Annotated in this window: 42 protein-coding genes and 2 pseudogenes; 14 read left to right on the forward strand and 30 right to left on the reverse strand. The window is 51.5% G+C overall.

Features of this window, described 5'->3' with window-relative positions; genetic code table 11:
- The 3 genes from BUB13_RS16130 to nhaA all read left to right on the forward strand — a co-directional run.
- The coding region (locus BUB13_RS16130) for a transposase (RefSeq protein ID WP_139249292.1) at positions 1-190 on the forward strand (190 nt) is incomplete at its 5' end.
- 272 nt (positions 191-462) lie between these two features.
- Entirely contained in the window at positions 463-1,638 is a 1,176-nt protein-coding gene (locus BUB13_RS16135; protein ID WP_072909802.1) for a diadenylate cyclase, read from the forward strand.
- Positions 1,639-1,663: 25 nt separating this feature from the next.
- On the forward strand, positions 1,664-2,998 hold the full coding sequence (gene nhaA, locus BUB13_RS16140) for a Na+/H+ antiporter NhaA (protein ID WP_072909803.1): 1,335 nt from the start codon (positions 1,664-1,666) through the stop codon (positions 2,996-2,998).
- Between the two features lie 158 nt (positions 2,999-3,156).
- Here the strand turns inward: nhaA and BUB13_RS16145 are convergent, their stop codons facing one another.
- The 7 genes from BUB13_RS16145 to BUB13_RS16175 all read right to left on the reverse strand — a co-directional run bounded on the left by BUB13_RS16145 (position 3,157) and on the right by BUB13_RS16175 (position 9,221).
- Positions 3,157-4,584 carry a dihydrolipoyl dehydrogenase family protein gene (locus tag BUB13_RS16145; protein WP_072909804.1) on the reverse strand — a complete coding sequence of 476 codons (1,428 nt, stop codon included), beginning with the start codon at positions 4,582-4,584 and terminating at the stop codon, positions 3,157-3,159.
- A 200-nt stretch (positions 4,585-4,784) separates the two neighbouring features.
- Entirely contained in the window at positions 4,785-5,171 is a 387-nt protein-coding gene (locus tag BUB13_RS16150; protein ID WP_072909805.1) for a chaperone modulator CbpM, read from the reverse strand.
- Positions 5,172-5,225: 54 nt separating this feature from the next.
- Positions 5,226-6,188, reverse strand: coding sequence for a DnaJ C-terminal domain-containing protein (locus tag BUB13_RS16155; RefSeq protein WP_072909806.1), 963 nt, complete (start codon positions 6,186-6,188; stop codon positions 5,226-5,228).
- 31 nt (positions 6,189-6,219) lie between these two features.
- On the reverse strand, positions 6,220-6,720 hold the full coding sequence (locus BUB13_RS16160; RefSeq protein ID WP_072909807.1) for a nucleotide exchange factor GrpE: 501 nt from the start codon (positions 6,718-6,720) through the stop codon (positions 6,220-6,222).
- A gap of 40 nt (positions 6,721-6,760) precedes the next feature.
- Positions 6,761-7,141, reverse strand: coding sequence for a hypothetical protein (locus BUB13_RS16165; protein ID WP_072909808.1), 381 nt, complete (start codon positions 7,139-7,141; stop codon positions 6,761-6,763).
- Positions 7,142-7,278: 137 nt separating this feature from the next.
- A complete protein-coding gene (gene htpX / locus BUB13_RS16170; RefSeq protein ID WP_072909809.1) occupies positions 7,279-8,157 on the reverse strand; it encodes a protease HtpX in 879 nt (292 codons plus the stop codon).
- A 95-nt stretch (positions 8,158-8,252) separates the two neighbouring features.
- Positions 8,253-9,221: a zinc transporter ZntB gene (locus BUB13_RS16175; RefSeq protein ID WP_072909810.1), complete on the reverse strand. Its 969-nt coding sequence runs from the start codon at positions 9,219-9,221 to the stop codon at positions 8,253-8,255.
- Positions 9,222-9,422: 201 nt separating this feature from the next.
- Between BUB13_RS16175 and BUB13_RS16180 the strand changes: the two genes are divergently transcribed.
- The 8 genes from BUB13_RS16180 to BUB13_RS16215 are packed head-to-tail and all read left to right on the forward strand — an operon-like array spanning position 9,423 to position 19,265.
- Complete coding sequence (locus BUB13_RS16180; protein ID WP_072909811.1) at positions 9,423-10,331, forward strand: LOG family protein; 909 nt, start codon at positions 9,423-9,425, stop codon at positions 10,329-10,331.
- 28 nt (positions 10,332-10,359) lie between these two features.
- Positions 10,360-11,592 carry a TerC/Alx family metal homeostasis membrane protein gene (locus tag BUB13_RS16185; RefSeq protein ID WP_072909812.1) on the forward strand — a complete coding sequence of 411 codons (1,233 nt, stop codon included), beginning with the start codon at positions 10,360-10,362 and terminating at the stop codon, positions 11,590-11,592.
- Positions 11,585-12,853 (forward strand): phospholipase A, encoded by a 1,269-nt coding sequence (locus BUB13_RS16190; protein ID WP_161947662.1) that lies wholly within the window; start codon positions 11,585-11,587, stop codon positions 12,851-12,853. Before BUB13_RS16185 ends, BUB13_RS16190 begins: the two co-directional genes overlap by 8 nt.
- Positions 12,854-12,907: 54 nt before the next feature.
- Positions 12,908-15,466 (forward strand): amino acid permease, encoded by a 2,559-nt coding sequence (locus tag BUB13_RS16195; protein ID WP_072909814.1) that lies wholly within the window; start codon positions 12,908-12,910, stop codon positions 15,464-15,466.
- Between the two features lie 22 nt (positions 15,467-15,488).
- Positions 15,489-16,301: a hypothetical protein gene (locus BUB13_RS16200; protein ID WP_072909815.1), complete on the forward strand. Its 813-nt coding sequence runs from the start codon at positions 15,489-15,491 to the stop codon at positions 16,299-16,301.
- Between the two features lie 15 nt (positions 16,302-16,316).
- Positions 16,317-17,213, forward strand: a complete 897-nt coding sequence (locus tag BUB13_RS16205) for a mechanosensitive ion channel family protein (protein WP_072909816.1) — start codon at positions 16,317-16,319, stop codon at positions 17,211-17,213.
- A gap of 5 nt (positions 17,214-17,218) precedes the next feature.
- Positions 17,219-18,193 carry a calcium/sodium antiporter gene (locus tag BUB13_RS16210; protein ID WP_072909817.1) on the forward strand — a complete coding sequence of 325 codons (975 nt, stop codon included), beginning with the start codon at positions 17,219-17,221 and terminating at the stop codon, positions 18,191-18,193.
- Between the two features lie 52 nt (positions 18,194-18,245).
- Positions 18,246-19,265 (forward strand): DUF21 domain-containing protein, encoded by a 1,020-nt coding sequence (locus BUB13_RS16215; protein ID WP_072909818.1) that lies wholly within the window; start codon positions 18,246-18,248, stop codon positions 19,263-19,265.
- A 188-nt stretch (positions 19,266-19,453) separates the two neighbouring features.
- On the opposite strand, the gene BUB13_RS16220 is transcribed toward BUB13_RS16215, so the two are convergent.
- The 7 genes from BUB13_RS16220 to BUB13_RS16255 all read right to left on the reverse strand — a co-directional run bounded on the left by BUB13_RS16220 (position 19,454) and on the right by BUB13_RS16255 (position 25,302).
- Positions 19,454-19,981, reverse strand: a complete 528-nt coding sequence (locus BUB13_RS16220; protein ID WP_072909819.1) for a DUF6691 family protein — start codon at positions 19,979-19,981, stop codon at positions 19,454-19,456.
- Entirely contained in the window at positions 19,978-20,502 is a 525-nt protein-coding gene (locus BUB13_RS16225) for a YeeE/YedE thiosulfate transporter family protein (RefSeq protein ID WP_153305046.1), read from the reverse strand. Before BUB13_RS16225 ends, BUB13_RS16220 begins: the two co-directional genes overlap by 4 nt.
- Positions 20,503-21,127: 625 nt before the next feature.
- Positions 21,128-21,703, reverse strand: a complete 576-nt coding sequence (locus BUB13_RS16235; protein ID WP_072909821.1) for a recombinase family protein — start codon at positions 21,701-21,703, stop codon at positions 21,128-21,130.
- 89 nt (positions 21,704-21,792) lie between these two features.
- Positions 21,793-22,107, reverse strand: coding sequence for a transcriptional regulator (locus tag BUB13_RS16240; RefSeq protein WP_072909822.1), 315 nt, complete (start codon positions 22,105-22,107; stop codon positions 21,793-21,795).
- 1 nt (position 22,108) lies between these two features.
- Complete coding sequence (locus BUB13_RS16245; RefSeq protein ID WP_072909823.1) at positions 22,109-22,441, reverse strand: type II toxin-antitoxin system RelE/ParE family toxin; 333 nt, start codon at positions 22,439-22,441, stop codon at positions 22,109-22,111.
- A 580-nt stretch (positions 22,442-23,021) separates the two neighbouring features.
- Entirely contained in the window at positions 23,022-24,533 is a 1,512-nt protein-coding gene (glpK, locus tag BUB13_RS16250; protein WP_072909824.1) for a glycerol kinase GlpK, read from the reverse strand.
- Between the two features lie 49 nt (positions 24,534-24,582).
- Positions 24,583-25,302 (reverse strand): MIP/aquaporin family protein, encoded by a 720-nt coding sequence (locus tag BUB13_RS16255; protein WP_072909825.1) that lies wholly within the window; start codon positions 25,300-25,302, stop codon positions 24,583-24,585.
- A 523-nt stretch (positions 25,303-25,825) separates the two neighbouring features.
- Between BUB13_RS16255 and BUB13_RS16260 the strand changes: the two genes are divergently transcribed.
- Positions 25,826-26,629: a DeoR family transcriptional regulator gene (locus tag BUB13_RS16260; protein ID WP_072909838.1), complete on the forward strand. Its 804-nt coding sequence runs from the start codon at positions 25,826-25,828 to the stop codon at positions 26,627-26,629.
- 159 nt (positions 26,630-26,788) lie between these two features.
- Here the strand turns inward: BUB13_RS16260 and BUB13_RS16265 are convergent, their stop codons facing one another.
- From BUB13_RS16265 to BUB13_RS16280, 4 genes are read right to left on the reverse strand one after another with little or no spacing between them, the layout of a single operon-like run.
- Complete coding sequence (locus BUB13_RS16265) at positions 26,789-27,037, reverse strand: hypothetical protein (RefSeq protein WP_072909826.1); 249 nt, start codon at positions 27,035-27,037, stop codon at positions 26,789-26,791.
- A 28-nt stretch (positions 27,038-27,065) separates the two neighbouring features.
- Entirely contained in the window at positions 27,066-28,070 is a 1,005-nt protein-coding gene (gap, locus tag BUB13_RS16270; RefSeq protein WP_072909827.1) for a type I glyceraldehyde-3-phosphate dehydrogenase, read from the reverse strand.
- Positions 28,071-28,109: 39 nt separating this feature from the next.
- Positions 28,110-29,549: a pyruvate kinase gene (gene pyk, locus BUB13_RS16275; protein WP_072909828.1), complete on the reverse strand. Its 1,440-nt coding sequence runs from the start codon at positions 29,547-29,549 to the stop codon at positions 28,110-28,112.
- A gap of 56 nt (positions 29,550-29,605) precedes the next feature.
- A complete protein-coding gene (locus tag BUB13_RS16280; protein ID WP_072909829.1) occupies positions 29,606-31,219 on the reverse strand; it encodes a glycerol-3-phosphate dehydrogenase/oxidase in 1,614 nt (537 codons plus the stop codon).
- 404 nt (positions 31,220-31,623) lie between these two features.
- Between BUB13_RS16280 and BUB13_RS19550 the strand changes: the two genes are divergently transcribed.
- Positions 31,624-31,824, forward strand: a complete 201-nt coding sequence (locus BUB13_RS19550; RefSeq protein ID WP_072909830.1) for a DUF2180 family protein — start codon at positions 31,624-31,626, stop codon at positions 31,822-31,824.
- 372 nt (positions 31,825-32,196) lie between these two features.
- Here the strand turns inward: BUB13_RS19550 and BUB13_RS16290 are convergent, their stop codons facing one another.
- From BUB13_RS16290 to BUB13_RS16330, 10 genes and pseudogenes are all read right to left on the reverse strand, one after another.
- Positions 32,197-33,318 carry an MBL fold metallo-hydrolase gene (locus BUB13_RS16290; protein WP_072909831.1) on the reverse strand — a complete coding sequence of 374 codons (1,122 nt, stop codon included), beginning with the start codon at positions 33,316-33,318 and terminating at the stop codon, positions 32,197-32,199.
- Complete coding sequence (locus BUB13_RS16295; protein ID WP_084092226.1) at positions 33,315-34,547, reverse strand: multidrug effflux MFS transporter; 1,233 nt, start codon at positions 34,545-34,547, stop codon at positions 33,315-33,317. The genes BUB13_RS16290 and BUB13_RS16295 overlap by 4 nt, the downstream gene beginning before the upstream one ends.
- A gap of 39 nt (positions 34,548-34,586) precedes the next feature.
- A complete protein-coding gene (locus BUB13_RS16300; RefSeq protein WP_072909840.1) occupies positions 34,587-35,783 on the reverse strand; it encodes an aldo/keto reductase in 1,197 nt (398 codons plus the stop codon).
- Positions 35,784-35,830: 47 nt separating this feature from the next.
- Positions 35,831-36,239, reverse strand: a pseudogene (locus BUB13_RS19555) ((R)-mandelonitrile lyase).
- A gap of 84 nt (positions 36,240-36,323) precedes the next feature.
- Positions 36,324-36,968, reverse strand: a pseudogene (locus BUB13_RS16305) (carboxymuconolactone decarboxylase family protein); the annotation flags it as partial.
- A 22-nt stretch (positions 36,969-36,990) separates the two neighbouring features.
- Complete coding sequence (locus BUB13_RS16310; protein WP_208610193.1) at positions 36,991-38,028, reverse strand: alpha/beta hydrolase; 1,038 nt, start codon at positions 38,026-38,028, stop codon at positions 36,991-36,993.
- 26 nt (positions 38,029-38,054) lie between these two features.
- On the reverse strand, positions 38,055-39,143 hold the full coding sequence (locus BUB13_RS16315) for an alpha/beta hydrolase (protein WP_072909832.1): 1,089 nt from the start codon (positions 39,141-39,143) through the stop codon (positions 38,055-38,057).
- Positions 39,144-39,153: 10 nt separating this feature from the next.
- On the reverse strand, positions 39,154-40,236 hold the full coding sequence (locus BUB13_RS16320; RefSeq protein WP_072909833.1) for an alpha/beta hydrolase: 1,083 nt from the start codon (positions 40,234-40,236) through the stop codon (positions 39,154-39,156).
- Between the two features lie 35 nt (positions 40,237-40,271).
- Positions 40,272-41,261, reverse strand: a complete 990-nt coding sequence (locus BUB13_RS16325) for an aldo/keto reductase (protein ID WP_072909834.1) — start codon at positions 41,259-41,261, stop codon at positions 40,272-40,274.
- 23 nt (positions 41,262-41,284) lie between these two features.
- Entirely contained in the window at positions 41,285-42,274 is a 990-nt protein-coding gene (locus BUB13_RS16330; RefSeq protein ID WP_072909835.1) for an aldo/keto reductase, read from the reverse strand.
- A 194-nt stretch (positions 42,275-42,468) separates the two neighbouring features.
- Between BUB13_RS16330 and BUB13_RS16335 the strand changes: the two genes are divergently transcribed.
- Positions 42,469-43,389: an AraC family transcriptional regulator gene (locus BUB13_RS16335; protein ID WP_072909836.1), complete on the forward strand. Its 921-nt coding sequence runs from the start codon at positions 42,469-42,471 to the stop codon at positions 43,387-43,389.
- Positions 43,390-43,672: 283 nt separating this feature from the next.
- Here the strand turns inward: BUB13_RS16335 and BUB13_RS16340 are convergent, their stop codons facing one another.
- Positions 43,673-44,209, reverse strand: a complete 537-nt coding sequence (locus BUB13_RS16340) for a permease (protein ID WP_084092228.1) — start codon at positions 44,207-44,209, stop codon at positions 43,673-43,675.
- The coding region (locus BUB13_RS19185; RefSeq protein ID WP_208610194.1) for a hypothetical protein at positions 44,122-44,326 on the reverse strand (205 nt) is incomplete at its 5' end. The genes BUB13_RS19185 and BUB13_RS16340, both read right to left, overlap by 88 nt.

The following is a 44,326-nucleotide window of genomic DNA, read 5'->3' on the forward strand; positions in this document are numbered from 1 at the left end:
CCGGCATACTGGTTATCAAACAAGCCTGAAAGTGCGCAAGCGAGTCGAGGAGATCTTCGGCTGGATCAAGACGGCAGGCTTGCTCCGTAAAACCCGCCACCGGGGCCTTGATCGCGTTGAGTCTACCTTTACCCTGGCAGCGGCAGCCTACAATCTGGTCAGGATGCGCACCCTGATTTGGGGATTGTGACGAAAAGGGAGTCGATCACGCCGATTGCATCGCGATAAATCGCGAAAACGGTTCCAATGGCGCTTGAAAATGGTCAGAACTAACGAAACATAGATTGTCAAAGAGCAAAAAATTCTTCTCGGGAGGATAGAGGCCAACTCCCGGCTAGTTTTTCAACGGCCTGCTAAAAATCCCAATCGGGGCTTTGATAGTCTATATTCTTAAAAGATAGAACAATACAACCAAATTTAAAGCCTTGAGATTGTCACAAATAGATTTTCGGAGCAGAAAAAATGTTTTGGGACTACTTATCTCTTGTCAGGGAAATACGCTGGGATGATTCCCTCGACATCGGTCTTGCAACCCTGTTTCTTGCCCTTGGGTTCCATGTGCTTAGGTCTGCTCGGACTCGTGCCGCATCGGCAGGTGCCATCTTTTTTGCTGCCGTTTATTTTCTGGCAAGGCAGCTCGACTTACAACTTACCACCTGGCTACTGCAAGGGATTGCAGCCGTTCTTGTGCTTTTGCTCATTGTTATTTTTCAGCCGGAAATTCGACGTTTTTTAGAGCAATTCCCGTCAGTATTATTTTTTCACCGATTGCGACAAGAAAAGGTTTCTCCGGGCTTCGCTCAAGAGCTGGCCGAGACTTTAAAGCAATTGTCTGCTGAAAGCAGAGGGGCCCTGATTGTTCTTACCGGCCGCGACATACTGGACTCTCACTTAAGCGGGGGAATAAAAATCGATGGTTTGCTCAGCAAAGCCTTGCTTTTGAGCATCTTTGATCCGAATTCACCTGGCCATGACGGTGGATTAGTCGTCAAAGACAATCGTGCTCTAAGCTTTGGAGTCAGGTTGCCGCTATCAGACCAACTTGAGAAACTCCATGATCGAGGCACTCGTCACGCCGCCGCACTGGGTCTTGCTGAACGCACTGATGCCATGGTTTTAGTTGTCTCTGAAGAAACATCACGCCTTTCTATCGCTTACCAGGGTGATTTGCAGGTTTTTACAAACTTTGAGCTTTTGGTCAAAAAAATTGATCAGTTTTTAAGGCAGAACAGTGGCGAGAAAAGCCACGGTGAAGAGCGTCAAAGCTGGCTACGCTGGTACGGGAAAGATCTGAGTTTGGCGCTATTTTGCTCTTTGGTTCTCTGGTTGGTGCTGGTTCCTGCTGCCGTCGTTGAAAACATCACCTATCAGGTTCCGATTGTTGTGCAGAACATTCCAGACGGTTTTGTTTTTCGTAAGGTTGAACCACACGAGGTGGCGGTAACCTTGACAGGGCAACGTCGAGACCTGTTCCAACTCGACAGCAAGAAGTTTGAAATCCGTCTCGATGCAACACTCTCCCGGTTCGGGCGCAAGACTTTTCCGATTACCCAGGCGCACCTTTTGCTCCCGCCCGAAATCGAAATTAACCAGATTCGGCCTGCCGATGTGAAAGTGAGCGTAGACAAGGTAAAATAGACCGTCCTTGTTGGAGGTGGGAATTATGGATTTTGAAGATTTCGCCAAAAGTTTAGCCGAGCTGAAACGCCCTTTTGAAAGTTTTTTACGGCGTCAGGCTTCCGGTGGTATCGTCTTGCTGCTAGCGACCTTTCTGGCTCTGATATGTGCCAACACGCCGCTGCGTGAAAGCTATCATCATCTCTGGGAAACCAAGATCAGCCTTGGTGCTGACAGTTGGGGGATCAAGCAGTCTCTCCATCATTGGATCAACGATGGTCTGATGGCAATCTTCTTTTTCGTCGTCGGCTTGGAGCTCAAGCGTGAATTCCTCGCTGGCGAGCTGACATCGGTGCGTAAGGCAACCTTGCCAGTGCTCGCTGCGGTCGGCGGGATGCTGGTCCCAGCGGCGATTTATCTTTTTTTGGTCCCAGGGCTGCCGGAGGCGAAGGGGTGGGGTGTGCCGATGGCGACCGATATAGCCTTCGCCCTTGGTGTGATTGCTCTGCTCGGAAAACGGATTCCGAGAAGCTTGGCGATCTTTCTCACCGCGCTGGCAATTGTTGATGATCTTGGCGCAGTGATTATCATCGCCCTGTTCTACAGTGAGAACATTTCCGTCGTCTGCCTGTTGATTGCAGGCGGACTCTGGGCGGTTTTGTTTGCCGGCAACCGGGTGAAAATTCAACACCCGGTATTTTATGCTCTGCTTGGTCTTGGATTGTGGCTGGCAATGCTCAAATCGGGCATTCATCCTTCGATTGCGGGTGTCATGATCGGAGCCACGATTCCGGTTCATCCGCGTTACTCACGTGAACTGTTTCTGGAGAAGGCTGAACATCTGCTTGTTCTCTATCGTAAATTACGAAAAACAGAAGGCCCTTTCGTTCACGAGCGTAAGATTGGGACTCTGCTGGCATTGGAATCTCTCTGTCATGATTCCCTGAGTCCGCTGCAGCGCATGGAGCACGAGATGCATCGCTGGGTGATCTTCGGTATCATGCCGCTGTTCGCCTTTGCTAACGCCGGTGTTTCTCTGAGCTGGAACGAGTTGCAACTTTCTTTCACGCAGCCGGTCACCTTCGGCATCATTGCCGGACTTTTCATCGGTAAACCGCTCGGCATCATTTTGTTCTCACGCCTCGCTGTCGCCTTGAAGCTTGCTGAACTTCCGCAGGGTGCCAGTTGGCTAACTCTGCTCGGTGTTGGTACGCTCGGTGGGATCGGTTTCACCATGTCAATCTTTATCACCAATCTGGCCTTTTATCGTCCGGAACTGATCTCTCAAGCTAAGGTCGGTATTTTCATCGCTTCCTTGCTGGCCGGAATATCGGGCTACTTGTTGCTGGCGCGTTTTGCGCAGGAAAAAACAGGTGTGTAAAAGTAGCAGCTTGCGACGTCATTGCAGCAAGAATTGCAGCAACGTCGATCAGTCCGAGGGTGGTGAAAAAAGTTGTAAAAGCAACAATCGTGGTTTCCAGCATCATTATGCTTCACTTAGTTCTTTCTGGTTTATTGATGGCAACACTAAATGAGTCCTCAACTCCCCTTAAAGCCTCTGAACAAAATAGTGACTATCCTCTGTAGCCAGGGGTTGCTCATTTTCTTCATCATCCAGATTTCTGCTACCCGCTTGTTGAGTAGCGCAACCGTTGGGAACGAGTGCTGCATCAGCATGATATCGTGCAGCCTGATTTTTTTGTGCATGGCCAAAATATATTCGTGGATAATTTCGCCGGCTGCTTCGCCAATAACGGTCGCACCATAGATCTTACCGAACGGACTGACTAGAACCTTGACGAAACCGACGGTTTTTCCGTCGGTTATCGTTCGGCCGTAGTCAGCATAATTGGCCTTGATTGCTTCATATTTGATACCGTCTTTCTGCAATTCTTTTTCGGTTTTGCCAACCTGGGCAACTTCTGGTTCGGTAAAAACCGACCAGGGTACGAGGTACTGGTCATATTTGAACTTGAAGGGACGTAAAAATGGCATGATCGAACTCATAAGGGACAGCATGCCCTGATGCATGGCGGCGTGGCTGAGCAAGGCTTTGCCGTTACAATCTCCGACGGCCCAGATGCCGGGGACATTGGTCCGACCATAGTCATCGACATCAATCCCTTTCTTGCTGTACTTGATTCCCGCGTTGTCCAATTCAAGTCCACTGATGCTCGGTTTACGGCCGGCTGCAACCAGCAGTTTCTCACAACTGAATTTTCCTGCCGAGGTCTCCAGATTGATTGAGCCATTTTTCTCTGCGACCTTACTGATGCTGGTAGCGTTATGAATTTCGACACCACAGTTGGCCAGCTCTTCCTCCAGCAGATGAGCCGCTTCGGTATCGGCCATCGGTAAAAGGTGCTCATCCATGTGTGCCAACACCACTTTTGTACCAAGGCGAGCGAAGGCCTGAGCCATCTCACAGCCGATTGCACCACCACCGATAATAAAAAGGGAGCTGGGCACCTCCTCCAACTCGAACAGGTTTTCGTTAGTCAAAGTGGGAACCTGATCGAGCCCGGGAATCGGCGGGATAAAGGGTTTGGTGCCGGTGGCTATGTAGATCTGATTTGCTCTGTAATGTTCGCCGGCAACCTGGATGGTTTTGGAATCGACAAAGGTTGCCGGTCCTTTGTTCAGGAGCAGTTCGACTTTATCGAACATACCAGCGGTTTTTTTCTCGTTGATGTATTTCAGCTGGTCTTGGACTTTTTCAAAGGGTTTTTGCGGTAACGGCAGATCGATCTCTTCCAGCGCATATTTTTTCAACTCGGCAATAGTGCGCCGCACCGAGGCGATCTTCAACAAAGATTTACTCGGAATGCAGCCCGAATTGAGGCATTCACCACCGAGCTTGTCCTTTTCGATGCCGAGCACATTCAGGCCCATATTTGAGCCCATCACCGCCAATGCCATGCCAGCCGGCCCGAGGCCGATAACAATCATATCGTAGTTTTTTTTCATGGATGTTCTCCTAGTAGATTCAATAATTTGTTCATCTGTGCAGAGCGTGATTTCGACTGAAGTTCAATCTTTTCTAAAGTTGATCCGTTCAGCGAAACGATTCATTGTTGACAAATTGGGTGGGGGCAAAAACTGAATGCTTGGCAGAAACAGTCCTCCGGTTCCACTCAACAGGAGGTTTTTTCTTTCGTTGATAAAGTTTATTCATTATCGTTCAACTTGGCCAGACGTCGACAAAGGGTCAAAACATCCGCTTCGTGCTCCAACTTTTCCTGGCGGAGTTGTTGTCTCAGTTCGTTGAGCTGACTTTCGAGTTGCTGGATTCTTTCCCGATAGCGGAGCACGAAATCTATAGCTTCTAGATTGAGGCCCATATCTTGGTGCAGGTGGCGAATGAGCTTAATTTTGCTGATATCCTCAGAGGTTAACCCTTTTGCACCATGTAACATGGTGTGTGCTGTGACTAGATCCTCGTGTTCACATCGATGGATGAATTCCTCTGACACCCGCGCCATACGGGCAACAAGCCGATATTCGAAATGAACTTTCTGGTTGTCGCTATCAACGGAAATTGGGTATTTTTTCATGCTTTTCTCCTTAACCCTGCGCAGGCAAGAACGAGCATTACACAAGCAGCATGCCTAACGGATCGATTTCCACTTTTCGATCAAAGACTTTTCTTCGGTGGTCAGTTTTTCAGGAAGCTTTACGTCCACAGCTACGTAAAGATCGCCGCGTTGGTCTGGTTGCTTGATTTTAGGCATGCCCAGACCATTTAGACGAAAGACCCGGCCATTTTTTGTTTCCGGCGGAATCGTCAGGTTCACCTTGCGGTCAATGCCAGGCACAGAGATTTTGCCGCCAAGCAACATTGTAAACAGGTCAGCAGACACCGAGGTTTTAAGATCGTCATTGTCTCGGAGAAAACGTTTATCCGGCGTCACTTCGATAGTCAGATAGAGATCCCCTGCCTGCCCACCGCTCGACCCGGCACCTCCTTGGCTTTTAAGACGTACCCGTGAGCCGGTTTTGACCCCGGGTGGTATCTTGACGTCAATTTTGCGGCCCCCCTCCCATTCCAGGACACGTTTAGTGCCATGAAAAGCCTCCTCCAACGTCACCTGAAGAGGGTGCTCAAAGTCTCCGCCTCGCCTCGGCTGTGGCTGATGATAAAATTTCTGTCCACCTTTTCCCGCATGAGGCTGTTGCCGATCAGCCCCACCGAAGAGGTTGGTGAAAAAATCCGAAAACCCACCACCAGAGCCGAATAACTCCTCAAATTCCTCGGGATCAAGCGTTCGATAACTGTAGTTCTGCGGTCCATCGGAAGTACTGGCACCCCAGTTGAAGTCCTCAGCTGTCCCACCGCTTTGTCGATACTGGCGCCATTGCGAACCGAGGAGATCATATTGTTTGCGTTTTTCAGGATCCGAGAGCACTTCGTTCGCTTCGTTAACGTCCTGAAATTTCGCAGCAGCAGTGCTGTCTGCTGGGTTGACGTCGGGATGGTATTTTCGAGCCAACTTTCGGTAGGCTTTCTTGATCTCCTTTTCGTCAGCCTGACGATCAACTCCCAGAATTTTGTAATAGTCTTTGAAATCCATAGTGTCACCTATAGCATTATCAATTTATCTATCAACGAGAGGAAATAATCACTTTCGCAGGGCGCAACAATTTACCGTTGATGAGATAGCCTTTCTGCTCCACTCGAACCACGGTATTAGGTGGAATGCCGGGGTACTGGACCATACCGAGGCTCTCGTGCAGGTTGGGATCAAAGGGCTGAGCCAGAGCTTCCAATTCTTCGACATCATGCTTCCTGAAAATTTGCTGTAAAAGATCTCGATTCATCTTGAGGCCCTGCAGGATATTCCGGCTATCTTCTTCGACAGAGACATGCATCAAAGCGAGATCGAGGCCATCCGCGACAGGCAAGAAGTCTTTCAACAGGGCTTCTTTGTTTGCTTGAACCTCCTGGGTAGAGGTTCGAGACAGCCGTGCTTTAGTGTTTTCCAGGTCGGCAAGGAGGCGCAGATACCTTTCCTTCCAATTTACGCCATCCAGCGCTTGCTCGGTATCTGTTGGGCTCTTACTATCACGCGAAGGAGTGAGATTAATTTTTTCTCCTGTATCCATTTAATGTAGCCTTCTATAAAGCAATAAAAAAACTGACCGCCTAGTCTTGAGCTTTCTTTATCTGTTCAGAAATGGGAATGATCCGAGCTGGGGAGCACAAACAGTGATAGTTTATCTGAGGGTTACTGTTGATACCTTGCTGGACGAAACAACGAGGTTTTTCTTTGCCTCCCACATTATAACCAGAGCGGTACCCTTCACTTTTTATGTTTGCTGCACAGACAAAAAAACCATGACCGTCCGTTATGTGTGAGTCGCTTTTTACCGGCATCAAGCCTATATCTGAACAGGCTTCCGCACAGTGTTTGTTTTTTGTTGCGACCCACTTAGGGGAACTTGTGGTCAACTCAGAGGCAAACAGAGGACCTGTGGAAAAAATTAACGAAAGCATGAAGGCCGTGAGAAAAGACAAACGCAACATTGTGGTTCTCCTTTTATAATTTAGACACTGAATTAGCGGAAAAACTCTGTCAGTTACGGGGTAAATGAATTTTTCCAACAGCAAACTCAATTGATCCTTGTAGGCTTTCTCCCTTTTACCGGCCAGGGCCGCTAAGGTTATTTCTGTAATGCCTTGATTCGTTCATCAAGCGGTGGATGGGTCATGAATAAACGTTTCAGCCCTTGTCCCCGGCTGCCAGAAATCCCAAAGGCCGCCATCTGGTCCGGCAAATGGGCTTCAGGGGCATTGCGCTTTAGTTTCTCCAGCGCGGCAATCATTTTGCTTCGACTAGCCAAAGCCGCTCCACCGGCATCGGCCCTGAATTCTCGCTGGCGGCTGAACCAGAAAACGATAATGCTGGCCAGGATGCCGAAAATGATCTGGGCAACGATCGAGGTGAGAATAAACGCCGGGCCATGGCCACGCTCGGTTTTGAAAACCAGCCGGTCGACCAGATGTCCAACGACTCTCGAAGCGACGATAACAAAGGTGTTGACGACTCCTTGAACAAGGGCCAGGGTCACCATGTCGCCATTCGCCACATGACTCACCTCGTGGGCCAGCACCGCTTCCGCTTCATCGCGATTCATACTGCGCAACAGACCGGTGCTGACCGCGACCAGGGCATTATTACGCCGCATGCCGGTGGCAAATGCATTGATATCAGAAGCATCGTAAATGGCGACTTCCGGCATGCCGATCCCAGCCATTTCAGCCTGCCGAGTGACCACCTGAACCAGCCAGGCTTCCGCATCGGTGCGAGGCGATTCGATAACCTGAGCGCCGGTCATGCGCTTGGCTGTCCATTTCGAGATGGCCAGGGAAATAAAGGCGCCGCCAAACCCGAACAGTGACGCGAAAACCAGCAGACCGGCAATATCGATGTTGACCTGCTGTTCATCGAGCATCTGGCCGACACCGAGCAGGTTCATGACGATGCCAAGGACAAGGACAATGGCTAGGTTGGTGGCAATAAACAGGACGATTCGTTTCATTTTGTAGCCCTTTAAATTACGATCAAACAAGCAACTCACGAAATATTGTTGATATGGATAGTGTCCCTTCGCGTGATACCTTGTTTTCTCAATATCTAAACCCAGTGAACCCGTCTAAAAATCATCACTTGACCGATTACGATGATCAACAGCAGGAGGCAGACAAAAATAAAGGCGAACGGATTTTCGCTGCCGGGAATGCCGCCGACGTTGATGCCCAGCAAGCCCGTAATCAACCCCAGTGGGAGGAAGATCGCGGTGATAATCGACAGAATGTAGAGGGTTTTGTTCATCTGTGCACCAATCCGGTTCTCCAACTCTTCCTGGCAGACGGCGGCGCGGTCTTTGGCTGAATCCAGATCTTCGACATAGCGCGTGATATGATCCGCGACTTCACGCAATTTGATACGGTCCATATCCGAAAGCAGTGATGTCTTCTCTGTCTGCAGCCGGGTCATCACCTCGCGTTGCGGTGCCAGGTAACGACGGATCCTGATGATCTTACGGCGTAAACTGCTGAGCTTGCTGCGCTGTTCGAATGTACCCTGTTCCAGAACCTCGTCCTCCAACGCATCGACCTCATCGTCGATCTGCTCCAGAACATCGCCGATTCGGTAAGCGAGCCCTCGGGTCAGGAGAAAAAGAAAATCTCCGGCATCAGTCGGCCCATCTCCCTCCAAAACACTTTTGCGGATATCGTCAACTGCCATCACTTTGCGATGCCGGATCGAGATGATCCGTTGCGGCTCCAGCCAGACCCGCAGCGAAATCATGTCATCGGGGTCTGCTCCCGGATTCAGGTTGACACCGCGTAGTATCACCAGCATGCCGCAAGGGTAGGAAATACAGCGTGGCCGGGTATCTTCCGCCAGCAGAGCCTCCAGAACAATCGGTTCAAGGCCGCTCTCTTCTTCCAACCACTGGTGGGTTTCATCGACTTTGTAGTCAAGGTGCATCCAGAGGGTTCCCTGGCCTGCTGAGCAGTTTCTGACCTCTGGCCAGTCGAATATCTTCCCGCCTCCTTTGCCGTCAAATAAAAATGCTGCAATCAATGATGATTCCATAACCTATGCCCCCTAATAAATATTGCCGCTTTACTCCTTAGAAGGAGTTGCAAAAACAGCCACCAAGATGCTTTTCAAAAAAGGACGAAAAAGTAGCCGAAACTTTAATTTCAATCTCAATCGGCTAAACTCTAATTTTACCCGGAATACTTCAGAAAGCCGGAATTTTTAAATATTTTTTGTGCTTTATCAGGAGGTCATATGAATTCAGGGAAGAAGGCTGGCCCCTTTCCGTCGGCTAAGCAAGACGCGACGGCCGCTGAACACTACGTCATAAGTCCGCAAACCGAAGCGGCGGCCTACAAGCTCGCTTATCTCGATGCAGATTTTATGTTGAGTGATGAACTGCGCCCGGTGCGATTGCAGTTGGAACTGCTCAAGCCCGAGTTGCTGCAGCAGCAGGCCGGAATCGAGAACACTGTCGTTGTCTTCGGCAGTGCCCGGATTCCCGAACCGGAGCAGGCTCAGGCTGCGCTGGCCAAAGCCCTGAAGGCAGCACAACAGCAACCGGGCGATCCAGAACTGGAACGGGCGCTGAACAAGGCGCAGAGGGCGGAGCAGAACTCCCGCTATTATGCGGAAGCGCGCAAATTCGCCCAAACTCTGGCCAATCGTGCTGGGCATAATGGCCAATCAGCCTGCGTTGTCATTACCGGTGGCGGTCCCGGCATCATGGAAGCGGCCAACCGTGGTGCCACTGAAGCCGGATCCAAGACGATCGGCCTAAATATCGTCCTGCCGATGGAGCAGGCCCCCAATCCTTACATTACCCCGGAACTTTGTTTCCAATTCCATTACTTCGCTATCCGAAAGATGCACTTTCTAATGCGCGCTAAGGCGCTGATCGCTTTCCCCGGTGGCTTCGGCACCCTCGATGAATTGTTCGAGGCACTGACCCTGATCCAGACCAAAAAAATCGAACAAATTCCAGTGCTACTATTCGGGCGCGACTACTGGGAGCGGGTGATCAATTTTCAGGCTTTGGTTGAAGAGGGAATGATCTCGGCAAGTGATCTGCTGTTATTCCATTATGTGGAAACTGCCGAAGAGGCCTGTCAGAAGATCCTTGATTATTGCCAACGGCAGGCAGCTGCGAACAACCGTCAATAAGCTGTTTCCGTAGAGGGGGCGTACAACGATGACAATGCTGGTCTGGGGAGGATTCCTCCTGTTTATTGGGTTGCTGGTCGCTCTTGATCTGGGCGTTTTCCATCGCAAGTCGGAAGAAATAAAAGTTGCCGAGGCGTTGATCTGGACCCTGATCTGGATCTGTGTTGCGCTGGTTTTCAACCTGTTTATCTACTTGCTCTACGGTCAGAACTGGGGCGGCTGGGCCGACATAACCACCGAACATCTGTCGGGCGGGAAGGCAGCGCTGCAGTTTTTTACCGGCTACCTGGTCGAAAAATCATTGTCGATCGACAATATCTTCGTCATCGCGATGATTTTCAGTTACCTCAAGGTGCCGCTGTCCGAGCAGCACCGAGTTCTATTCTGGGGGATTCTCGGCGCAGTGGTCATGCGCGGGGTGATGATTCTCGGCGGGGTTGCGCTGATCGACCGATACAGCTGGCTGATCTACGTCTTCGGCGTACTGCTGATACTCTCCGCGATCAAGATGATGGTGGTCCGTCACGACACCATCGATCCGGATAAAAACCTCTTTGTCCGGCTGGTCAAAAGGTTCTTGCCAGTCAGCGATAATTTTTCCGGCAACCGCTTTTTTATCGTCGAACAGGGGCGTCGGGTGGCAACTCCGCTTTTTCTGGCGTTGATCCTGGTCGAGTCGAGCGATGTCATGTTTGCGATCGACTCGATCCCGGCGATCATGGCGATCACTCGCGACCCGTTTTTGATCTTTACCTCCAACGTCTTTGCCATCCTTGGCTTGCGCTCGCTCTATTTCGCCCTGGCCGGGATGATGGAACGTTTCCGCTACCTGAAGATGAGCCTGGTTTTTCTGCTCGCCTTTATCGGGGTCAAGATGCTGCTCAGTCATCATCACCCGATCCCCAACCTGGTGTCATTGGCAATCATCGCCGGAATCCTCGCGGTCGGCATCGGCGCATCTCTGCTGGCCTCCCACCGAGACCCGGCAGCGCTGGCATCGCCCTTGGCTGAGGAGCTGGAGCACCTGGCGGAAATCAGCTATCAGCAGGCGAAACGGTTGACGATCCTGATTGTCGGTTCGACTTTGTTACTGGTCGGTATTGTCATGCTGGTTCTGCCCGGGCCGGGAACACTGGTTATCATTATCGGGCTGACGGTGCTGGCCGCCGAGTTCGCCTGGGCAAGGCTCTGGCTGCGGCGGGTCAAGCGGTCAATCAGCAGGCTGAAAGACAAACTGACGGAAAGATTTCATGATGAGTAAAGGCACACGTGCAATGATCAGGAGAACACAGTTCGCAATCGTTCTGCGTTGGTTGATGTTGTTGACGGCAGGTTTCTGTTGCCTGCCTTTCATTGCAAATGCCCAGGACCAGCTCTCAGTCATTTTGAGATTTCCCGCCGTACAGATCCTCCCTGGGGAGCCGCTGGAACTCAGAGCTTATTTCTACAACGAAAGCCCGGCTGTTTTTACCGGTTCGTTACCGGAAACTCTGGCAATGCGACTGCAGTCAGCGGACGCCGCTGCCACCCTGGTCACCGCGGTCGAGACAGAGGCAGGACCGCCGGTCAACATGGCTCCCGGTCAATTCAGCAGCAAAACCTACCGGCTGGTTGTTCCCACGGTGTTTGCGGGCACGGTCGAGGTTGTTCCGCTCGGGCATCCGGAATCCGCCGTTCTGCTCAACGCAGCTGAGCCAGAAAGGGTTGCAGCAAAAGCTAAGAAGGCTGCTGAAACTCCTTCGGCGGCACCGGGAAAGGAGCATTACCCGAGCCTGGAGAGCCTGTTCAGCCTCTACCAGCCGTATGTCGTCAACTTTTCCGCTTATGAACCGATGTATTTCCTTGTCGGCATGAACCCGGAAGACAGCAAATTCCAGATCAGTTTCAAGTATCGTCTGTTCAATCCCGCGGGTTCCCTTTCACAGGCATTTCCCTGGCTCCGTGGGTTGCACTTTGCCTACACCCAGACCTCATTCTGGGATTTGTCCTCAGATTCAGCCCCGTTCGAGGATACCAGCTATAAACCGGAACTGTTTCTTCTTTCATCTAACTGGAAAAACAGGCCAAAGTGGCTTAGAGGTCTGTTTTTCCAGACAGGTATCCAGCACGAATCGAACGGCCGGGGGGAACAATTTTCACGGAGCACCAACACCGTCTACATCAAACCAATCCTGGTCTTTTACGATGAAAAATCGGCGCTCGGTCTGCAGGTCAGCCCCAAACTGCTGACATATATCAATAACAACGATACGACCAACTCGGATTTAGCCGATTATCGCGGTTTCAGCGAACTGGAGATCAAATTTGGCAAAGCGAACGGTCTGGTGTCGACGACCCAGCTGCGCTTTGCAGAAAGAGGAACGTCACTGCAGACCGATCTGACTTACCCGATCTCTAAGATACTGAAAAATAACTTTGATATGTTCTTCCAGGTCCAGTACAGCAATTCCCTGGCTGAAAGTCTGATCAATTATCGACAGCGAAGTGAAACGCTGCGGCTCGGACTCTCTTTTGTCCGTTAGCGAATACTGCATTAAGCAGGCTGAGGTAGCACGTCATCATCCGGGAGTAATAATGTGAACGAAGCGGACCACACGCCCGAGGAGCCGGCGGTCAAAAAATTGGGGACCTTTGCGGGAGTTTTCACTCCGAGCATCCTGACGATTCTCGGCATCATCCTGTTTATGCGGCTGGGATACGTTGTTGGTACCGCCGGCCTGTGGCAGGCGCTGCTGATCCTGTTCATTGCCAACTCGATCTCTGTTTTGACCAGCATCTCTCTATCCGCCATCGCCACCAACCTGACGGTCAGGGGTGGCGGCGATTATTACCTGATTTCGCGGACCCTCGGTCTTGAATTCGGTGGAGCCCTCGGGCTGGTGCTGTTTCTCGCCCAATCGGTATCGATCGGTTTTTATTGCATCGGCTTCGGCGAAGTGGTCGCCGGGCTGTTCGGGGCGTCACACATCGTGGCGCAGCTGATCGCCCTGCTTGCGATACTCGCGCTTTTTGTGCTGGCCTGGAAGGGTGCGGACTGGGCAACCCGTTTCCAGTACTTGGTCATGACCATCCTGGTTCTGGCGCTGATCTCGTTTTTTCTCGGTGGGCTGCTGAACTGGAATGGCCAGTTGCTTACCGAGAACTGGTCGACGGCCGCAGGCAGCCCTGGTTTCTGGGTGGTTTTTGCGGTCTTTTTCCCGGCCGTCACCGGTTTTACCCAGGGGGTCAGCATGTCCGGCGATCTGGAGAATCCCGTCAAAAGCTTGCCGCTGGGCACCTTCCTGGCGGTCGGCGTTTCGATTCTGGTCTACCTTGCCGCCGCGGTGATTTTTGCCGGCAACCTGCAGCAGGATATTCTGATCAACGATTATCAGGCCATGAACCGGGTCGCGTTCGTTTCTCTGCTGATCACCGCCGGGGTGTTTGCCGCGACTCTCTCTTCCGCGATGGCCTCGTTTCTTGGCGCGCCACGCATCCTGCAGTCGCTGGCCAGTGACAAAATCTTCCCGATTCTGAATCTCTTCGCCAAAGGCGCAGGTGAGAGCAACAACCCGCAACGTGCGGTTCTGCTGGCGGGTCTGATCGCCATCGGCACTGTCGCCATGGGCGATCTAAACTTGATTGCTGGGATCGTGGCGATGTTTTTCCTGATTTCATACGGGTTGCTCAATTACGCGACCTATTACGAGGCGCGGGCCGCCAGTCCCTCGTTCCGTCCCCGGTTCAGATGGTTTCATCAGTATGCCAGCCTGGCCGGTGCCTTGATCTGTCTGGCGGTGATGCTGGCGATCGACTGGAAGTCGGGAGCGTTGGCCGTCGCGGTTTTGTTCATCCTCTACCAGTACTTGCAGCAGACCGTTCCGCAAAGTCGCTGGGCCGATAGCCGTCGCTCCTATTATCTTCAACAGATTCGGGAAAACCTGCTGAAAGTATCCAGTGAACCCGAACACCAACGCGACTGGCGGCCACAGATCCTTGCCTATACCGACAGCAGCGAGCGCCGGCAGCGGCTGCTGCAATTTTCCAGCTGGTTGGTTGGCAAGAGCGGACTTACTACGCTGGTCCGAGTCCTTGAAGGTCGCGGCGCACAGCTGAAGCGGAAAAAGCTTGAAGCCGAGAACGAACTCTATAAGGATATCGCCGACAGCGGCTTCCCGGCCTTTCCTCTGGTGATCACGACCTCGGCTTTTGAAGTGGGCAATCCGGTGCTGCTGCAGGCCTTCGGCATCGGCCCGGTGAGAGCCAACACGCTGCTGCTGAATAATCGAGAGCTTTCGACGCAGCGTTTTTTCAGCGAAGAACCGAGCGATTTCGGCCGCAATTTGCGGGCTGCGTTGCGGCTTGGTTTCAATCTGGTGGTGCTGGACGGCACAGATGAAGAATGGGCTATTCTTGATAATTTGCCCGCCGAAGACCGCCGTATTGATCTTTACTACCAGCCCGGCAACAGTGGTGCGCTGATGTTGTTGTTCGGCTACCTGCTGACCCGCTCCGAATATTGGCGGCACGCGGAACTGCGTGTCCTGATGGCGGCCCAAGATGATGACAGGCAAGCAACCCAGGAATCTTTGAATCAAGAGTTGGAGCAGGCTCGAATCGAGGCGGAAACAACGATTGTCGAAAACTGCCAGCAACAGACGCTTGTCGAATATTCGGCCGATGCCGGCCTGGTTCTGCTGCCGCTTTCGCTTAAGAACGGTCAGATCGTCGATAGTGACGGTGAAAGGATAGAGCCTTTGTTAGAGAACCTGCCACTGGTTGCGTTGGTGGTCGCGGCACAGGAGATCGACCTGGACGCCGAGCCGGAGGAAGGGGTGGCCGGGATTTTGGCCGAGGCCGAAGATGCCCTTGCCGGGGCGCAAACACGCCTGTTGCAGGCAGAAAAAGAAATTCAGGAGCAAAACCAGTTGATCGAAAGCAGCCTGCAGAAAATGCTCACGGCTCAGGAACAGGGTGACAGCGAATCCCTGACGAATATTCAGGCGGACCTGAAGCTGCTGAGAGCGCAGCTCGACAAGGCAACCCGGCTTTCAGCGAAAGCAGAGGCCAAGGTCGAGAATGAAAAACTGCGGCTTGAAAAGCTGCGCGAAGAACACCGACTGGTTATGCCCCATTCTAAAGAAAAAGAGGATTAAACAGTTGAGAGGAACAGGGAGTATGGCAACACCTGACAATATTATGCAGACCGCTAACTGGTGGGGAGGCTTTCAGTTGGCGGTTAATGATTCGTTGAGCTGGTCGATCGGCCACTTCTCTTTGCAGATTCTGCGCCGGGAGAAAGAATGGGTTGTCTGGCACAACAAAACGACCGATCCTGTTAGTAACGATGATTCATGGCGGGTTGAAGCCAGCCAGGAGCTAAATCTGGAAGAGGGGGAAGTGCAGCGGCATATTTTCAGCAGTACCGAAAACCAGTTCTCGGTTTATCCCAAACTGGCTGATCGACCGGTGATCGTCAAAACGGCTAAACCACTTCACATTCAGACAAAACAGCAGATCGATATCTACGTCAGCAGCCCGCTCTGGTTCACGGTGACCGCCCACAAAAGCAGGATCGATTTGCAGGAGGTGCCGATCGTCCGTCCGTCCGATACCTGGTTCGGTCCATCCACTCTGTCCGGTGAACTCTGTTACGCGAGCACCACCCAGGGCCGTCTATATTTAAGCGATCTGCCTCAACGTCCCCACCGGGCCATATCCCCGGTCAGAATCAAAAATCAGGCGGAGAAGCCACTGCTGTTGACCCAATTCAGCCTGCCGACTCCCTACCTGTCATTGTTTGACACAGAAGATGGAGGTTTATGGACCGAAGCGGTCACGTTGTTGAATGACGACGACACCGACATGGCCAAGGTCTCTTTTTCCGAGAGTCCACCTGCTCCTTACGCTAAGGCGAAGAAGATTACCAAGGCCCGGGAGAAAAAGGACCGTAACATGTTGCTGAATACCTTTAGCACTCTGTTCAGCTAATCGGAGGCATTACAGATGGACTTATTGAGCTATTTCAGTGATTTGAACAATTTTATAAATAAAGAGTCGTTTGTTGACGTCATCCAGGCGCTGCTGATTCTTCTGGTCGGCTATGTTGTCGCGAAGATTGCATCAAAATCAATCGGCAAGCTTGTCAAGAAACATGCCTCGACCCATCAACATCTGCTGCTGCAAAGGGCCGTATTCTATCTGCTGTTCCTGATTTTTGCCGTTGCGGCACTCAGGGAAATGGGCTTTGAATTGTCTGTCCTGCTCGGCGCTGCCGGTATTTTATCTGTGGCGATCGGCTTCGCCTCACAGACTTCGGCGTCGAACCTCATCAGTGGCCTGTTCCTGCTCGGTGAACGTCCCTTCGGCGTCGGCGATATCATCAGGGTTGGCAATACCACCGGCGAGGTCTTGTCGATCGACCTGCTGGCAGCCAAGCTGCGCACCTTTGATAACCTGTATGTGCGGATTCCGAACGAAACGATGCTCAAGTCGGAAGTGACCACCCTGACGAGATTTCCGATCCGGCGCCTCGACCTGCAGATCGGTGTCGCCTACAAGGAGAATATCGAAAAGGTCCGGGAGGTGCTGTTCGGCGTGGCTGAAAGAAACCCTCTCAGCTTAGAAGAGCCGAAACCGCTGTTCATCTTTCAGGGGTTCGGTGAGTCGGCTTTAAACATCCAGTTTTCGGTCTGGACAAAGCGGGAAAATTTTCTCGACCTGAAAAACAGCATTCAGTATGAGATTAAGTTGGCGTTTGATGAGCACCAGATCGAGATACCTTTCCCGCACATGACCCTTTATACCGGCAGCGTCACCGAACCGTTTCCGATCAGACTGGTGCCAAACAACTCAGAACAGCAGGAAACGGTAGACTGTGTAACCGGCTCTCCAGGAGAATAACTTCGATGTTGATCCCAATACTTGCCGTTGTTTGCGGGTTGATTCTGCTGGTCTGGAGCGCTGACCGCTTTGTCGAGGGGTCCGCCTCTGTTGCCGGGTATTTCGGTATGCCACCGTTACTGATCGGAATGCTGATCGTCGGCTTTGGCACCTCGGCTCCAGAGATGGTGGTTTCCTCGCTTTCTGCCGCGCAGGGGAATCCCGGCATCGCCTTAGGCAATGCCTATGGCTCAAACATCACCAACATCGCTCTGATTATCGGCCTGACAGCATTGATCAGTCCTATAACCGTTCATTCCCAGGTGTTGAAAAAAGAATTGCCGATTCTGACTCTGGTTACGGTGTTGGCGGCCTGGCAACTGTGGGACGGTCAGATCAGCCGCTTCGACGCAGTCATGCTCCTGCTCTGTTTCGCAGCTCTGGTCGCCTGGGCGATCTGGCAGGGGATGAGAAAGAAAGGCGATTCCTTGGGGCTGCAGATGGAACAGGAGCTTGATCAGCGCGACAAGCCACTTGGCTGGTCATTGTTCTGGTTGTTCATCGGCTTGCTGCTGCTGGTGGCCAGTTCCCGACTGCTGGTCTGGGGCGCGGTCGAAATCGCTCATGGTTTTGGGGTCAGTGATTTGATCATCGGCTTGACAATCATTGCCGTGGGAACCTCCCTCCCGGAGTTGGCCTCTTCCATCATCGCGACCCGTAAAGGTGAGCATGACATCGCGCTGGGGAACGTACTCGGCTCAAACCTGTTCAATACTCTCGCCGTTGTCGGTATCGCCGGGACGATTCATCCGTTAACCATTCCGCCTGAAGTGTTGTCGCGTGACCTGTCAACCATGTTCATACTGACCCTTTCCCTCTTTGTTATCTGCTACGGTTTCAAAGGCCGAACCGGCCAGGTGAATCGTGTGGAAGGTGCAATTCTCTTAGCTGTTTTTCTGGGCTATTCGGCGTACCTCATAGCCAGTGTGATTCTGCCCTGAATTTATCGATTCGTTCTTTATCGCTTACTCGATTTGTGAACCAGGAGAGTCTATGGAGATTTTGATTTGGTTGGGAATTCTTTTTTGTATCAGCCAGTCAGCCATTTTTTCAGGGTTAAACCTGGCTTTTTTCGGCATCAGCCGGCTGCGCCTGGAAGTCGAAACGAGTCATGGTAATCAGGCCGCATCCAAGGTTCTGAGACTACGGGAGGACTCGAACTTTCTGCTGGTGACGATTCTTTGGGGGAACGTCAGTATCAATGTTTTGCTCACCCTGCTGTCCAATTCGGTCATGACCGGAGTGATCGGTTTTCTTTTCTCAACCTTTGTTATCACTTTGGCGGGAGAGATCGCGCCACAGGCATATTTTTCCCGCCATGCGCTGCGTATGGCTTCTCTGCTCAGTCCGGTACTTAGATTCTACCAGTTGTTTCTCTTCCCGGTGACCAAGCCTTCTGCGATGCTGCTCGATGCCTGGCTGGGCAAGGAGAGTATTCAGTATTTTCGGGAAAAGGATATCCGGGAAATCCTGCGTCGTCATGTCGCTGCCGATGAAACGGATGTAGAGCCGGTTGAGGGGATTGGCGCAATGAACTTTCTTGCTATCGATGATCTGATGGTGATCGACGAAGGCGTTGATCTTGTTCCGGGAAGCATCCTGCCACTGGAAGAACGGGATGGTAAACTTGCCTTTCCACAGTTCGAAAAATCAAAGGACGATTCATTTGTTCAGGCAATTTCGCTCTCGGAGAAAAAATGGGCGGTATTGACCGATTCCAGCGGAAATCCACGGTTTGTTCTGGATACGGATAAATTTCTTCGAGGCGTTTTACTGGGACCTAGCCACTTCAATCCTTGGAGCTGCTGTCACAGTCCGATCGTTGTCAAAGACCTGAAGATCCCTTTGGGAGAAATTATTGTCCTTCTGAAAGGGCTCTACAGCCATACAAGCGATGAACCGATCGATAAAGATGTCGTGCTGGTCTGGGGTGAGAAAAAACGGATTATTACTGGAGCAGATATTCTTGGGCGGTTGCTAAAAGGGATAACTAAGCTCACCCCCTCTACCTGAAGTTGACGATATCAAACCAGCACATAAAGGAGTGACCATGATTGCGGCCAAACAGTCCTCCCCGTACTGGTCCGATCCCAGTTTTAGCTGCTTATCTTGATTGCTTCCGCATGCAGCACCATAATCATGGGCAACCAGCGGCATAGGTAATAAATTATCCCAACTTCCAGCACGTTTTTGAAAAACGCCTACAACCCCTTTTTTTCAAAAAACCTGAAAAGAGCTAGTCCACCCAAAATTGCGATTATGATAATTATCCAGTGATTGACTCCCAATACTCCAGGGAGGGATATTTTTCCAAAATCCCCCCAGGTCAGGACTGTCTTTTTCATAAAGGGAAAAGTTTCGGCAAACAGTGCTGCCCCTGCCAGCATTCCAAAGATTCCCCAAAGCGCATCCCAGCGGCCTTCTGCCAGGGCTCCGGCGGATGTGCCAGGACAATAGCCAAGAAGCCCCCAGCCAATACCGAAGATCAATCCCCCTACGATGTTACCGCCCAGAACCGTTGCTTTTAAGCTTAGCTTTGCAAGCTCCAAGTCGACCAACAGATAAACCCCGACCATACCGACCAAGACACTAGACAACATAAATTTGATGATTGTCATGTCTTTAAATAGCAGCGCACCAAGCTGCTTGTCATAGCGGAGAACTCGACCTTTTTGCAGCAAAAAGCCGAACGCGATACCAGTCAAGAGTCCATAGATCAGCATTTTCATGACGGCCTCCCCCCGTAAATGATATGTGCGACAATAATTCCGCCGACAAAGAAGCAAGCCAGAGAAAGAAAACCGCTTACTGCTAGCTGGAGCGAACCGCTCAGCCCGTGACCACTCGGTCAGCCATCAGCCAATCGTGCGCCGTACATAGCGATAGTGCCACCTGAAAAAGCGAAGACCGCCCTCTTTACATTGCTCTCCGGACCAAAGCGCTGTTGCCATAAATCAGGCAACCCCTGCCATCGAAAAGATTTTGAAGTTTTCGCAGCGATGAAGGCACCAATAAATATGCCGACAACAAACATCCACTGCCAGTCGATTTTAGGAGTCGTTTTGATGAAATACTCCATTTGTGCTACGCGCTCGGGAGAGATGAGCTGTTCCAGCAAACCGACCGATCGAACAAATGTCGTAGATGCCCCCAAAAACTGTCCTGCGATCCAAACAGATAGCACTGACACAAGCCCTGAAAGGGCTCCGGCTAAATAAGGATTCCACCCCTTGTCTTCCTGATTTAACATTGAAAAACTCCTTTCCCCTCTTTGTCTGCACAATATAAAGCAAATGTCTGAATGTAATTATACGGCAAAACTTCGGCCATTCAATTTTCTAACGGCTTATTTACGAGGGGAGAGCAATTCGGCAATGCTACAACAGCTACCAGCTAGTAGTGATCGAGAAGCCGATCTTAAAGGTCCAATTCGTGACACCAAAAATCGACAAATCCGTTTTGCAAAATAAAATCTGGCTGGCCTGCAGGATTTGCAAATATAGGCATATTAGACGCTCAGGAGCCTGAGAAGATACTGGATGCGCTCGCAAAATGACTTCAAGGATTCTTCCTTCCTTTGTCGTTCGTTGCCCTCTGGAAACGCTTCAACCTGCTCCCGCAGGGAGGATGCCATACTCTCGCAGCGCCTCAGTTCGTCCTCAAGCATTCCATGAATGACTTTGTCTCTCTTCACCATTTTATGCCCTAAATCGTAACAAAATTAATGACCGATCATTGCTGGGACTTCTCTGTTTTAAAAAACGCGAGAAAGTAAAAGAATCCTTTACATAAATGCATTTTTTAAAATTTCCAGCCCGAGTGATAGCCCCCTTCGCAGACTGAGCAACGCTGCTCACAAGGGGGCTTTCGTAATGTTAGGCGGTGGCGTTTTTCATTGCCGTTATACGTCGATAAATTGTCGTCACCGAGACATCGAACTTTTCAGCCAGTTCTTCTTTAGTCAGCGCCTCTTCCTTGATCCAGGTAGCCAGTGATTCTTCTTCCAGTTCAGACAATTTGGGTTTGCGACCAAATTTAACTCCGGCAGCCATTGCCCGCTTTCGGCCTTCATTGATCCGCTCTGTGATCAGTTCCCGTTCAAATTCACCTATGACGGCCAGAACATGGAATATCAATCGCCCAGTCGGTGTTGATGTGTCCAGTTCCTGATCGAGAACCTGCAGATCGCAGTTTTTATCCTGAAGTGTCTGAGTGATCTGCATCAGGTCATGAACCGAGCGAGCAAGTCGATCCAACTTGGTGACAACAAAGACGTCACCGTTACGTACGTAGGCTAATGCTTCCTGGAGGGCGGGCCGGGATGCTCCGCGACGCCCGGAAACTTTCTCTTCGAAAATACGGTCACAATCTGCCAGCTTTTCCCGTTGGATACCTAAGTCCTGGGCATTTGTGCTGACACGAGCATAACCAACCTTTTGACCAACAATCATGATATGCCTCCTTTCTCCTTAAGAGTTTGGCCCCATAAGGTGTGGGCGGAGTCTGGAAACGCATATCAATGTTGAAATCCAGCTAAGATTTAGTGGTGGCAGACCTTCAAGCTCAGATGCTCAGAGCTACTACAGGCTCTAAGGATGCCAATGAAGTTTTTCAACGTGGGATTTCCACTTGGTCCGAGCATACGGCGAAGGCTTTTTTCATCTTTTTGAAGCTGCTCTGCAACAACAGTAAATGCCTCGGTTGCATTGAGATAGTCTCGAATCAAACTCTTGCCGGTATCAATGTCACCTTCAAGAAGAGCATTGGTTGCTTCTACGATTAGCTCTTCGCGGAACTCTTTATCTGCTTTGGCCCTTGCCATGACGGTGTCTTTAAAATTTCTTGTCAGGGGCATTCTAACCTCCCTTTTGCTCTTTTTTGCGCTGTTTAAAATCTTGCCAACGATTTTTCGCTGCTTCAATATCTGACTGCTGACGTTTTTTTGTTCCCCCAGCCAACAGAATCACAAGGGTTTGGCCATCGTAAGCAAAGTAGATTCGATAGCCGGGTCCAAAATCAATTTTGTATTCCTGGACTCCAGATCCAAGTGATTTGACATTGGATGTATTTCCAGCTTCGAGCCTTGCGAGTGCGGTGGTAATTTTTGCCGCAGCCCGAGCATTCAGCTTTAAAAACCAATCTGAAAAAGGGCTTTTGCCCTCCTCTGTCAGATACTCTTCAATTCTCATCACAACTCCACTTGGTTGCATAAATGTTACCATAATTCTTCTGTTTCAGCTATAAATAATCGAAACAGAAAGCTCTGCCCCAAAGATTTTCAGTTTTATAGGGCTTGATGTGGAAGCCATGGCAGGGGCAATGGAGTCCTTCTTTTCATTCAAAAAACCTGAAAGTCATTTTTGGTAATCGGCCCATATTAGTGAGCGCAAACAAAGTCTAGATTTTGAGGGGATATTTGGCAGGAAGAGCGGGTACAAACCACCCTGTTGAAAGTCAGAAAAACAGTTTTGGGACCGGGAAATCTTAGATTCGCGCAATACTGCTTATTTTTGCAAAAGAATGCCCCTGATTATTTCAGAGGCATTTGTCATGAAACTCACAACTTTTTAGATATCAAAACAGAAGACGCCCCTGTTCGTTCCGGGGCGTCCTTTTACAACAATTTTCGAGGCTCGATTGCCTATTCGAGTAAATATCCCCCGGCAAAGCCGGGGGGGGGGGGGCCTTACGTACTAAATAAAAAATCCCCAGTCAGCGAGAAGAGAAGCTGACCGGGGTAGAGGTGTTGCTTATGTTCTGCGGGTCTGGTTATTCAACCCAGTCGAAGGTTCTGGTGACAGCTTTTTTCCACATCTTGTAGTTATCGACGCGTGGGGTTTCGTCGTCGTTCGGCTCCCAGGTCTTGTCAATGCCCCAGTTCTGGCGCATTTCGTTGGTGTTTTTCCAGAAACCGACAGCCAGGCCGGCGGCGTATGCGGCACCGAGAGCAGTGCTTTCAGCAACCTTCGGTCGGGTGACCGGAACGCCGAGGACGTCTGCCTGGTATTGCATCAGCAGTTCGTTGGCAACCATGCCGCCGTCGACTTTCAGCGCCTGCAGTTTGACACCGGAATCCGCTTCCATGGCGTCGAGCACTTCGCGGGTCTGGTAGGCAACCGCTTCCAGAGCAGCGCGGGCAAAGTGGCCGCGGGTCAGGTAGCGGGTCATGCCGACGATAGCGCCGCGAGCGTCACTCTTCCAGTACGGAGCGAACAGGCCGGAGAAGGCCGGGACAAAGTACATGCCGCCATTATCTTCAACCATCCGAGCCAGATTTTCGACGTCAGCCGCGGTGTTGATCAGGCGCATCTGATCGCGCAGCCACTGAACAACAGCGCCAGCGATGGCGATGGAGCCTTCCAGCGCGTAGACGGTCGGCTCGTTACCGAACTTGTAGCAAGGGGTCGTCAGTAGGCCATTTTTAGATTGAACGATTTCGGTACCGGTGTTCAGCAGCATGAAGCAGCCGGTGCCGTAGGTGTTCTTGGCTTCACCAACGCTGAAACAGGTTTGACCAACCGTCGCAGCCTGCTGATCGCCGAGATCGCCGCAGACAGGAATTTTTCCGCCGAAAGGACCATTGTTGGCTGTGTAGCCGTAAACTTCCGGGTCACTCGAAGGGCGGATCGTCGGCAGCATCTTTCTCGGGACATCCATCAGCTCGCAGATGTCGTCGTTCCACTGTGTGCCTTCCAGGTTCATCAGCATGGTACGTGAAGCGTTGGTGACGTCGGTGACGTGTGCGCCGCCATTGATGCCGCCGGTCAATTTCCAGATAACCCAGGTGTCCATGTTGCCGAATATGGCATCGCCACGCATGGCAGCTTCACGTACACCTTCGACATTGTCGAGAATCCACTTGATCTTCGGACCGGAAAAATAGGTCGCCAGCGGCAGACCGGTCTGCTCGCGCAGGCGATCCTGGCCTTCGTCACCCATCAGTTCGTCACAGATCTTGTCGGTACGGGTGTCCTGCCAGACGATGGCATTATAGTAAGGCTGACCGGTATTCTTGTCCCAGACAACGGTTGTCTCTCGTTGGTTGGTAACGCCGATGGCGGCGATGTCCGAAGCAATCAGGCCGGCTTTTTCCATCGCATCGTGGATGACATCCTTGGTGCGCGACCAGATTTCGATCGGATCGTGCTCGACCCAGCCTGGCTTCGGGTAGATCTGCTCATGTTCCATCTGTGAGCTGGAAACCGGTTCACCGGCGTGGTTGAAAATCATGCAACGGGAACTGGTGGTACCTTGATCGATTGCAGCAACGTACTTGGCCATGTCTCTATTCTCCTTTGAATTACGTCAACGTTGAAGTCTGGTAATAAAATTACAGAAGTCCGATAGCTCCCTGATAGATGAATGCGCCGATAACCGCGCCGACCAGCGGGCCAACCACCGGAATCCAGGCATAGCTCCAGTCGGAATCACGTTTGTTGGGGATTGGCAGCAGTGCATGGGCAATACGCGGGCCGAGGTCACGGGCCGGGTTGATCGCGTAGCCAGTCGGGCCACCCAAAGATAGGCCCAGGCTGAAGACCAGGATACCGACAGCGTAAGGGCCAAAACCACTACCGATGCCGTTATTTTCGTGGAAGATTCCCAGTACGCCGATCATCAGCATAGCGGTACCGATCATTTCGCAGAGCAGGTTGCCAACGGTGCTTCGAATTGCTGGGCCGGTACAGAATACCGCCAATTTAAGGTCAGGATCTTCGGTCTGTTTCCAGTGTGGCAGGTAGGCTAGCCAGACGAGGACTGCACCGATAAAAGCGCCCGCGAATTGCCCGGCGAAATAGAGCAGGGCATCGCCGGCAGCGACTTTGCCGAGCGCTAAGAATCCGACTGTTACCGCCGGGTTGATGTGGGCGCCGCTGATCCAGCCGGCGATATATACGGCAATTGCAACGCCGAATCCCCAACCTGCAGTTATGACGATCCAGCCAGAGTTCTGCCCTTTGGAACGTTCCAGTAGAACGTTGGCAACCACGCCACCACCAAGCAGGATAAGTACGGCGGTGCCGATCAGTTCTCCGATAAAAATGCTCATGATGCTTTGCTCCTTAGTGCCTTGCTGACCGTGCGTCGTTGCAATTGGTCAGATGGGGTTGATCACTGTGGCTCAATAGCATGCGTCAGGTTTCAGTATACTCTGGATGCGAAATGTATACTATTGCGCCTCAAACGAAGTTCTAAAACGAACATTACTGCGCAAATGTTCATTTTGCAACAAAAAAATATGCGAAAAGGAAATAATTTGTCCATTGTTTTATTCGCATTCGAATATCTCCGTAAATAGATGTTGTATGATTTTCCCGGGCATAATCAATTTATCCAATAATTGCCGTAGCTTGCTTATATTACTGATTTTCCCTGTGGTTTAGGGCGTTTAAAGGGATGAGTAGCGTTTGCGAATTTGCTCTCGGTGATTTGTCGCTCGGAATGGGGTTGTTGGTTTGTTTTCGTTTTTGGTTGCTTGCTGATTAAGTAGTGGGAGAAAGCGAAAAGATATGTTAATTTTCAGCCCTGAAGTTGTAGCTGAAAACAATTTTATCGCTGATGTCGAGGCTCTTATGATTGATAGCAAAGAAAAAATAAAGCTCAATAAACGGCAAGAGCAGATTGTTGAAAAGGTTCAGCAGGAAGGGTTTTTGTCGGTCGAGTTTCTAACCCAAACATTCGATGTCACTCCTCAAACGATTCGGCGGGATATCAACGATCTGTGCGAGCATGGTCTGGCGCGGCGCTATCATGGTGGTGTCGGTCTGTCTTCGAGTGTTGAGAATGTTGCTTACGATACCCGCAAGGTTTTGCTGCAGGATGAAAAACGGCTGATCGCTCAGATGATCGCGGAGAAGATACCGGACGGCGCTTCAATCTTTATCGATATCGGCACCTCAACCGAAGAGGTGGCAAAGGCATTGCGCGATCACCAGCAGCTTCGGATTATCACCAACGATTTGAATGTTGCGACAATTCTCAGCGGTAATCCGACCTGCGAAGTGATTGTCGCTGGTGGGGTTGTCAGGCATCGTGATCGCGGCATCACCGGTGAGGCGACCATCGATTTTATTCGTCAGTTCAAGGTTGATTTCGGGATTATCGGCATTTCGGCAATCGACCTGGATGGCAGTCTGCTCGATTTCGATTATCATGAAGTACGGGTTGCACAGGCAATTATCGAAAATTCCCGGAAAATTTACCTGGCGGCGGACCATTCCAAATTCAGCCGCAGCGCTCTGGTCCGGCTCGGAAGCATTTCGCAGATCGATGGGTTGTTCACCGACCAGATGCCGCCGGAAGAAATCGTCCAGATTCTGCGGGAACAGAACGTTGCGCTGTATATCCCTGAGAGCCCGACTGAAGCGACCGATTGATTTAAGCGACTGTGGCAATAAAAAAGGAGGCCTGTATTCCAGGGCCTCCTTTTTTAGTTTTAAGTGCGCATAGGGTAGATCGTTGCGAGACAACAATGAACTGGTTTGAACGCCAGCTCTCGCCACTGACAGCGCCTTTTTGCCAGTGCGTGTTGCAGGTTATTTTATACGTCGCTCTCGGGGCACGTGGCGACTGTTGAATTCGCCAAACGCTTTAAGCGTATGAGCGGAAACACCCCTTTTCTGTCTCTCCATCTGCGGCAATAGCGGCAGATTAAGTTTTCTGCGCAGCAGGTTTGAAATGGAATCGCCGCTCTTGGCTGCCATGCCGAGCAGGACTTCCTTCTCTGAATCGTCGATGCGAAAAGAGATGACATGTTGTTTGCTGTTCGCTTCTTTCTTTCTCATCTGTTGACTCCTGCCCGTTGTCGGCCCGCTAGGATTTTTCGGCGATAAACTCAACCAGATCTAGCACCCGGTTGGAATAACCCCACTCGTTGTCGTACCAGCAGAGCACTTTCACCAGATTGTCCCCGATAATGCTGGTCGACAGGCCGTCAACGATCGATGAGGCCGGGTTGCCGTTGAAATCCTTGGAGACCAGCGGCAGTTCACAAAATTCCAGAATCCCTTTTAGCGGCCCTGCGGCAGCATCTTTTAGGGCCGCATTGACCTGTGCGACACTGGTCGGCTTTTCGGTTTCGACCACCAGGTCGACAACTGAAACGTTCGGTGTCGGCACCCGGATTGCCATTCCGTCCAGTTTGCCTTTCAGTTCCGGCAGGACCAGGGATACCGCTTTTGCGGCACCGGTACTGGTCGGGATCATCGACATGCCGGCAGCACGCGCGCGGCGTAGGTCGGAATGAGGCAGGTCGAGAATCTTCTGGTCGTTGGTGTAGGCGTGGATCGTGGTCATCAGCCCTTTGACGATGCCGAATTCGGCAGCCAGAACCTTGGCGACCGGTGCCAAGCCATTAGTGGTACAGGAGGCGTTGGAGATGACCTGATGGCTGGCTGGATCGTAGTCGTCCTGATTGACACCCATGCAGACGGTCAGGTCGACATCTTTACCCGGTGCGCTGATGACAACTTTTTTCGCGCCTGCTTCAAGGTGTTTCGCTGCGCCGTCGCGGTTGGTGAAAAAACCGGTCGATTCGATGACAATATCGACGCCAAGCTGCTTCCAGGGAAGTTTGGCCGGGTCGCGTTCCTTCAATACCTGAATCGGTTTTCCGGCAACCCGCAGGGCATCCTCTTCGACCTGGACATCGGCGCTTAGGATGCCATGTACCGAATCGTATTTCAGCAGGTGACCGAGGGTTGCAGCATCGGTCAGATCGTTGATTGCGACGATTTCAAAAGCAGAAGAATCGAGAGATGCACGAAGAACGTTGCGGCCGATGCGGCCAAAGCCATTGATGGCGACTTTACAGCTCATAATTTGGGACTCCTATTAAGGTGTTGAATATGGATAAGGTTATTTGTTTTCGGCACCGGTCAGGGTGTGGACTTTCAATAGATTGGTTGTGCCGGGGGCCGAAACGGGGCTGCCCATAGTGATGACCACAACATCATCTGGCTTGAGGACTCCGGCATCGATCGCGGCAATTTCCATGGCGTGAATCTGCTCCTCGGTATTTTGTACGTTGGCCACCGAAATTGACTGGACGCCAGCGTGCAATGCCAGTTGGCGGCGCACGGTCAGGCTTGGAGTGACTGCATAGATCGGCAGGCTCGGGCGGTATTTGGCGACCAGCGCGGCGGTGCTGCCGGTTTGGGTGAAGGCGAGAATCGCTGCTGCGGAAACGTTTTCCGCAACGTGGCAGGCCGCCTGGCCGATGGCGTCTGCCTGCTGTTCGGCGCCGCTTGTTGCCGGTGATGGTTGGAAGGTGGATTCGCGCAACAGTGGATCGCTTTCCACGTCCACGGCGACCCGGACCATCAGTGAAACCGCTTCCAGCGGGTACTTGCCTGCTGCGGTTTCGGCCGAGAGCATCACCGCGTCGGTGCCATCCATGATGGCGTTGGCGACATCGGAGGTTTCAGCGCGGGTTGGGCGTGGGTTGTCGATCATGCTTTCCAGCATCTGGGTCGCAGTGATGACCGGCTTCCCGGCTTGATTGCATTTACGGATGATCTGCTTCTGTAGCAACGGAACCTGTTCTGGAGGGATTTCCACGCCCAGATCACCGCGTGCGACCATGATCCCGTCGGCCGCTTGGAGGATGTTGTCGAAATCATCAATCGCCTGGGGTTTCTCGATTTTAGCGATCACCGGGATGTTCGCCTGGGCGATGTGTAGCCGCTCTTGCAGGTTTTTTACGTCATCAGCGTGGCGGACAAAAGACAGCGCCAGGAAATCGACCTCTTCTTTGATGCAGAAAGCGAGGTCGGCCAGATCCTTTTCGGTGAGGCAGGGAACTGAAACGCTGGCGCCGGGAAGATTGATCCCTTTGCAGTCTTTTAGTTTTCCGCCGTGAACCACCCGACAGGAAATCTCTGTCTCTTCGATCTTTTCCACGATCAGTTCGAGCATGCCATCGTCGAGAAGAATTCTTTCCCCGATTGCGACATTGCCCGGTAGTTTCGGATAGCGGGCCGGAATCAGTCCCTCTTTACCGATCAACTCACGGGTGGTGATGGTCACCTGCTGATTTTTGATGAGGTGCTGGCTGCCGCCCTCCATCAAGCCGGTGCGGATTTTGGGTCCCTGTAGATCTGCCAGGATTGCGACCGCCTGTTGACGTTGTTCGGATAGCGCGCGGATGCGGCGGATCAGCATCGCTTTACTGTTCAGGTCGCCATGGGAAAAATTGAGACGAAAAACGTCGACCCCGGCGACCATAAGCTCTTGCAGTTGTTCGGGCGATTCGCAGGCCGGGCCGACGGTTGCGACAATTTTAGTGCGGCGATGCATATTTGTTTCTCCTTGTGCGGCTCGGGATGCGCGCTGGCTGTCTTGCTGCTGCTTGGTTACAGGGCGACGTGCAGTCGTTCGGTTGCAAGCTCCAGTTCTTTTCCGCACTGTTGCTGGTCCCAGCCCAGCTCTTTGGCCATGATTTCGATGACCCGAGGCAAAACCTGTGCAGCAGCAGCTTTGTCGATCAGGGCCAGCGGCAGGCGACGTGCCAGGACGTCAATCGCGTGGGCGGCAAATTCGTAGCGGGTGGCAAAAAGAACTTCGGCTTCGATAAATGGATGTTTTGGATGTAGGCGCTCTGCGAGGTTCTTTTGGCTTAACTCGGCGACCTGTTCGGCTTGATCACCATAGGCGCGGTTCAGGTTGTAGCTGACGTCTTTTTCGAAGCCGTATTTGGTGGTCAGTTGTTGGTCGCCCTGGCTCTTGTAATTGACCCCACCGATGACCGAAATATGATTGGTTTCGCAGGGATTGGCCGGGGCAAGATTCCAGCCGGCAACCGCTTGATCGACAGTATCTTCGGCCATGCGGCGGTAGCTGGTCCATTTGCCGCCAACAATTGTCAGCAGGCCGGCATCGCTCATCGAGATAACATGATCGCGCACCAGGTTCGAGGTGTCGGCCGCATCGGGATCGGCGACCAGTGGCCGCAAGCCAGACCAGGTTGCTTTTATGTCGTCGCGAGTCGGTTGCAGATCAAAGTATTTGCCGACATGCCGTAGCAGGTAATCGATTTCTTCATCGCTGGCTTTGGGGTGTTCGGTGATTTTTGCCGGATCGTCAGTGGTGCCGATCAGTGCGTGTCCCTGCCATGGCAGAACAAACAGGACCCGGCCGTCCTCAGTTTTCGGAATCATCAGGCCGTTTTCTGGTGGCGAGAAGCGCTTGTCGAGGACGATATGAATTCCCGAACTGGCGGTGATGATCGGTTTGGTCGCGGGGTCGTCCATCTGTCTCAGGCGGTCACCGAAGGGGCCGGTGGCATTGATAACGCCCTTGGCGCGGACCGTCCATTGCTCGCCGGTCAGGCAGTCGCGTACGACGGCTCCACTTACCTTGCCATTTTCTTTGTGAAGGTCAGTCACTTCGACATGATTTGCGATAACTGCGCCACGCTGCTCTGCGGTTCTGGCGAGAGCGACAGCCATGCGGGCATCGTTGAATTGACCGTCGTAATAGAGGATTCCGGCTTTAAGGCCTTCGGCTTTGACCATCGGGAAGCGTTCCAGAGTCGCTTTGCGACTGAGCAGACGACTGCTGCCGAGGCGCATTTTACCCGAAAGGATATCGTAGAGTTTCAGGCCGGTGAAAACCATGGGGACATCCAGCCATTTATAGAGTGGGGTGACAAACGAAATCCGGTTTGACAGGTGGGGCGCATTTTTGAGGAGGACGCCACGCTCGTGGAGGCCTTCTTTGACCAGGTCGTATTGGGCCTTGTTCAGCCCCTTGACCGCTTTTTCCAGATAGCGGACACCGCCATGGACCAGCTTGGTGCTGCGGCTACTGGTGCCTTCGGCAAGATCCATTTTTTCAACCAGAGCAACTTTTAGTCCGCGTGCCGCTGCATCGAGGACAATGCCGCAACCGGTGGCGCCGCCGCCGACAACCAGAAGATCAAAGGGCTGTTCCTGTTTAAGGGTATCGAGGGTCTGCTGTCTTTTCATGTCGGTCTCCCTGGTTGGGCGTAAAATTGAGCTCCGTAGTGCTTGCTGGAGTTAATGTTCGTTTACGATCATATTCCGACTTAAAAATGTTTGCAAGCGAAAATCGAACATTAGTTTAGTAAATCTTCAGAATGTTTCTATGGGCCCATTTAGGAAGGGTCTCAGATCATGTTCGAGAAATAGCTAGTTACTAAAAATCGATGACTTGACTAGCTTTTTTCGTTTTCAATAATAGCCCAGAGAGATAGGCCAGCGTTTCATCTTATGTTCGTACGAAAAGCAAATATTTTCGTTTAGGAAATTATTTTACAGATTTTCCTTGACCTGTTAGCAAAGTCTTCTATGCTTTCAGGCGGTAACAGATATTTTTGTTTCTCTATTTACGTAGGAAGGGAGCAGGATCAATGAAGTGCTATGAGTGCGCAAAAGATGGAAATAGTTCGGACGCAGTTGCTGTCTGTGCTGTCTGTGGGATGGGATTGTGTATGGACCATGCTATAGAGAAGGATGTGCCGCTGGTGCAGAGAACTTCAGGTTGGGTTGACCATAAAATTATTCATATTCTCTGCAGTAAATGTGCAGCAGTGAAATCGTTGACCAGCTGATCACCTTTATCTCTGTTGATTTTTGAAGGCCCCGCGATTTACAGCGGGGCCTTTTATTTTGGCTGTGTGCGTGGATTGAGTTGATTTTGAAAATTGCTGTAGACCGTTTGTTGGTGAGGTCTTGATCTGTTATTGCATATTATGACTGAAAGCGGCCACCCCGTTATGATGTGAAACCCTCCGGGCATTATTGCGTGAAACCCGCCACCTATTATGAAGCAAAACCACCACCCCATTTTTTACGAGGTGGTGGCTCTTCAAAAACTCACGAATTCTGCGATGGCCCCTGCCTTAGGTTAGGAAAACAAGGCGGGGACTTTTGTGTCCCCAACTGAACCTCTTGCCCGCCTACACAGCCTCCCTGGTAAATATTCACTCTACTCTGGCAAATGCATTATTTGCTAATTGCCACCATGTCGTTCTTGGTACGACCTCGTTTTCCGACACCGCTTGCCCAATCTGCGGAGTTGCAACAGTTGCGTTCTGGCGTTCAGCTTCTGTCAGCAACCTTTCGATGGGTTCTGTCCAGGCATGCATGGACAAATTGAACTGTCCCCAATGGATTGGCAGCAAAACCTTACCCTGAAGATCAAGATGAGACTTTACCGTTTCCTCCGGCATCATGTGTATTTCCGACCAGGCTTCGTTATAGGCCCCTGATTCCAGCATGGTGATATCGAAAGGACCATACTTTTCACCTATCTGCTTGAATCCGTCAAAATAGCCGGAGTCGCCACCAAAGAAGACTCTATGTTGTTCGTTTTGAATTACCCAAGAAGCCCACAGAGTATTGTTCCTGGCCAGCCAGCGTCCTGAAAAATGACGTGCCGGAGTCGCTGTTAACTTCACTGCACCATTTGTATGTTCGTCCCACCAGTCCAACTCAACGATCTTGTATTGCGGGACACCCCAACGCTCCAAGTGTGCTGCAACGCCTAATGGAACATAGAACATTGACGTCTTATCAATAAGCGCTTTGATACTTGGGTAATCGAGATGATCATAATGGTCGTGTGAGATCAATACGATATCGACTTTAGGTAAATCCTGGATTTTTAGCGGCATATCGATGTCAAAACGCTTCGGCCCTAAAAAAGGGAAAGGTGAAGCTCGGTCGCTAAACATCGGGTCGGTGAGAATGATCTGCCCATCCATTTCGATCAGGCACGTGGAATGTCCCAGCCAGGTCACGCGCAAACCTTCTCCTGCCCCAATGCGTTCTGCTTCGACCGAAACGGAAGGCAGGACAACTTTCGGTTCTCTTGTTTGCTGGTCGGTGAAAAACTCTATCAACGAGCCCAGCCGGTTTCCTGAAGAGGTGCTTACTCGGGTTGGAACGGGGTTGATGAATTTTCCGTCTTTGAAGTTAGAGGAATGCTTCATTTTTCCTTCGTTTCCTGATGCCCCCAACTGGGGAGCACAGGCCGTAAACAACAATGCTGTAGCTACAAGCCCAACAACAAGACATAGAGTCATTTTGATAGCTTTCTTCATTTTACCTTTCCGGCCCGCGCTGGGATCAACAAAATCATCGACAATAAGCACCCGAGTCCGCTCAGAGCAACCACCAGGCCCAACGGCCACGCAGTGCCATCGGCCCACAAACCCACCAATCCGGAACCAAAGATGCCGCTACCGTACTGAACCGCACCGGTCAACGCGGAAACGGCTCCGGCCCGTTGCGGAAAGTCAGCTAGCGCGCCAGCAATCGAATTCGCGACAATCAAACCCGTCGTTGAGGCGAAGAAGAACAGTGGCACAACCAGACCCCACAGCCCACCCAAGTCGTTGTATGCGACAACACCGGCCCAAACACCCGTGAGCATGGCCATCAATGTTCCATATAGCAGAATCTGGTCATAACCGAAACGAACGACTAGCCACCGGTTCAATACGTTCGCGGCCATGATCCCGATGATTCCGAGACCGAACAACAAACCATAGAGTTGAGCCGGAAAATGATAGTAGCTGATATAGACAAAAGGGGTTCCAGCGACATAAGCAAACATACCGGCATAGAGGAAGCCGCCAGCGCCGAGATAACCAAGCAAGCGACGGTTCTTCAATAGTTCCACATAGCGCAACAGTGCCTTGGCAAGTGGTTCCGGATTGCGGCTCTGTGCAGGAAGGGTTTCTGGAATGGTGTAAAGTGCGCCCAAGGTTACAACACCGACTGCGACCAGCACCCAGAAGATGGCTCGCCAACTGGACATCGCAGCAATCTGGCCACCAACTAACGGCCCAACCAAGGGCATGATAGCCATGACTGTGATCAAGGTTGACAGCATCTGAGCAGCCTTGGTTCCCTGATACAGATCACGCACCATGGCGCGAGAGAGAGCAACACTGGCGCAAGCACCAAGAGCCTGCACAATCCGCCAGCCAATCATCGTGAATACATCATTGGATAAGGCACATCCAGCCGAGCCCACGACAAATAAGATTAGCCCACTACCGACCGCTATCCTGCGACCGTAACGGTCGCTGATCGGCCCCCAGAACAATTGGCCAAAGCTGAAGCCAATCAGATAGCCCGAGATGGTCCATTCGATCATTCCCGAATCTGCCTGTAAAGATTGGCCCATGACCGGCATGGCAGGCAGATAAAGATCGGTAGAGATGGACGCAAAGCCCATTAACAGACTAAGAACTGAAAGTAAGTACCAGCCAGGAGTTAAGGGGATGGAAACGTCAGTTGTTCCCTCAGTTTTGGGGTATGACATGGTGGACACTATTTTCTCCAATATTTTTTATAGCGGTTGTTATCTTCTCAAAGGCGCTTCAACACCCGAATATGCCAGCACTCTGTCGGGCAAGCGTTGCCCGCGAACATCGATAGCCCTGACTGCCGCATTCAGTTCAGTGATTTCGGCAGAGGTGAATCGAACCTCGGTCGAGCCGATATTTTCCTGCATGTGCGCCATCACAGTCGTTCCGGGGATCGGCACGATCCAGGGCTTCTGCGCCATCAGCCAGGCAAGCGCGATCTGAGCAGGAGCCGCCTGCTTGCGAGCCGCCCAGTTCTTTATCAAATCAACCAGCTTGATGTTGTGAGCCAGGTTCTCCGGTGAGAATCTCGGAGTGATTGCACGAAAATCGCCAGTGGCAAAGCGCGTGTTAGCATCGTGCCAGCCGGTGAGTAATTGGCAGTCCAGCGGCCACCAGGGGACAAAGCCGATTCCCAATTCCTCGCAGAGCGGTATCACGTCCTTTTCCGGATCTCGGGTCGCCATCGAATACTCATTTTGAATCGCGGTCAGCGGCAACACGGCATGAGCACGACGGATCGTCTGCATGCCCGGTTCGGAAAGGCCCCAATGCAGAACCTTGCCTTCAGCCATGAGATCCTTGACCGCTCCGGCAACATCTTCTATCGGCACTTGCGGGTCAACGCGGTGTTGATAGAGAAGGTCTATATGGTCGGTCTGCAGTCGCTTGAGTGACCCCTCGACAGCACGCTTGATACGTTCGGGACGGCTGTTGAGTCCGGGGCCACGCTCACCAGTGTCAGGGTCGATGTTCCAACCGAACTTGGATGTGATTCTAACCTTGTCTCTGAACGGCTTAATAGCCTCGCCGAGAATTCGTTCGTTTTCGAACGGCCCGTATGCTTCAGCACTGTCGAAGAAAGTGATACCGCGATCAAATGCCTCGCGAAGGATACTGACCATTTCCGGACGGTACGGCACAGTAGTGTCATACTTGCGGTGCATGTTCTGGACACCGATACCGATGCTCGACACCCCAAGTGCACCGAGCCTGCGTTTCCCCAGATCCGTGGTCTGATGAGTATTGGCTACTCCTGTGCCCTCGGTGGAAGCCTGTCCTTCTTGAACCGAAACATGAGGCAGCAACGAAGCTGCGGCCACCCCTGCGCCTGCGCCTGCGAGAAGAAACTTGCGACGATTAAGTTGAGTGGACTCGCCCTTTTCGGTTGGATTGTTATGCAAGTTATCCATATTCATTACCTCCTCATCAGTGGTTTTATGGTTTTTTTTCGCTTTGGTCACTGAGCATATTGTTCATCACTGACATGCTCCATCCATTCCGCACTTTTGCCGTCAAGGTGTTCGACGATAGCGATATGGGTCATGCCTGAATCTGGTGCTGCCCCATGCCAATGCTTCTGGTTAGGTGGAATCCAGACCACATCCCCCTTCCTGATGGTTTCAACAGAATCACCCCAGCGTTGCACCAACCCGGTCCCTTCTGTGACGATCAGGGTTTGCCCCACAGATGTGGCTGTGCCAGGCGGTGCGGGAGCCAGGCTCAAAAATGACGTTAGCTCCGTAGACTCGCGCAGGAGCCTCCGCTCGGAACCGGGTGTCAATGCGTACTTTCCCGGTAAAATAATCAGCCGAACCCTCAGATGACGCGTTGTCCCTAGTGACCTGAATCGGTTTTGCCTGTTCCACAGGGGAACTGACGCCAAGCTTCTCGCTAAGGGCTTTGGCGGCCCTGTCAGCAGTGTCCGTGCCGACCTCCTGTCTGAGAACTGCAACGTAATCATCAAGCTGCGACTTGCTCAGCCCGACGTTCATGGAGACCCCAAGATGTGCTTTGAGTTGTGGCTCCGTCCCAGGCATCGCGGCCAGAATGCCGATGGTCACCAGTTCCCGCTCCTGATGGCTGAGGACATCTCGGTAGAAAACATCTGCAAATAAATGCTCCACTAAGAACTTGTCGATGATGGGGGTAAAGACCGGATACCCGCTGGTACGTTTCGATATATCCCTGCCAACTAACCCGTTACGGACCTTATGACCATAGGCATTTTGATCAAAATCGGCAGGCACGGCGGTTGCTTCCTTGCCAATTGTGTCTTTGATCCCTTGCTCTTTGCGTTTGTCCAAAACGGCTGAAAAAGTATTGATCCCATTCAGGGCGCGTGGAAAACCGGCATAAGCATAGGAATGAACAAGGATCTCTTTGATTTCGTTGACCGTCAAACCGGCGTCCAGCCCTTTGATAAAAGCGGCTTCCAGTTTTGGCAGGTTTCCGTTTGCGGTAAAGGCTGCGATGGGAATGATCCCTTTTTCCTTGCTACTCAAGGTCTTGTTTTCCTCAGCCTGTGCCTGGGAAAAGCTCACGGCAGAGACAAATACGACAATCAATGTCGTGATGATTTTTACGTAATTTTTCATATTCTTTCCTTCTAAGCAGTTCTCAGCGACTGCTGGTTTTGTTTAATTGCTTTTGCCAGAACTGGATCGCCAGATCGAGCCAGCCTTCGGCGTCTGTCCCCGTGCCGAGCCCGAAACCGTGACCGGCAGTTCTGTACCTTTGATACTCAACCTCTACTCCGGCATCGCGTAGATTTTTTACGCGCTTATCGACTGACGAGACGCTCGCGATACCGTCATTCGCGCTGCTTGTCATAAATGTCGGCGGGAAATCTTCCGAGAAGCTTGACTGTCCGGTATAGGCGATGACGACGGTCGATGGTTTTGGTAGATCCTCGCCCCCGTAGGCGGCAACACCGCTTAGAGCGATATGGCCAACCATTCTGGCCCCGGCAGAGCCACCCCACAGTGAATAACCGTCACGGCTCACCCCGAGTTCTTCTGCGTTCCTGAGAATGTAGCTGATAGCTGCCGCCAGATCCTGAGTCGCTTTTAGCTGGCTGCCGATGCGATACCTGATGACAAAGGCGTTGAGCATCTTTCGGCTGACTTCTGAGGCCAGGGGAAAACCTTCGTGAAGGGAACCGACATAGGAAAACCCTCCGCCAGGGCAGACAATCGCAAACGGTGCCCCCTTGGCTCCTCGATAGAAGAAGAGCCCGGTGTTCTCTTTATCGGGGTCCGCCAGTTTTTGCTGATCGGTGTAGAAATCGTAGAAGACAGTCCTGCTGTCGTTAACCTCATCAATCATGTGGTTCAGCGCCACCACAACGGTATCCGGGTTCACATGACCGTGATAGGGCATGAGCGAGCGTACATTGCTTAACGGCGTATCGAGGTAACGGATGTCACGTTCAGTCGGGAGCATGAGCTGGCTAAAGCCTTTAAAAGCCGGATGCTCCACAAGGTCACGAACAGACCCATCGGTCGTAAGGTGAGTATATTCACCTCCTCTCGCCTTCAAAGGTGTGCCAGTATTTGCATCCGCCATATCGATACCAGCCAAGCAACAGGCCAGAATAAGCATCAGGATAAAGAAGGCTTTGTTCATGGCCGCATGTCTTTGCTGTGGCTTGCTCATTCGGCTATGTCTCCTCGTGATAAGCACTAATCCAGCCCTTTTTGTGCAAGCCATTCGGACATCAGATCGGCAATTTCGAGATTATTCAGATCCGAAAATGGAAAGTGCGTATTGCCAAGGATACCAACCTCCGGCAGATGCACGACAGTTGCGTCCCCACCATGACGGTTAACGGCATCGGCCCAGAGCCTTGCCATCTCAAGACGGATGCGCCACATATCCTGTCCCGGAATATCGGTTGGCTCAGCCGGGATGAAATCCCCGTAATAGATGACAATGGGAATTTTTGTGAGTTTCATGAATTCATCGAGAGGCACTTCAACAGGTTTGAGTGAGCCACCGGAGCTGTTCTTTTCAGGGGGAACTTCACCTTCCGGGAAAACAAAGTTGCTGCCAGGTTCGTAGGACACGACGGCTTTGATTTCAGGATTTTTCATAACAGTTGCCCAACCCATTCCGCCACTGTGAGAGTGAGTCACCAGAACGCCTGGACCAATCTTGTCAAACAGTGCTGCGACAGCATCAGAATTCACATCGATATCTATTGGGCCGGTATCGGGAGTCATCTGACGAAAGTATTGTTCCAGAGAAGACTGGTCTTGGGGGAACTGTACTTCTGGGTAAAATTCAGGCCAGATTCCGACCCGGAAAATATTGAACCATCTCTGCTCGTCAGGTACTGGCTCAATTGTCCTTGCCACGGTGCTACGCCCAGCATTGCCCCGACGTGGCTGGTCCAGCAGATACACCGGGTAATCACGCCGCAGGAAGATATTCTGGAATCCCTCGCGACCATCAGGCGTGGTCTCCCAAGTTTTCGAGAACTGGCCATAGCCATGCCAGAAGACCAGAGGCAGTTTTCGGGCTTTTTCAGGGATTTGGTAAAATGCATAAACGTGGTCACCGTGAAAGGTTTGGCCCTCAGGTGTCATTTTAACGGGATCGAAGGTCCCCGGACTGGTGATCACGGTACCGCCAGCAGTAAAACTACCTTGCTCTTGGATAACGATTGGTTCAAGCTTTCCGCTATGCTGAACCGCTGAACAGGCTGTTAGGCTCACGCTGGCAAATACCAGCGCGAGCACTACAAACAATTTTCCAAATCTTGCCTTCATCGCTGACTCCTTATTTGAGTGTTTTCCCGAAAAACTCATTCAACTTGTCCATGGCCTGATCAACATATTGCGGCTTCCAATAGGTTTCGATGTGGGTAGCACCGTTGATCAGAAACAACTCTTTATTTTGTGTGCCATGAGCGTCTTTGAACGCATCCAGGGTCATGTACAGGGAATCAGCATTGGTGCCTGCCATCATCAACAATGGTTGGTTGATCAAGTCCATATTGCTGGCGGCATCGAAGCTCATCAAGTCGAGCAGGCTGCTCATGGTGTATCTGAACGTTGAATTCGGGTGGGCGTGGGTCTTGCCGTAGTAGCCAAACCCTTCACGATAGAGATCAAACGGCAGCTTGGCGATTTGTTCATCGGTCAATTTGGCATTGGCGGCATAAATAATCTCACCACCAGCCGCTTCCTGAGCGCGGGCATCCGACGCTTGCTGCAAGCGTTTCTGGATGGTGGACATTTGCGAGTCCATATAGCCGTTGCGTCTCACCCGACCGGAATTGAACATGCTCAAGGTGGCAACGGTTTTAAATCGCTTGTCAGACTGGGCTGCTTTTAGAGAATAGCCACCACCGCCGCAAATACCGAGCAGGGCCAACCGACTGGCATCAACTCCCGCATATTGGGTGATAAAGTCAGCCATGCCATGAATATCCTCAATCCGGTTCGCTGGCTTATCCACATTGCGGGGCAAGCCACCGCTGGCTCCCTGGTACGCCGCATCGGCAGCGATGGTGATATAGCCTTGCTCTGCCAAACGTTGCGCATACAAACCGGCAACCTGCTCTTTCACACCACCATTGGGATGAGCCACCACCACGGCTGGATATTGTTTGCTGGGTTCATAGTTCGCAGGGGTATAGACATTGGCCGAAATATCGAGGCCATTAAGTTTGTAAGTAACCGGATGAATATTGACTTTACCTTTGACATTTTCTGTAATCGCACCTTCGTAGGTCAGGGTGAACGGGTTTAGTTTGTAATCAGCAGCCATAGCTACACCTGCTGAAATGCTAATGATTGCTGCTAAGAGTGTTGCTCTAAGGATTGACGTCCATAGCGAAAAGTTTCTTATTTTTGACATTGTCCTTACCTTCCTTTTAGTCGTGAGTTGATTTTTTATAGTCCTGTCATTTCCAAAAAGCCCTCAGGAAGCCTGGCTCCTTGCACCTTGATCCTTGCCGAAGTCGCGTCAATTTCACGGAGATCATCAGCACTCATTTCAACGGTAAGTGCCCCGAGGTTTTCATCGAGGCGCGTAAGCTTTTTGGTACCCGGAATCGGCACAATCCATGGTTTCTGAGCCAACAGCCAAGCAATAGCAACCTGTGCCGGGGTCGCCTTCTTGCGTTCGGCAACAGCTCGGAGCAGATCAACCAACGCGAAATTTGCGTCCAACGCCTCAGGAGAGAACCGGGGAACGTGCGAGCGGAAGTCGGTGCTATCGAATTTGGTGGTCTTGTCGATCTGGCCAGTCAGGAACCCTGCTCCAAGAGGGCTAAATGGAACGAAACCAATTCCGAGTTCTTCGAGAGTCGGGAGGATTTCTTCCTCTACTCCGCGCCAAAACAGGGAGTATTCGCTTTGCACCGCAGCAACCGGCTGGACAGCATGAGCACGACGGATGGTGTTGGCACCTGGTTCTGAAAGTCCGAAGTGCTTGACCTTGCCTTCCTGAATCAAATCTTTCACCGTGCCCGCGACATCTTCAATCGGGGCATTAGGATCGACACGATGCTGATAAAGAAGATCTATGACTTCGACCTTGAGACGCTTAAGTGAGGCTTCCGCAACTTGCCTGATGTGTACAGGACGGCTATCGAGGCCGTACCTTGTTCCGTCAGGACTGATACCAAACCCGAATTTGGTGGCGATCACCACCTGATCGCGAACGGGGGCCAGAGCTTCGCCGACAAGTTCCTCATTGGCAAAAGGTCCGTATGCCTCAGCGGTATCAAAAAAGTTGACACCTCGCTCGACAGCAGATCGAATTAGTTCAATTGCATCCTTCTTGTTAGCACCGGGACCATAAACGGCTCCCATGCTCATGCAGCCAAGACCGAGTGCCGAGACTTCCAGACCACTATTTCCAAGTTTGCGTTTTTGCACTTTTTACTCCTTGATTCCTTAGATCAGCGGTCAACACGTTTTTGAAGCTGTGCCGAGTACCGGTCTCCTTGCACTTCTATTCCCGCAACAGCGGCTGAAATGTTCTCGATATCTTCCCTTGTCAGCTCCACGTTGGCTGCGCCAAGGTTCTCTTTAAGTCGATGGAGTTTTGTGGTTCCAGGGATTGGAACAATCCACGGCTTTTGGGCGAGAACCCAGGCGATAGCGATCTGCGCACGTGAGACATTTTTGTTGGATGCAATGTCTCCGAGCAAATTGACCAAGACCTGATTGGCCTTGCGCGCCTCAGGAGAAAAGCGCGGCACGCTGTTCCGAAAGTCATCTTCTGATAATTTTGTTTCCTCATTGATCGCGCCGGTCAGAAAGCCCTTGCCAAGAGGACTGAAGGGGACAAAGCCGATTCCAAGTTCTTCAAGAGTCGGCAGGATCTCCGCCTCGGGTTCCCGCCACCAGAGCGAATATTCACTTTGAAGTGCGGTTACCGGCTGTACGGCGTGGGCACGGCGGATGGTTTTTGCGCCTGCTTCAGACAGGCCAAAGTGCTTAACTTTCCCGGCCTGGATCAGATCCTTGACTGCCCCGGCAACGTCTTCAATGGGAACATCCGGATCAACACGGTGCTGGTAATAAAGATCGATGACGTCTGTCTTCAGACGTTGAAGACTTTCTTCGACGCTCGTCTTGATAGTTTCAGGACGGCTATCTGTAAGTAGCTGTTTGCCATCGCTACTAAATCGAATGCCGAACTTGGTCGCTATCACGACCTTGTCGCGTAATGGCGCGAGAGCCTCGCCGACCAGCTCTTCGTTGGTGAATGGCCCGTAGACTTCAGCGGTATCAAAAAACGTCACTCCAAGGTCAACAGCAGATCGTATCAGATCGATCCCTGCTTTTTTGTCAGTGGCTGGCCCATAACCGAAGCTAAGCCCCATGCAACCAAAGCCTATTGCTGAAACATTCAATCCGCTGTTTCCCAATTGTCGATTTTCCATATATCCATCTCCTTGTTCTTTTTGAGCAGTGCCTCAATCGTGGCCCTATAATCTCATCAGACATGAATTTGCAGGTAGACCAATCCTCTTGACTTATTGCCTATTCGTCTTGCATGGCATAAAATATTTGAAGTTGGGAGCTACTGAGAGTAGTGTTTCTGTATGGGCAAAGCACTTAAGACAGGGGATATACAATGAAAAAAGAGAAGCAGACGCTACACGAGGCTATGAGTTGCCTGGCAGAAAGCATTGCACGATTTACTGAGGATGGAGAATTGCGTCCTTCGAAGATCCAAGATCTTTGGCTTTTCAGGAAACCCGACCTCTCCGAGCCACTTACTGGAGCATACGAACCGAGTATTTGCTTAATCGCCCAAGGAGCTAAACGCGTCATGCTTGGGGAAGACAGCTATAGATATGATGCAAGTCATTATCTTTTTTCAGGGCTTCACCTGCCAGTGGTTGCGCAGATAATCGAGGCCAGCCCGGATAAACCATATTTAGGCCTCAAGCTGACCTTTGATTACCGCGACATATCTCAGCTAATGGCCGACAGCCAACTGCCTCCACCAAGATCTCAAAAAACAGATCGAGGCATGTCCACGGGCAAGATGACGGTTCCTTTGGCGAATGCCTTCCAGAGGTTGGTTGACCTGCTTGATGAAGAGCAAGATATCCCGATACTGGCTCCAGTCATTCAGCGCGAGATCTGGTACCGGTTATTGGTGGGTGATGAGGGGGCAAGACTGCGCCAGCTCGCTGCAACGGGCACCCAAAGCCAGCAAGTTGCGCGGGCGATAACTTGGTTGAAGGAAAATTTCTCGGAGCCGCTACGGGTCGAGAATCTGGCCGAGATGGCCAGCATGGGCACATCAACCTTCCATCACCACTTTCGCAACATGACAGCGCTCAGTCCGCTACAGTATCAGAAACAATTGCGCCTTCAGGAAGCCCGTCGTTTAATGCTGGCTGACCATCTCGATGCCGCAAACGCTGCCTTCCAGGTTGGCTACGAAAGCCCGTCGCAGTTCAGTCGGGAATACAGTCGTCAGTTCGGCGCACCACCAGTTCGTGATATTTCAAACTTACGCGAAGCAGCGATTGGCGCTGGATAAAAAACTGGCGAGAAATGCTGATGATGGGGTGCAAAGGGGCAGTTCAAAAGTCGATTGTTCACTTTTGGCTGGTTATAAACCCTCTGATCAGCGGATTTGCATAAGTAGCAATTTTCGTTTTGGCAGATACGCTACTGCCTGACCTGCAGATTGGCAAAAATAGGCATCTGCGACAATTGACACTGTTGTCCGATCTGCCTCTTTTTCAACGCCACATGCGCTAAATTATAAAAATTACTTTTTTGAGACTATAAAAAGCCTAGCCTGCTGGCCGACTCATTGGTTAGTCATCAAGCTTCTGCCTCAAGGGACTTGTTAGAATAAGGGCCAGCAGCAGCAAGGCGGCACCCTGCATATACATAGAATCTGTTGCATCGCTTACCTCATTGACCCACTGAGTAATATCAAGTCCAAGCCAGCCATATAGTCGATTTGTCAACCAGCCAAGAGCTAGCGACGCTAGAGCAATAGACGCCAAATAAACCATTGTCGCCTGTTTACCGAAGTAGCGTGCCACAACGGTCAACGTTGCTGCATTGGTTGCCGGTCCTGCTAGAAGAAAAACTAAAGCTGCACCAGGAGAAAGTCCTTTTAGAACCAGTGCCGCAGCAACAGGCGTAGAGGCACTGGCACAGATGTAGATGGGGATGCCGACCCCCAGCATAATCAGCAATGATAGAGCTTCGTTGCCCATATAGCGCAGGAAAAAATCATCCGGGACAAGGTAAGAGATCAGCCCGGCAACAACAATTCCGAGGAGCAGCCATTTGCCGATATCTCCGAGCAGATCACCAAAGGCGTAAGAAAGTCCGTGGTGGATCCGGTGAAGATGTGTTTCGTGCTTTTTTGATGGGGAACTCCCATTCTTTTTTGCCGGTCAGCCACAGCCAGGCTCTTTGGCTTCTTCTTTGGAGGCCGGTTCAATATCCTCCGGCAA

Source organism: Malonomonas rubra DSM 5091 (assembly GCF_900142125.1).
Lineage (GTDB): Bacteria > Desulfobacterota > Desulfuromonadia > Desulfuromonadales > Geopsychrobacteraceae > Malonomonas > Malonomonas rubra.

Coding starts and splice junctions, on each gene's coding strand:
- BUB13_RS16135 (WP_072909802.1), top strand. CDS start 463: ATGTTTTGGGACTACTTATCTCTTGTCAGGGAAATACGCTGGGATGAT.
- nhaA (WP_072909803.1), top strand. CDS start 1,664: ATGGATTTTGAAGATTTCGCCAAAAGTTTAGCCGAGCTGAAACGCCCT.
- BUB13_RS16145 (WP_072909804.1), bottom strand. CDS start 4,584: ATGAAAAAAAACTACGATATGATTGTTATCGGCCTCGGGCCGGCTGGC.
- BUB13_RS16150 (WP_072909805.1), bottom strand. CDS start 5,171: ATGAAAAAATACCCAATTTCCGTTGATAGCGACAACCAGAAAGTTCAT.
- BUB13_RS16155 (WP_072909806.1), bottom strand. CDS start 6,188: ATGGATTTCAAAGACTATTACAAAATTCTGGGAGTTGATCGTCAGGCT.
- BUB13_RS16160 (WP_072909807.1), bottom strand. CDS start 6,720: ATGGATACAGGAGAAAAAATTAATCTCACTCCTTCGCGTGATAGTAAG.
- BUB13_RS16165 (WP_072909808.1), bottom strand. CDS start 7,141: ATGTTGCGTTTGTCTTTTCTCACGGCCTTCATGCTTTCGTTAATTTTT.
- htpX (WP_072909809.1), bottom strand. CDS start 8,157: ATGAAACGAATCGTCCTGTTTATTGCCACCAACCTAGCCATTGTCCTT.
- BUB13_RS16175 (WP_072909810.1), bottom strand. CDS start 9,221: ATGGAATCATCATTGATTGCAGCATTTTTATTTGACGGCAAAGGAGGC.
- BUB13_RS16180 (WP_072909811.1), top strand. CDS start 9,423: ATGAATTCAGGGAAGAAGGCTGGCCCCTTTCCGTCGGCTAAGCAAGAC.
- BUB13_RS16185 (WP_072909812.1), top strand. CDS start 10,360: ATGACAATGCTGGTCTGGGGAGGATTCCTCCTGTTTATTGGGTTGCTG.
- BUB13_RS16190 (WP_161947662.1), top strand. CDS start 11,585: ATGAGTAAAGGCACACGTGCAATGATCAGGAGAACACAGTTCGCAATC.
- BUB13_RS16200 (WP_072909815.1), top strand. CDS start 15,489: ATGGCAACACCTGACAATATTATGCAGACCGCTAACTGGTGGGGAGGC.
- BUB13_RS16205 (WP_072909816.1), top strand. CDS start 16,317: ATGGACTTATTGAGCTATTTCAGTGATTTGAACAATTTTATAAATAAA.
- BUB13_RS16210 (WP_072909817.1), top strand. CDS start 17,219: ATGTTGATCCCAATACTTGCCGTTGTTTGCGGGTTGATTCTGCTGGTC.
- BUB13_RS16215 (WP_072909818.1), top strand. CDS start 18,246: ATGGAGATTTTGATTTGGTTGGGAATTCTTTTTTGTATCAGCCAGTCA.
- BUB13_RS16220 (WP_072909819.1), bottom strand. CDS start 19,981: ATGAAAATGCTGATCTATGGACTCTTGACTGGTATCGCGTTCGGCTTT.
- BUB13_RS16235 (WP_072909821.1), bottom strand. CDS start 21,703: ATGATTGTTGGTCAAAAGGTTGGTTATGCTCGTGTCAGCACAAATGCC.
- BUB13_RS16240 (WP_072909822.1), bottom strand. CDS start 22,107: ATGCCCCTGACAAGAAATTTTAAAGACACCGTCATGGCAAGGGCCAAA.
- BUB13_RS16245 (WP_072909823.1), bottom strand. CDS start 22,441: ATGAGAATTGAAGAGTATCTGACAGAGGAGGGCAAAAGCCCTTTTTCA.
- glpK (WP_072909824.1), bottom strand. CDS start 24,533: ATGGCCAAGTACGTTGCTGCAATCGATCAAGGTACCACCAGTTCCCGT.
- BUB13_RS16255 (WP_072909825.1), bottom strand. CDS start 25,302: ATGAGCATTTTTATCGGAGAACTGATCGGCACCGCCGTACTTATCCTG.
- BUB13_RS16260 (WP_072909838.1), top strand. CDS start 25,826: ATGATTGATAGCAAAGAAAAAATAAAGCTCAATAAACGGCAAGAGCAG.
- BUB13_RS16265 (WP_072909826.1), bottom strand. CDS start 27,037: ATGAGAAAGAAAGAAGCGAACAGCAAACAACATGTCATCTCTTTTCGC.
- gap (WP_072909827.1), bottom strand. CDS start 28,070: ATGAGCTGTAAAGTCGCCATCAATGGCTTTGGCCGCATCGGCCGCAAC.
- pyk (WP_072909828.1), bottom strand. CDS start 29,549: ATGCATCGCCGCACTAAAATTGTCGCAACCGTCGGCCCGGCCTGCGAA.
- BUB13_RS16280 (WP_072909829.1), bottom strand. CDS start 31,219: ATGAAAAGACAGCAGACCCTCGATACCCTTAAACAGGAACAGCCCTTT.
- BUB13_RS19550 (WP_072909830.1), top strand. CDS start 31,624: ATGAAGTGCTATGAGTGCGCAAAAGATGGAAATAGTTCGGACGCAGTT.
- BUB13_RS16290 (WP_072909831.1), bottom strand. CDS start 33,318: ATGAAGAAAGCTATCAAAATGACTCTATGTCTTGTTGTTGGGCTTGTA.
- BUB13_RS16295 (WP_084092226.1), bottom strand. CDS start 34,547: ATGTCATACCCCAAAACTGAGGGAACAACTGACGTTTCCATCCCCTTA.
- BUB13_RS16300 (WP_072909840.1), bottom strand. CDS start 35,783: ATGGATAACTTGCATAACAATCCAACCGAAAAGGGCGAGTCCACTCAA.
- BUB13_RS16310 (WP_208610193.1), bottom strand. CDS start 38,028: ATGAGCAAGCCACAGCAAAGACATGCGGCCATGAACAAAGCCTTCTTT.
- BUB13_RS16315 (WP_072909832.1), bottom strand. CDS start 39,143: ATGAAGGCAAGATTTGGAAAATTGTTTGTAGTGCTCGCGCTGGTATTT.
- BUB13_RS16320 (WP_072909833.1), bottom strand. CDS start 40,236: ATGTCAAAAATAAGAAACTTTTCGCTATGGACGTCAATCCTTAGAGCA.
- BUB13_RS16330 (WP_072909835.1), bottom strand. CDS start 42,274: ATGGAAAATCGACAATTGGGAAACAGCGGATTGAATGTTTCAGCAATA.
- BUB13_RS16335 (WP_072909836.1), top strand. CDS start 42,469: ATGAAAAAAGAGAAGCAGACGCTACACGAGGCTATGAGTTGCCTGGCA.